The 57,671-nt window shown below is 60.3% G+C and carries 46 protein-coding genes and 2 tRNA genes (2 of these 48 cut by a window edge); 30 read left to right on the forward strand and 18 right to left on the reverse strand.

Annotated features, from left to right (window positions below; translation table 11 throughout):
- The 5 genes from ACX3M4_RS02880 to lhpI form a co-directional block, all read left to right on the forward strand.
- On the forward strand, positions 1-363 hold the final stretch of the coding sequence (locus ACX3M4_RS02880) for a branched-chain amino acid ABC transporter permease (RefSeq protein WP_459357095.1). The gene continues 774 nt to the left of window position 1, outside the view; 363 of the gene's 1,137 nt are visible here — the last part of the coding sequence; the start codon falls outside the window, past its left edge; it ends in the stop codon at positions 361-363.
- A gap of 11 nt (positions 364-374) precedes the next feature.
- Positions 375-1,130 (forward strand): ABC transporter ATP-binding protein, encoded by a 756-nt coding sequence (locus ACX3M4_RS02885; protein WP_459357096.1) that lies wholly within the window; start codon positions 375-377, stop codon positions 1,128-1,130.
- Complete coding sequence (locus ACX3M4_RS02890) at positions 1,127-1,906, forward strand: ABC transporter ATP-binding protein (RefSeq protein WP_459357097.1); 780 nt, start codon at positions 1,127-1,129, stop codon at positions 1,904-1,906. Before ACX3M4_RS02885 ends, ACX3M4_RS02890 begins: the two co-directional genes overlap by 4 nt.
- Before the next feature lie 141 nt (positions 1,907-2,047).
- Positions 2,048-3,148 (forward strand): calcium:cation antiporter, encoded by a 1,101-nt coding sequence (locus tag ACX3M4_RS02895; RefSeq protein ID WP_459357098.1) that lies wholly within the window; start codon positions 2,048-2,050, stop codon positions 3,146-3,148.
- Positions 3,149-3,250: 102 nt separating this feature from the next.
- Positions 3,251-4,195 carry a bifunctional Delta(1)-pyrroline-2-carboxylate/Delta(1)-piperideine-2-carboxylate reductase gene (lhpI, locus tag ACX3M4_RS02900; RefSeq protein ID WP_459357099.1) on the forward strand — a complete coding sequence of 315 codons (945 nt, stop codon included), beginning with the start codon at positions 3,251-3,253 and terminating at the stop codon, positions 4,193-4,195.
- Positions 4,196-4,210: 15 nt separating this feature from the next.
- On the opposite strand, the gene ACX3M4_RS02905 is transcribed toward lhpI, so the two are convergent.
- Positions 4,211-5,062: a GNAT family N-acetyltransferase gene (locus ACX3M4_RS02905; protein ID WP_459357100.1), complete on the reverse strand. Its 852-nt coding sequence runs from the start codon at positions 5,060-5,062 to the stop codon at positions 4,211-4,213.
- Between the two features lie 438 nt (positions 5,063-5,500).
- Here ACX3M4_RS02905 and ACX3M4_RS02910 point away from each other — a divergent pair, with 438 nt between their 5' ends.
- From ACX3M4_RS02910 to ACX3M4_RS02940, 7 genes are all read left to right on the forward strand, one after another.
- Entirely contained in the window at positions 5,501-8,074 is a 2,574-nt protein-coding gene (locus ACX3M4_RS02910) for a caspase family protein (RefSeq protein ID WP_459357101.1), read from the forward strand.
- A 19-nt stretch (positions 8,075-8,093) separates the two neighbouring features.
- Positions 8,094-8,378, forward strand: a complete 285-nt coding sequence (locus ACX3M4_RS02915) for a hypothetical protein (protein WP_459357102.1) — start codon at positions 8,094-8,096, stop codon at positions 8,376-8,378.
- 23 nt (positions 8,379-8,401) lie between these two features.
- Entirely contained in the window at positions 8,402-10,030 is a 1,629-nt protein-coding gene (locus ACX3M4_RS02920; protein ID WP_459357103.1) for a caspase family protein, read from the forward strand.
- Between the two features lie 261 nt (positions 10,031-10,291).
- Entirely contained in the window at positions 10,292-10,969 is a 678-nt protein-coding gene (locus ACX3M4_RS02925; protein WP_459357104.1) for a hypothetical protein, read from the forward strand.
- A complete protein-coding gene (locus tag ACX3M4_RS02930) occupies positions 10,966-12,903 on the forward strand; it encodes an adenylate/guanylate cyclase domain-containing protein (protein WP_459357105.1) in 1,938 nt (645 codons plus the stop codon). Before ACX3M4_RS02925 ends, ACX3M4_RS02930 begins: the two co-directional genes overlap by 4 nt.
- Before the next feature lie 126 nt (positions 12,904-13,029).
- Positions 13,030-15,045 (forward strand): M23 family metallopeptidase, encoded by a 2,016-nt coding sequence (locus tag ACX3M4_RS02935; RefSeq protein WP_459357106.1) that lies wholly within the window; start codon positions 13,030-13,032, stop codon positions 15,043-15,045.
- A 98-nt stretch (positions 15,046-15,143) separates the two neighbouring features.
- Positions 15,144-15,440 (forward strand): PAAR domain-containing protein, encoded by a 297-nt coding sequence (locus ACX3M4_RS02940; protein WP_459357107.1) that lies wholly within the window; start codon positions 15,144-15,146, stop codon positions 15,438-15,440.
- A gap of 100 nt (positions 15,441-15,540) precedes the next feature.
- Here the strand turns inward: ACX3M4_RS02940 and tssH are convergent, their stop codons facing one another.
- The 9 genes from tssH to ACX3M4_RS02985 all read right to left on the reverse strand — a co-directional run bounded on the left by tssH (position 15,541) and on the right by ACX3M4_RS02985 (position 28,099).
- A complete protein-coding gene (tssH, locus tag ACX3M4_RS02945; RefSeq protein WP_459357108.1) occupies positions 15,541-18,372 on the reverse strand; it encodes a type VI secretion system ATPase TssH in 2,832 nt (943 codons plus the stop codon).
- A 114-nt stretch (positions 18,373-18,486) separates the two neighbouring features.
- A complete protein-coding gene (gene tssG, locus ACX3M4_RS02950) occupies positions 18,487-20,265 on the reverse strand; it encodes a type VI secretion system baseplate subunit TssG (protein WP_459357109.1) in 1,779 nt (592 codons plus the stop codon).
- Positions 20,262-22,259, reverse strand: a complete 1,998-nt coding sequence (gene tssF, locus ACX3M4_RS02955; protein ID WP_459357110.1) for a type VI secretion system baseplate subunit TssF — start codon at positions 22,257-22,259, stop codon at positions 20,262-20,264. Before tssF ends, tssG begins: the two co-directional genes overlap by 4 nt.
- Positions 22,256-22,807 (reverse strand): type VI secretion system baseplate subunit TssE, encoded by a 552-nt coding sequence (gene tssE / locus ACX3M4_RS02960; protein ID WP_459357111.1) that lies wholly within the window; start codon positions 22,805-22,807, stop codon positions 22,256-22,258. Before tssE ends, tssF begins: the two co-directional genes overlap by 4 nt.
- A 138-nt stretch (positions 22,808-22,945) precedes the next feature.
- The gene (locus tag ACX3M4_RS02965; RefSeq protein ID WP_459357112.1) at positions 22,946-23,431 is read right to left on the reverse strand and encodes an Hcp family type VI secretion system effector; all 486 of its coding nucleotides are present in this window, start codon (positions 23,429-23,431) and stop codon (positions 22,946-22,948) included.
- A gap of 205 nt (positions 23,432-23,636) precedes the next feature.
- On the reverse strand, positions 23,637-25,160 hold the full coding sequence (gene tssC, locus ACX3M4_RS02970; protein WP_459357113.1) for a type VI secretion system contractile sheath large subunit: 1,524 nt from the start codon (positions 25,158-25,160) through the stop codon (positions 23,637-23,639).
- Positions 25,161-25,715: a type VI secretion system contractile sheath small subunit gene (tssB, locus tag ACX3M4_RS02975; RefSeq protein ID WP_459357114.1), complete on the reverse strand. Its 555-nt coding sequence runs from the start codon at positions 25,713-25,715 to the stop codon at positions 25,161-25,163.
- A gap of 273 nt (positions 25,716-25,988) precedes the next feature.
- On the reverse strand, positions 25,989-27,272 hold the full coding sequence (locus tag ACX3M4_RS02980) for a type VI secretion system protein TssA (RefSeq protein WP_459357115.1): 1,284 nt from the start codon (positions 27,270-27,272) through the stop codon (positions 25,989-25,991).
- A 107-nt stretch (positions 27,273-27,379) separates the two neighbouring features.
- On the reverse strand, positions 27,380-28,099 hold the full coding sequence (locus ACX3M4_RS02985; protein WP_459357116.1) for an OmpA family protein: 720 nt from the start codon (positions 28,097-28,099) through the stop codon (positions 27,380-27,382).
- A 393-nt stretch (positions 28,100-28,492) separates the two neighbouring features.
- On the opposite strand from ACX3M4_RS02985, the gene ACX3M4_RS02990 reads away from it, so the two are divergent.
- From ACX3M4_RS02990 to ACX3M4_RS03040, 11 genes are all read left to right on the forward strand, one after another.
- Positions 28,493-30,319 carry a type VI secretion system Vgr family protein gene (locus ACX3M4_RS02990; protein WP_459357117.1) on the forward strand — a complete coding sequence of 609 codons (1,827 nt, stop codon included), beginning with the start codon at positions 28,493-28,495 and terminating at the stop codon, positions 30,317-30,319.
- 48 nt (positions 30,320-30,367) lie between these two features.
- Positions 30,368-30,964 (forward strand): DUF6931 family protein, encoded by a 597-nt coding sequence (locus ACX3M4_RS02995; RefSeq protein ID WP_459357118.1) that lies wholly within the window; start codon positions 30,368-30,370, stop codon positions 30,962-30,964.
- 22 nt (positions 30,965-30,986) lie between these two features.
- Complete coding sequence (gene tagH / locus ACX3M4_RS03000; RefSeq protein WP_459357119.1) at positions 30,987-32,729, forward strand: type VI secretion system-associated FHA domain protein TagH; 1,743 nt, start codon at positions 30,987-30,989, stop codon at positions 32,727-32,729.
- Positions 32,730-32,785: 56 nt separating this feature from the next.
- Positions 32,786-34,120: a type VI secretion system baseplate subunit TssK gene (tssK, locus tag ACX3M4_RS03005; RefSeq protein ID WP_459357120.1), complete on the forward strand. Its 1,335-nt coding sequence runs from the start codon at positions 32,786-32,788 to the stop codon at positions 34,118-34,120.
- Positions 34,120-35,766 carry a type IVB secretion system protein IcmH/DotU gene (icmH, locus tag ACX3M4_RS03010; protein ID WP_459357121.1) on the forward strand — a complete coding sequence of 549 codons (1,647 nt, stop codon included), beginning with the start codon at positions 34,120-34,122 and terminating at the stop codon, positions 35,764-35,766. Before tssK ends, icmH begins: the two co-directional genes overlap by 1 nt.
- A gap of 33 nt (positions 35,767-35,799) precedes the next feature.
- Complete coding sequence (tssM, locus tag ACX3M4_RS03015) at positions 35,800-39,456, forward strand: type VI secretion system membrane subunit TssM (RefSeq protein ID WP_459357122.1); 3,657 nt, start codon at positions 35,800-35,802, stop codon at positions 39,454-39,456.
- A gap of 1 nt (position 39,457) precedes the next feature.
- Positions 39,458-40,135, forward strand: a complete 678-nt coding sequence (gene tagF, locus ACX3M4_RS03020; RefSeq protein WP_459357123.1) for a type VI secretion system-associated protein TagF — start codon at positions 39,458-39,460, stop codon at positions 40,133-40,135.
- On the forward strand, positions 40,132-40,896 hold the full coding sequence (locus ACX3M4_RS03025) for a PP2C family protein-serine/threonine phosphatase (protein ID WP_459357124.1): 765 nt from the start codon (positions 40,132-40,134) through the stop codon (positions 40,894-40,896). Before tagF ends, ACX3M4_RS03025 begins: the two co-directional genes overlap by 4 nt.
- Complete coding sequence (locus tag ACX3M4_RS03030; protein WP_459357125.1) at positions 40,896-42,797, forward strand: serine/threonine protein kinase; 1,902 nt, start codon at positions 40,896-40,898, stop codon at positions 42,795-42,797. Before ACX3M4_RS03025 ends, ACX3M4_RS03030 begins: the two co-directional genes overlap by 1 nt.
- Positions 42,798-42,874: 77 nt before the next feature.
- A complete protein-coding gene (locus tag ACX3M4_RS03035) occupies positions 42,875-43,297 on the forward strand; it encodes an ExbD/TolR family protein (protein WP_459357126.1) in 423 nt (140 codons plus the stop codon).
- Positions 43,294-45,120, forward strand: a complete 1,827-nt coding sequence (locus ACX3M4_RS03040) for a hypothetical protein (protein WP_459357127.1) — start codon at positions 43,294-43,296, stop codon at positions 45,118-45,120. The genes ACX3M4_RS03035 and ACX3M4_RS03040 overlap by 4 nt, the downstream gene beginning before the upstream one ends.
- 56 nt (positions 45,121-45,176) lie before the next feature.
- On the opposite strand, the gene ACX3M4_RS03045 is transcribed toward ACX3M4_RS03040, so the two are convergent.
- From ACX3M4_RS03045 to ACX3M4_RS03055, 3 genes are all read right to left on the reverse strand, one after another.
- A complete protein-coding gene (locus ACX3M4_RS03045) occupies positions 45,177-45,842 on the reverse strand; it encodes a MotA/TolQ/ExbB proton channel family protein (protein WP_459357128.1) in 666 nt (221 codons plus the stop codon).
- Positions 45,843-45,878: 36 nt separating this feature from the next.
- Complete coding sequence (locus ACX3M4_RS03050; protein ID WP_459357129.1) at positions 45,879-46,310, reverse strand: hypothetical protein; 432 nt, start codon at positions 46,308-46,310, stop codon at positions 45,879-45,881.
- Between the two features lie 66 nt (positions 46,311-46,376).
- Positions 46,377-46,832, reverse strand: a complete 456-nt coding sequence (locus ACX3M4_RS03055) for a DUF1036 domain-containing protein (protein ID WP_459357130.1) — start codon at positions 46,830-46,832, stop codon at positions 46,377-46,379.
- A 136-nt stretch (positions 46,833-46,968) separates the two neighbouring features.
- Between ACX3M4_RS03055 and ACX3M4_RS03060 the strand changes: the two genes are divergently transcribed.
- A complete protein-coding gene (locus tag ACX3M4_RS03060; protein ID WP_459357131.1) occupies positions 46,969-47,388 on the forward strand; it encodes an ExbD/TolR family protein in 420 nt (139 codons plus the stop codon).
- An 89-nt stretch (positions 47,389-47,477) separates the two neighbouring features.
- Here the strand turns inward: ACX3M4_RS03060 and ACX3M4_RS03065 are convergent, their stop codons facing one another.
- Positions 47,478-49,043 carry a caspase family protein gene (locus tag ACX3M4_RS03065; protein ID WP_459357132.1) on the reverse strand — a complete coding sequence of 522 codons (1,566 nt, stop codon included), beginning with the start codon at positions 49,041-49,043 and terminating at the stop codon, positions 47,478-47,480.
- Between the two features lie 572 nt (positions 49,044-49,615).
- On the opposite strand from ACX3M4_RS03065, the gene ACX3M4_RS03070 reads away from it, so the two are divergent.
- A complete protein-coding gene (locus ACX3M4_RS03070) occupies positions 49,616-50,440 on the forward strand; it encodes a hypothetical protein (RefSeq protein WP_459357133.1) in 825 nt (274 codons plus the stop codon).
- Between the two features lie 56 nt (positions 50,441-50,496).
- Here ACX3M4_RS03070 and ACX3M4_RS03075 read toward each other — a convergent pair.
- Together ACX3M4_RS03075 and ACX3M4_RS03080 are read right to left on the reverse strand one after the other, a co-directional pair.
- A tRNA-Glu gene (locus ACX3M4_RS03075) sits at positions 50,497-50,572 on the reverse strand.
- A 125-nt stretch (positions 50,573-50,697) separates the two neighbouring features.
- Complete coding sequence (locus ACX3M4_RS03080; RefSeq protein ID WP_459357134.1) at positions 50,698-51,138, reverse strand: VOC family protein; 441 nt, start codon at positions 51,136-51,138, stop codon at positions 50,698-50,700.
- Between the two features lie 56 nt (positions 51,139-51,194).
- Between ACX3M4_RS03080 and ACX3M4_RS03085 the strand changes: the two genes are divergently transcribed.
- From ACX3M4_RS03085 to ACX3M4_RS03095, 3 genes are all read left to right on the forward strand, one after another.
- Entirely contained in the window at positions 51,195-51,965 is a 771-nt protein-coding gene (locus tag ACX3M4_RS03085; protein ID WP_459357135.1) for an SIR2 family NAD-dependent protein deacylase, read from the forward strand.
- A gap of 146 nt (positions 51,966-52,111) precedes the next feature.
- Complete coding sequence (locus ACX3M4_RS03090; RefSeq protein WP_459357136.1) at positions 52,112-52,693, forward strand: cold-shock protein; 582 nt, start codon at positions 52,112-52,114, stop codon at positions 52,691-52,693.
- A 169-nt stretch (positions 52,694-52,862) separates the two neighbouring features.
- Positions 52,863-53,348 carry a DUF192 domain-containing protein gene (locus tag ACX3M4_RS03095; protein WP_459357137.1) on the forward strand — a complete coding sequence of 162 codons (486 nt, stop codon included), beginning with the start codon at positions 52,863-52,865 and terminating at the stop codon, positions 53,346-53,348.
- 488 nt (positions 53,349-53,836) lie between these two features.
- Here ACX3M4_RS03095 and ACX3M4_RS03100 read toward each other — a convergent pair whose 3' ends face one another.
- Positions 53,837-55,057, reverse strand: coding sequence for a PAS domain-containing protein (locus ACX3M4_RS03100; protein WP_459357138.1), 1,221 nt, complete (start codon positions 55,055-55,057; stop codon positions 53,837-53,839).
- A 279-nt stretch (positions 55,058-55,336) separates the two neighbouring features.
- The gene (locus ACX3M4_RS03105; RefSeq protein WP_459357139.1) at positions 55,337-55,648 is read right to left on the reverse strand and encodes a tyrosine-type recombinase/integrase; all 312 of its coding nucleotides are present in this window, start codon (positions 55,646-55,648) and stop codon (positions 55,337-55,339) included.
- 262 nt (positions 55,649-55,910) lie between these two features.
- Between ACX3M4_RS03105 and ACX3M4_RS03110 the strand changes: the two genes are divergently transcribed.
- Positions 55,911-55,987 (forward strand) — tRNA-Pro (locus ACX3M4_RS03110).
- Between the two features lie 187 nt (positions 55,988-56,174).
- Positions 56,175-57,671, forward strand: the 5' portion of a protein-coding gene (locus tag ACX3M4_RS03115; protein WP_459357140.1) for an acyl-CoA dehydrogenase family protein. It continues 180 nt past the right edge of the window; the window shows 1,497 of its 1,677 coding nt (coding positions 1-1,497); the start codon lies at positions 56,175-56,177; its stop codon lies off the right edge, out of view.

Below are 57,671 nucleotides of genomic sequence, written 5' to 3' on the forward strand. Positions count from 1 at the left end.
ATGCAGTGGACCGCGTCCGGTGAAGTGGTTCTGATGACCATTCTCGGCGGGGCGGGGACTTTGCTCGGTCCGATCTTCGGTGCGGCGCTGATCAAGTACTTCGAGAATATCTTCTCCGCCTTCAACGAGCAGACGCTGCATCAGATCTTCGACTTCCTGCCGGATTTCCTGCAAGGACCTGTCGTCGCCGTCACGGGCCTCTTCGTGGGTGAAGGCTGGCACCTGACCCTCGGAGCGCTGTTCATGCTGATCGTGATCTTCCTGCCAGGAGGCATCATGGAAGGCGTTGCCCGGATCGGACGCCTGTTCCGGCGCCCGCCCGCCAAGGCCGAACCCAATCGCGCAACCGCCCCTGCAGAGTAAGGAACGAGACAATGGAAATCCTTCGTGTCGAGGGCGTAAACAAGTCGTTCGGCGGCTTGAGAGCTCTCAACAATGTCAACTTTTCGGTGGAGCAGGGCACGGTCCACGCCATCATCGGTCCGAACGGGGCAGGCAAGTCGACCTTCCTGAACTGCATGATCGGCCGCCTTGCGCCCGATACGGGCACCGTGATGTTCGGCGACATTTCCCTCACCGGAATGAAGCCCTATGAGATCAACCAGGTCGGCGTGTCACGCGTGTTCCAGACGCCGGAAATCTTCTCCGAGTTGAGCCTGCTCGACAATGTCGTCATCCCGACGATGGCCAAGCGCGATGGCCAGTTCTCGCTGAAGCCGTTCAAGCGGCTCGACCAGGATGCGGAGATCCTGGACAAGGCCCTCCACATGCTGGAGGACGTCGGTCTGGCGGACAAGAAAGACGTCATTTCCGGGTCGCTCTCACGCGGCGACAAGCGTCGCCTGGAATTGGCCATGTGTCTCTCCCAGGATCCGAAGCTGCTGCTGCTCGACGAGCCGACCGCCGGCATGTCGCGGGCTGATACCAACAACACCATCGACTTGCTGCAGCGCATAGCCGACCGGGGCATCACCAAGGTCGTTATCGAGCATGACATGCATGTGGTGTTCTCGCTCGCCGACAAGGTCACCGTCCTGGCGCAAGGCACGATCATCGCCGAAGGCAAACCGGAAGACATCAAGGGCGACCCGCGCGTACAGGAAGCCTATCTCGGAGGAGCGCATCTGTGACCCTAATTGACGATCAGTTCAGCGGCCAGACCGCTCCCGGCGTGCCGCCGCGCAAGAACCAGGGCGGCTCGCCCGCTTTCTTCTCAGCCTGGGATCTGCATGCCTATTACGGCGAAAGCTATATCGTGCAGGGCGTCAGCTTCGACGTCCGCGAAGGTGAGATCCTGGCACTGCTCGGCCGGAACGGTGCGGGAAAGACATCGACGCTTCGAACCATCGCCCGGATGGACGACCCGCATCTGACCCATGGTGAAATCTGGCTCGACCACAAGCCGCTGCATTCCATGAAGAGTTTCCAGGCTGCCCGCAACGGTGTGGGTCTGGTGCCGGAAGACCGGCGGATCATCCCTGGTCTCACCGTTGAAGAAAATCTTGAGCTTTCCCAGATCGCGGAGCCTATCGGCTGGTCGATCGAGCGCATCTACGAGCACTTCCCGCGTCTGGCGGAACGCCGCGCGCAGGAAGCCGTGACGCTGTCCGGCGGCGAGCAGCAGATGCTGGCCGTTGCCCGTATCCTCGCCCGCGACATCAAGCTGCTGCTCCTGGACGAGCCTTATGAAGGCCTGGCGCCGGTGATCGTGCAGGAAATCGAGCGGATCCTGGAGGGTGTCAAGGAACTTGGCATCACCACCATCATCGTCGAGCAGAATGCGATTGCTGCGCTGCACCTGGCCGACCGGGCTGTCATCCTCGACATGGGTGAAGTGGTCTTCGATGGCGCTGCGCAGGAGGTTCTGGACAACGCCCAGCTGCGCCAGGAATACCTGGCGATCTAATTTGCCTGGAGTTCTGCTTTGATTTCGGCCGGTGCATTGCACCGGCCTTTTCTTTTGGAGGCCGCCCGCCGCCTGTTGAAGGAATGTGCTTGCACAGCCTATACTTGCCGCACGGTTGTTCCTGCCTGTCCGGATCTCCACGTGACCCATCTCAAATCTGAATTGCCAAGTCTGACCGGATTTGCGGTCTTTGCCCTCTTCGTTCTCGCAGGCGATACCTTGAAACCGGACGCCGTCGGCATCGTGCCGTCGCTCCTCCTGCTTGCGGTGATCTTTGCCACCGTGATGTGGTGCGCATTCTCAGTCGTGCGGCACGCCGAGTGCCTGGCGACCATTCTTGGCGAACCTTTCGGCACGCTTATCCTGACACTCGCGGTGATCGGGATCGAGGTGGCGCTCATCGTCGCGATCATGCTGTCGGGAGACGCCGTGCCGACCATGGCGCGCAACACGATGTTTTCCGTCGTCATGATCGTCTTGAACGGGTTGGTGGGCGTCTGCCTCCTGGCCGGAGGACTGCGCCACAAGAACCAGACCTACAATCTGCAAGGCGCCAATGCGTTCCTGTCAGTTCTGGTGCCGCTTGCCATCTTTGCGCTGGTCTTGCCGCGGATCACCCATTCCGCGCCGGGCGGGGAATTGTCGCCTTTGCAGGCCGGTTTCGATGTGGTGATGTGCCTGCTGCTTTACGGCGTCTTCCTGGCAATCCAGACAGTCACCCATAGCGACATCTTCTGCCAGCCAGACGCGGAAGAGGGGGACGATCACCATCACGGTGTTGTCGTACGCACGATACCGTTTCATGTCGCCGGTCTTTTCGGTGCGCTGCTGCCGATCATTCTCCTGTCCAAGAAGCTGGCGCTCTATGTGGAATTCGGCATCGAAGGGCTCGGTGCGCCGCTGGCGCTGAGCGGGTTCATCGTTGCGGCTCTGGTGCTGATGCCGGAGGGCCTCAGCGCGCTGCAGGCGGCGCGGGACAACAAGCTGCAGCGGGCGGTCAATATCTGCCTCGGCTCGGCGGTGGCGACAATCGGCCTGACGGTTCCGGCCGTTCTTCTTGTCGGCTGGATCACGGGGCTTCGCATCGAGCTCGGCCTGGAGCCCGCAGACATCATCCTGCTGGTACTGACGCTCTTCGTCAGTCTGCTGACCTTCGGCACGAGGACGACCAGCTATCTGCAGGGGGCGGTTCACCTGGCGCTCTTTGCTGCCTATGTGATGATGATCTTCGATTTGTCCTGAATTTTTCCGGTTTGCGTACTGTTCGACGGGTCAACGGCTTGGAGCCGAAAAGCGAATGTGGTTTGTATCGGTAAAATCCAACCCTCAACCGAATGGCCCAAGATGCTGCTTTTGTCCGAAGACCAGACCCGCGACGCCCTGCCTTTTCCCGATCTGATCGATGCGCTGGCGGAAATGTTCCGGTCCGGCTGCGTGATGCCGAAGCGTCATCATCACGACATGGAAATTCCGGGGGAACCGGATGCGACCGTTCTGTTGATGCCCGCCTGGGTGCCGGGGGGCTATGCCGGCGTGAAGGTGGTCAACGTGGTGCCGGGCAATTCGGAGCGCAATCTGCCGGCCGTTGCCGCCCAGTATCTTCTGTCCGACGCCCGGACCGGCGAGATGCTGGCGCTCATCGATGGCGGGGAGCTGACGGCGCGGCGGACGGCTGCCGCCTCGGCGCTGGCAGCCAGCTATCTGGCGCGATCCGACGCCCGTCATCTGCTGGTGCTCGGCACCGGACGGCTGGCGCCGAACCTCATTGCCGCGCACATGGCGGTCCGCTCCATCGACGAAGTCACCATCTGGGGCCGGTCGAAGGAGAAGGCGGAGGAATTCGCACGCTCGCTGTCGGAGCAGTTTCCGGTGAAGCTGAAGGCCGCCAGGAGCCTGAAGGAGGCACTTGGCGAAGCGGATATCGTCAGCGCAGCGACGCTCTCATCCGAACCGCTGATCAAGGGGGCTTTGCTGAAACCCGGGGCGCATGTGGATCTGGTCGGGGCTTTCAAGCCGACGATGCGCGAGAGCGACGACGATGTCGTCAAGCGGGCCGAGATCTTCGTCGACACCCGCGAAGGCTGTCTGTCGGAAGGCGGTGACATCGTGCAGCCGCTGCAATCCGGCCTGATTTCCCGCCACGACATCAAGGCCGATCTCTACGAGCTATGCCGCGGTGAGCATCCGGGCCGGGAATCGGATGATGCGGTGACCATGTTCAAGTCGGTGGGGGCTGCACTGGAGGATCTCGCCGGTGCCATTCTCGCCTATCGCAATGTGGAGCATTGAACGCGAATTGGCCGCTTAGCCGAGTTCGAAGGTCGTGATGCCGAAGATTTGATCCAGAGGCAAGTCGGGCACGACGCCGCGATACATTCGGAAGGTCTCGAATTCCGGGGAGAGCTCGTATTTTTCGGCAATCAGTAGGGCTGCCGCGTTCGGCTCCGGCGTATCGAGGATGACAGTCTGGCCTTTCACCTGGCCGGCAAGAGCCTGGAAAAGCGTGTCGGCGATCTCCGGCGTATCTGCAAAAAGCGGTCCGATCTTGAAGCCTTCGTGGCATTGGCGCAGGACGCCATAGCCCTTGACCTCGCCATCCTCGACAAAAGCGAAGCCCCGGCGTGTTTCCAGCATGGGCGCTGTCCAAAGCTGGAGAAAATCGGTGCGCGGGGCGGGAAAGAAGCGGCGGTCATAATCGCGGATGGACGGAAAAAGTCCCTGGCCGATCGGCGCAAGTCGCGCGTCCATCGGGGTGTCGCACAGCGAGATTCCGGTCTGGCGGACATTTCGATAGACAGATCTGAAGCCGTGTTCGGCATAACTGGCGGTCTGTTCGTTGACGGCATCGAGGCCGATCACCCGATTGGCGAGATAGTCCATGGCGTGGCGCCAGATCTTATGGCCGTAGCCCTGCGTCCGGAACTCACGCCTGCAGATGTAGAGCCCGATGAAGCCGAAAGTATCGCCGGAGCGGACCGCGGAGATAACGTTGACGAGGCTGCCGCCGATCTCGCCGCAGAAATAGCCGTTGGGGTCAGCGGCATAAAAGGCGGGACCGTCCTCAAGGCCTGGATTCCAGCCTTCTTCCATCGCCATTTCCAGCGGAATATGGATCTCGTTTTCCCGCAGTCTGCGGATATTCAGCGTGTCGGACATCGGAACTCCGGTTGTCGCATTTCTTTTTAGCAACGTAGGATGACTCGGCGGGTATGAAAATCCTCAAATCCGGGGCTTTGTCCTGCCGGGTTGAGGTGACCGTACCACTTGTCTGCGCAGACGAGCTTGCGTCCGGGCTGCAAGTATGTATCACTTTCCCTTAGGGTATTTACGAGTTCACACCCTTTGGGGGCACCGGACGCCTTTGAGCCGGAAGGCCCGCCATGTGAGTTTCGTCACAGACAGGCAACAGCTCAAGCGCAAGAGTATCAGGACGGTTACAGCGCTGAGGATGATATGCAGATACGGGATTATAGACCGCGTCATGTTCGGTCAGGTACATCAACGGCTTCCAGGCCTGTTGGCATTCTAAAACGGGCAGTCCGGATCGGACTGGTCAGCCTGCCTCTCGGGCTTGGGCTCACCACGTCTGGCGCCGTGGCCGCAACATCGCCGGAAGCCGGTCGCCGCGTTGCGCTGGTGATCGGCAACCAGGACTATCAGTATGTCGAGCCGCTGGTGAACCCGGTCAACGACACAAAGGAAATCGCGCGGATCCTGCAGGAGGCCGATTTCGATGTGACGCTCGGCACCAATCTGGACAAGAAAGGCCTTGAACAGGTCGTCCGGCGCTTCCTGCGCGAGCTTACCGACGGCGACACGGCGCTTTTCTATTATTCCGGCCATGCGCTTCAGGTAGGGGATGCGAATTTCATCCTGCCGGTCGATGCCAAGCTCTCTTCCGAGTACGATCTGGAATTCGAGAGCCTCAAGGTTTCCCATCTTCTCGACTACATGAAGGCCGCCTCCAGCCTGCAGATCGTCATGCTGGATGCCTGCCGCGACAATCCGTTCGAGATCGGCAAGCTCTTCTGGGGCGAGGAGGAATATTCGCTCGGCAAGACCAGGGGCCTGCGCCGGATACCGAACAAGCTCGGGGCCTTTATTTCCTATGCAACGCGCCCGGGTCAGGTGGCTTATGACGGCGAAGGCCCGATGAGCCCCTTCACGTCCTCGGTCGTGGACAATGCGCTCAATCCGGCGCTCGAAATCAAGGACCTGATGACGAAGGTGCGCGACCAGGTCGTCAAGATGACCGGCGGTCAGCAGATCCCCTACGAGGACTCGACCCTCGTCACCAATTTCTATTTTGTCCCGCCGAAGCCCGCGCCCATCGTCACGGCTCACCACCGGGTGAGCGTTCCGGTCAGCGGCGAGGCTGTCGCACTCGGTATTCCCGAACCCGTGCAGCCCGAAGGCGGGTCGCTCAAGGCAAAACTGACGCTGCTGCCGGAAAAGGGCGAACTGCGCCTGCCGGACGGGCGCAGCGTTACGGAAGGCGAAGTGATCCCAGCCGCCGATCTGGCAAAGCTTGAATTCGCACCGGTTGGTTCCAGCGCGGGCGATGTCGAACTGATTTCCTATGAGGTCGAGGACGACTGGGGCGGGACCGCCTCGGCAATCGCCTCCATCACTGTCGCACAGGCTGGCACGGTGGACGAGGCCGACCCGGCGGAAGAGACACGCAAGCAACACCTGGAAGCCTTGCTCGCGTGGCTTGCGGAAACGACAGCCTCAGGCTCGGTTGACGCCGATATCGGCGTCGGGCCCGTGACGGTTTACCCGAAAGCGCCCGTCGCCGACCTGCCGGCGACCAGTGACTGGCTGAAGGTGGTTTCTCTTGATACCGACCTGCAGCTTTCTTCCGAAGGCAGGCTGCTGCAGCCCGGCGACCGCTTCCCGGTTTCCGGTTTGGCGACCTTGACCGTGCGACCCCAGATCGGCAGTGAAAAAGCCGCGCGGCAGTTCGCGCTGGAGCTCCCGGCGACGGAGGGGGAAGCGGTCAGGACCGTGACCCAGCTGGTCCAGCCGAGGGTGACGCAATGTGACCAGCTGGCGACCCAGCCTTTCGACCTGCAGGCCGTAACCGAGGGACGGCTGGCGAACGCGCTTGATCCGGCCGCCGTCGACAAGGCCTGCGCCGAAGCCATGGCCGCCTATCCCGGCATCGGCCGTTTTGTCTTCCAGCGTGGCCGCGGGGCCTTTGCGGCTGGCGAGTTGAAGAAGGCGAGCGGTTATTTCGAGCAGGCCTATCAAATGGGTCATGTGCGGGCCGGACAGGTGCTCGGACGCATGTATTACCTTGGCGCCGGCATCGACCGGAACCGGGAAAAGGCCGTCGACCTCTATCGCAAGGCCGCCGAACGCGGCGATGCCTATGCGCTGCATTCCCTTGGCATGGCCGAGATCAAGGGCGAGGGTACCGGCCAGAACGAAAAGGCGGGTCTGGAAAAACTGCTGCAGTCGGTGGAGGCAGGCCACACCTTCTCCTACAACGCCATCGGCGGGTTCTACCTCAACGGGCAGCATGTCGGCGAGAACGTCGACAGGGCAGTTTATTACTACAATCGCTCCGCGTCGCGCTCCGATATTTACGGCTACCTGAACATGGGTACGCTCTACCGGGACGGCAAAGGAGTGCCGCAGGACTATACGGCAGCACTTGGCTGGTTCCAGAAGGCGCATGACGGTGGCCATCCGGCAGCCGGGACGGCCCTCGGGCTGCTCTATTTCAACGGCCAGGGCGTCGAAAAGGACACAGACGAGGCAACCCGCTGGTTCCGGGAAAGTGCTCTGCGCGGCGATGCCTGGGGCGCGTTCAACACGGCCTATATGCTGGGTCAGAAAGACGGTGAGGAGGCGGGCCGTGACCGGATCCGCATGCTGGCGCTGGCGGAAGCCGTCGATCCGTCGTCTCCGGCCGCCGAACAGGCAAAAGGGGAGCTTGCCAAGGCAGGCAAGCCGCTCAAGGCCAAGGTGCTGCAACAAGCCCTGACCGACCTAGGCTTCGATCCCGGGCCAGTGGACGGGCAGCCGGGCCGAAAGACCCGCGACGCCCTGACGGAATTTTTCAACACCTCGGGGCGTGCTCCCGTTGACGGAGACGAGGCCCTGGTCGCTCTCGTCAAATATCAGTGGGAACAGAACAGGCCAAGGTACGATCTGTTTTAAGTAAACAAAGGAGATTTCGATGCGATCACTCTTGCGCGTATTGCCCTTCCTGGCAGCTCTTTCAATCCTGGTTTCGGGATGCCAATACCAGAATGCGACGAGTTCAAAACCGTCTGTCAAGGCAAAGAGTACCAAATCCACGTCGACCACCCGGCGCACGCCCGCAATCACCACCGACCCGAAGGACAACAACAACGGCGGTAACAGCGGCGGCGGTAATAGCGGCGGCGGCAACAGCGGCGGTGGAAATAGCGGAGGCGGTGGCAGCGGTCCTGGCGGCGGCGGCGGCGGATCCTGGGGTTAAAGCCATTTCTTGTGAGTTATCCGATGACCGCGTTCCTCAATCAGATTCTCCGTCAAATCGTGGGGACGGCCAGCTGCGCCCTCTTGTCGGCGCTGGCTTTTGCAGCACCCGCAACGGCCGGGCAGTGGCGGGCGCTCGTCATCGGCGTCGATGCCTATGAAAACGTTGCGCCGCTGAAAGGTGCGGTCAATGATGCTCGCGACATTGCCGACACGCTCAAGGCGGCGGGTGTCTCGGACCTGACGACGCTGTACGACGCGGCCGCCTCACGTCAAGCGGTCCTCACTGCGTGGGAAAATCTCGTCGAACGGGCGGATCAGGACGACGTTCTTGTGCTTTCCTATGCAGGGCACGGCGCCCAGGAACCGGAATGGGTGAAGGGATCGGAGGAAGACGGACTGGATGAGGTCTTCATTCTGTCCGGCTTCGATCTGAATGCGCCTGGAAACGGCGAACGCCTCAGGGACGACGACATCGCCGCGATGTTGCTCGCCGCAGGCGGGCGAAGCGTGCTGGTGCTGGCCGACAGCTGTCATTCCGGCACAATGACCCGGTCCATCGATCCGCGCATCAAGCGGCTTGGAACACGGCTGGTGGGTTTGCCGCCCTTCGAGAACGATGTCTTGCGCTCCAGCCCTTTGCCACCTTTTCTGGCAAAGGTGGAGGCCGATACGTCCGCAACGGACATGCAGGAACTGCCGAATGTGGTTTATGTCGGCGCGACCGTCGACGGTCAGGTCATCCCCGAATTGCAGATCGCAGGGGAGCCGCGCGGCGCTCTCAGCTGGGCTTTTGCCCGGGGTGTGGAGGGGCGCGCGGATCTCGACAAGGACGGCGGCATCTCCATGGAGGAGCTGAGCCTGTTTCTAAGGGAGACGGTGCGCATCGCCACCGAAGGACGGCAATCGCCCAGCCTGAGCGTCGGCGGGGACACCCGGTCCGCGGTTCTGCCACGGGTCAACAACCAGATGTGGGAGCGGGACGGGGGCGTGCTGACCCTTGCCGCAAGCACCGAAACGGCGGGACCTGTTCTTCAGAAACTCGCCGCCGGCCAGGACGGCCGGCTGAAAGTGATCAACGACGGGACTGCCGATCTGTTCTGGGATATCGAGGAAGGCGACGTCCTGACCAAGTTCGGCGATGTGGTGCTGAAGGGAAGGGCGGTCAACGCGGACGGTTTTGCGGCGGTCGTCTCAAAATGGCTGTTTCTCTCTGATCTCTATGCGCTGTCGCTGGAACGCCAGCCGATCGAAGGCAATCTGCAGCCGTCCGTCGGTCATATTCCCGAAGGCTCTCCCTTCAAGGTGGGACTGACATCCGAGAGTGCCGGCAACATGGTGGTCATTGCACTTGAAGCCGACGGAACCTTGCGCCTGCTGGCGCCCGACAGGAAGGCCGATCCGCTCGGCAAGGACACGACCATCTCCGCGGCAAAGCCTTATATACTGAATCTGCGCGCCGCATTGCCTTTCGGGGCGGATCATATCGTGATGCTGCGGTCCAGCGAGCCGATGCCGCAACTGGTCGGTGTTCTCTCAGCCCTTGACGGCCAGCCCCTGAGTGCCGACCTGATGCCGAAGCTGCTGCAGCTGATCGATCAGTCGGCGGAAGGAATAGGCATTGCGGGTGTTTACACCCAGCCCGCCGGATAAAAGGTGCCGCGAAAAGCGGGAACCGGGTTTTCGATATAAGACGCGGGTCAAACAGACCCAAAAGTCGCGTGAAATCTATTCGCATGAGCCCAGCGTGCTTGCGGCTGCGAACCTGGTCTATCCTGTTGCCACACAAAACTCTTTTATGTGACCATGGCCACACTCATTTTGCCATCCTTTGGTATTATCGGATCATAGCGAATGTGCTTGACCCTTGTGCGGGCCAGGCCGCAAAGATGAAAGATGAACCAGGAGATCGTCATGAAACACGTATCTGAAAAAGCCTCGTCGAGGCGAAGTTTGCGGGTGACCGGAATGGCTGCCCTTCTGTTTGGCGCAAGTGCCGGCATCGCTCTGGCAGATCCGATCGCGCTGGTCCTGGACAAGTCGGAAGACGTCGGTGTTTCCGCCTTCACCGAACTGATGCCTGGCGATGTTGTCGATCTCGGCGCGTCCGGCCATATCGATCTGCTCGACTATTCCGCTTGCCAGGAAGTCCGTCTGACCGCGGGTGTCGTGAAGGTTTCCTCCGGCGGTTATGCGCAGGAAGGCGGCGAACAGGAAGTCCTGCGTGCGGGCAATTGCCTACAGGCGGAAAGCGGTTCGGAAAATCAGACAGCCGAGAAGGGCCTGACCGTCACGCTGCGGAGCCTGGACCTGAAAAACAAGAAGGCGGCCTCGCTGATGCTGCGCTTCGACGACAAGCTGCGCGACCAGTACGACACCGTCTTTGTGTCCTTTGATGGTGGCGAACCCAAGCGGTTCGATTCTCTCGACAACATTTTGACGGCGATGCCTGACCGCGAAGCAGAAAACAATGCCGTCGAGGTTGAACTGTTCCTGCAGGGCAAGGCACCCGATTACGGCGTCGTCATGCGCACGATCACGATCGATCCGAAAGAGGTTGATCGGAACACCGCGGTTGTCATCGTGAAATGACATCAGGCGGCCGGTTCGCGGATGCAACCCTTGGCCGGAAGAAGCTGATCCTCCTAATCGCCCTTGTTGCGGTAAGTGCAGGTATCGCCATCGGTTTATCCGCAAAGAAGGCCATCTGGGAAGGCTGGTTCATTGACCGCCTGTTCCAGATCAGGGCCACCTTCACGGCGAACCGGGAGATGCTCCCGGCGCCGGTGGTGGTTGTCGGCCTCGACCAGGCGTCGCTCGATTCCGAGCGGCTTCAGACATTGCCGCGCGTTCTGATGACCCCGCTTCTGGCCAAGGCGGGCCAGGCGGTGCTCGATGCCGGTGCCCTGGCGGTCGGCTACGATTTCATTTTTTCCTATAATGCCGACGGTTTTGTCGATCCGAATTCCGGTGAAGCCCGCCTCAACGGTTACGACACCACCTTCAAACGCTTTCTCTTTTCCAATCGCGGCAAGGTTTTTATCGCCTCCGCGCAACTCGGAGTGCCGCATCGGTCCTTCAGCGGCGCCGCCGGGGATGGGGGCGTGCGTTCCGTCATCGTGACGCCCGACAGTGACGGCGTTGTCCGGCGGCACGATCCGGCCGAGGTGACGGGCAGCACCCGCCACATGATCGACGCGCTGCTCGAGCAGTCCGGGGCTACCGTTCCTGGGGAATACCTCGCCATACCCTATGCGCGGCTCGCAAGCTCACAGCCTTATTTCTCCTTCATCGACATCCTCGAAATGTCGGACACGGAAGAGGGGCGCGAAGAACTGAAGAAGCAGTTTGACGGCAAGGCCGTTCTCTTCGGCGGTCTGCTGCCGACGGAAGATCATCATTATTATTCCGACCGGTTCCTGCCGCGGATCGCTCCGGATCTGGCGGCAACAGGGGTGACCGGAAGGCCGCAATACCTGACGGATTACACCGCCGGCGTGTTCATGCTGGCCGATCTTGCCGGTGCTGCGCTGACTGGCCGGATCGCTGTGGAGCCTCCCGCGGGCAGCTTGCCGGCACTGGCCGTCCTATTTGCCGTCGCCGGCACGCTGGCAGGCTTGCTTCTGCCGTTGACCGCACTCCTGCCGGTTGCGCTTCTGGGAGCTTTTGTCGGCCTGAGTGTCAGTTTTCTGGGGCTTGAGGCTGGCTTGCTTATTTCTCCCGGCGTTGCGCCGGTTGCCTGTGTCAGCGCCATGGTCGTGTCTGCCGTCGGCAAGATCAGCATCCTGCAACGCCGCCAGCGGTCGCTCGTTCGCCTGTTCGGTCACTACCTTGCGCCGGACGTCATCCGGCAGATGGCGCGCTCGGAACAGCTGCCTGAACTGGGTGGCGACACACGGCACGTGGTCGTCGCCTTCATCGATATCGTCGGCTTCACCAAGATGTCGGAGAGCCTTGCGGACAGGGATGTGGTGCGGGTCGTCAATTCCTGTTTCGATGCGATAGGCAAGGTCATCACCAAGCATCAGGGCTATATCGACAAATACATAGGTGACGCCATCATGGCGGTCTGGAATGCGCCGAATACGGTCAAAAATCCCGAACAGGCGTCGGTCGATGCCGCCGTGGAGATCATCGGCCTACTGGACCACATAAGGACCATCACCGGTCAGCAGCCACTCGATCTTCGTATCGCTCTCAATGCCGGCCCGGTGCTGGTCGGCGATATCGGCGGTGTTCACCGGCGCTCCTTCACGGTGATGGGGACGACCGTCAACACCGCTAGCCGGATCGAATCCGTTGCCAAGGACAAGAAGGTTCGTCTGGCTGTCAGCCAATCGGTGGCCGAAAAGCTGCCCGGGAGATATCCCAAGGTGGAAATCTGGTCGGGAAGGTTGCGCGGTCTCAGCACCGATATGGCGGTCTATACGCTCGACAGGCCGGAACTGTTCATGGAGGACGCCGAGCGTCCCGGCGTCACGCCGGCTGAACAGGATCGTGCCAATCTGTTGAAATTTCCCCGCTGACGCGGCTCAAAGGTCCCCAGTGGCTTTTGCATCTTTTCGCGGCTTCCGGCATGATCGGGACAACGCGTTTCGCCGGAGTTTCACCGGACTTGAGCAGCATTGTTGCTGCCGCTTCAGGGTTTCCACATGGTTGAATGGCCTCATAACCAGGACAAAGGCAGCCCCGGCCAAAGGAGCCATCGTCCCGAGTTCGACCGGACGATCATCGTTCCGGCACGAGGCAAGCACGGTTCAGCCGCTATGGGACAGCCTTCGGACCCGCCGGCGCCAAAACCACCCAGGCCGCCCGCTGCACCGCCAAAGCCCGCGCGCAGGCGGTCTCCGCTCGGGCTTTATGCTGCGCTTGCCGCCGGTTGCCTGGTGCTCGGCGGTGCGGTCGGGGGTGTTGCTCATCTCATCACCTCCGGCGCCATTTCCTTTTCAGAGCCGAAGTTCACAGGCGGGCAGGAGATTGCGGCAAACCAACCGGAAGAACCGGTTGCCGTGGAAGCCGGTGACGTTGGAGCAGACGATCCCATCGTGGAGGATACGCCAGTCCCGCCACAGGACAGCGACACCACGTTGGCGAACGACGAAGAGCTGGACATTCCCGCCGACCCGTTCTTCGACATGGCCCTGTCGGCAGTCATACCGCTGGCCGGCGACCCGGTGCTGCTGGGGGGCGGGGCCGCGAACACACGGATCGAGCTGACCGAGCGCCCGGTGCCAGATTCTGCAAGCGGCAGCGGTCCGCTCGCCATTCCTGCGGTTGTCGCTTACGTGCTGGACAGCGAAATGCTTGACGAAAATGGCGATCTCGTCATCCGCGCACCCGGCAGCGAGGCGGATTTCCAGTTCGGCAATTTCGGCGGCGGTGAACAGTCCGCGGACCTGCAGGTCGAAGAGGAGCCAGACGCGACGGCCACGTCGCCCGACCTTCCGGTCTTTTTGAAACCCGACACGGACACGCTCAATCTCTACATGAGCGAACGGCCGATCGGGCAGGGACCAAGCCGGATCGAGGTCAAGATGGAAGTGCCGAAGGCCACCGCCTTGAAGGAATTCCTAAAGACCAACGGGTTTGACGAAGAGGTGCTCGATCCGTTGGTCGACTATGCCCGCAATACCTTCAGCAAGAGCGATCTGGTCGCGGGCGACAAGATCGCCGTCAGGGGTGTCCGGATGCCCAACAAGGTCGGCCGGATCGGTGACTATTACCGGCCGGTGCAGATGTCCATCTATGCAAAGGACGGCTATCTTGGGACAGCCTCCTATTCGCCGGGGCCGGATGGCGGCAGTTATGTCGGCGGCGCCGATCCCTGGTTCGGCAAAACCATCGTGCAGGAAAAGGTCGCGAACGATCAAAAAGCTGCGCCCGCCAAGAGCATCCGCCTCATTGACGGGCTCTATGCAACCGCCGTCCGCAATGCCGTGCCCGCTTCCATCGTGGGCGAGGCGATCGCCTATCTGGCACCCACAACCGACCTGAAGCGCGACGTCAAACCGGACGAGCGCTTCATGCTGATCTTCACCGATTCACCGCGCGACGAGAAACGCGGTGGTGGCAGGGTATTGTTTGCGGGCGTGCGCCAGGGCGATAACTGGTCGGTTCGCTGTTATGTCCTCAAGGCGCCAGGCAACCGCGGCTTTGCCTGCGTCAACGAGGGCGGCAAGGTCAGCGTTTCCGGGGCCATGCTGGTGCCGGTGAAAGGCGTGCTGACATCGAAATTCGGCATGCGGTTCCATCCGATCAAGAAAATCGAACGGCTGCATGCCGGCGTCGACTGGGCGGCGCCTTCCGGAACACCGATCCACGCAGCGTTCTCCGGCAAAGTCACCTATCGCGATGTGCGCGGCGGCTATGGCAACTTCATTGAACTGACCCACAAGGACGGCATCACAAGCCGTTATGCGCATATGCTGAAATTCGCGGACGGGATCGAACTCGGTTCGGTCGTCCAGGCCGGCGACTTGATCGGCTATATCGGCACAACGGGCCTGTCGACCGGGCCGCATCTTCATTTCGAAATCCGCCACAGGGGGGAACCGACGGATCCGCTCGCCTTTGAAATGGAAACAGGGGCGGACGCACCGCAATCGGTCGCCAGCAACGACCTGCAAGGCTACAGGGCGGAAATCGCTGAAATCCTGACAGTGCAGTAAGTTTCAGCCGTCGATGGCCGGATTTGTGATCTGCATCCCGGTTTGACCCAAGGTGATGGTATATTCTTTTCAGAACCGCAATCAGCTTTGAGGCGATCATGGGACCTCCCGCAGCCCGACTTGGCGACTTCCACGTATGCCCGATGACACCGATTCCACCGGGTCTGCCAATCATCCCGCCCTGCATGGTCACTGTCCTGATCGGCAAACGGCCCGCCGCGCGTGTGACTGACCTGTGCGCCTGTGTCGGACCGCCGCCGGCCAATGTCGATCCGATCGTCTTCGGCTCGCCCACGGTGCTGATCGGCAAGCTGCCTGCTGCGCGGATCGGCGACCCGACCTTGAAGGGCGGTATCATCACGACCGGCGAGTTCACCGTCCTGATCGGCATCTGATATTTCTTGCGGGAACGTCAGAACCGTTTCCGAAGTTCAGAAAAATAAGCCCGGCTGTACGTAGACCGTTCAGCCGGGCGCGCTTTTTCAGAAAGCTTTCTCAGGCAGCGGCTTCGGCTGCCTCGCCAATCACGATTTCAATACCCTGATCGCCTGCCTTCAGCGACACATTAGCGACTTCCTCGCCGTTCATCTGGGCTGTCAGGAACGCCCGTGACAGTTTCGGCAGAAGGTCGTTGGTCAGGATGTTGTCGATCATGCGCCCGCCGCTGTCCGGATCGCGGCAGAGCGAGACGATATGCGCGACCACATCTTCGCCGTAGGAGAGCGTCGCGCCCCGGTTCTGCTTCACGCGCTTGACGATGCGATTGAGCTGCAGGCGAACGATGAAGCCGAGCATGGATGGCGACAGCGGATAATAGGGAATGGTGACGATACGGCCGAGGAGTGCGGGCGGAAACACATCCAGAAGAGAGGGGCGCAGCTCTTCGGCGAGCTTTTCCGGGTCGGGGGCGTTCGGGTCCGCCGCCGCCATGCCTGGATCACTGGAGACCGGCGTATCCAGCATGTTGCCGGCCGCATGCATGATCACCTCCGTGCCGACATTCGAGGTCAGCAGGATCAGCGTGTTGCGGAAGTCGATCCGGCGTCCCATGCCGTCTTCCATCCAGCCCTTGTCGAAGACCTGGAAGAAGATTTCATGCACGTCCGGATGGGCTTTTTCCACTTCGTCCAGCAGCACCACGGAATAGGGCTTGCGCCGCACGGCCTCCGTCAGGCGGCCGCCTTCGCCGTAGCCGACATAGCCAGGAGGCGCGCCCTTGAGACCGGAGACAGAATGGGCTTCCTGGAATTCCGACATGTTGATCGTGATGAGATGATCTTCGCCGCCATAAAGCGTTTCGGCCAGGGCGAGTGCCGTTTCGGTCTTGCCGACGCCTGAAGGGCCGCAGAGCATGAAGACGCCGATAGGCTTGTCCGGGTTGCCGAGCTGGGCGCGACTGGTCTCGATGCGCTTGGCGATCATGGCAAGGCCGTGGGCCTGACCGATGACCCGCTTGTTGAGGCTGTCGGTGAGGTTGAGAATTGTCTGCATTTCGTCCTGCACCATCCGGCCGACCGGAATGCCGGTCCAGTCGGAAATGATGCTGGCAACCGCCTCGTCGTCCACATAGGCGTAGACCATGCGGTCGTCTTCGGGGATCGCAGAGAGTTCCGTCCGCTTGGCCGTAAGCGCGGCGCGGATTGCTTCTTCGCTGGTAAGATCCACGTCGAGATCCAGCTCGATCTTGTCGATCGGGACGAGAGCCGGGCCTTTCTTTTCCGGATCGTCGATCTCTTCGCTTTCGGGATGTGGTGCGGGTTCACCTCCGCGCAGCTCAGTAAGAGCTCTGTTGAGGCGCCGGATTTCCGCCACCAGCTTGCGCTCGCGTTCCCAATCGGCGCGGACGGTTTCGATCCTGTTTTCGGTCTCCTCAATGGCCGCCGTCAGGGCGTCGAGCTTTTCCTGGTTCTCCATGCCGAGTTCGGCATCGTTGGTGAGCGCCGTTTTTTCCGTCTCCAGAAAGCCTTTGCGCGCCGTCAGGTCCAGAAGTCTGGCCGGAAGCGCAGCCTGGGAAATGTTCACACGTGCGGATGCCGTGTCGAGCACGCTGACAGCCTTGTCCGGCAACTGGCGGGCCGGGATATAGCGGTGTGAAAGGGACACGGCGGAGCGCACGGCGCTGTCGAGGATACGCACCTGGTGGTGCTCTTCCATCGGTCCGAGCAGGCCGCGCACCATGGCGAAGCACTTTTCTTCGTCCGGCTCATCGACTTGCACCGGCTGGAAGCGGCGGGTAAGAGCCGGATCCTTCTCGAAATGCTGTCGGTATTCCGACCAGGTGGTGGCGGCAACGGTGCGCAGGGTGCCGCGGGCAAGCGCCGGTTTCAGGAGATTGGCTGCATCGCCCGTACCGGCCGCACCACCGGCGCCAACCAGGGTGTGGGCTTCGTCGATGAAGAGGATGGTCGGTACGATTGACCCGTGAACGGCGTCGATCACGGCACGCAGCCGCTTCTCGAATTCACCCTTCATCGAAGCGCCGGCTTGAAGCAGGCCGAGATCGAGGGCGCAGAGCCGGGTGCCGATCAGCGCGGGTGGTACATCGCCGGCAACAATTTTCTGGGCGAAGCCTTCGACAATAGCCGTCTTGCCGACACCGGCTTCACCGGTCAAGATCGGGTTGTTCTGCCGACGCCGCATCAGGACGTCGATAACCTGACGGATTTCCTCGTCGCGGCCGACGATTGGATCGAATTCTTCGTTGCGCGCGCGGGCGGTGAAGTCGACCGTGAACTGACGCAGGGCTTCCTCGCCGGGTCCGCCTGCACCCGTAAAGGGTTCCGCCGGTCCTTCGCCCGGTGTGGCAGAGGCCGCCTTGGCGCCGGAGCCGTCAATCGGTCCGGCGCGAACCTCGCCGGAATTTCCGGCGATTGCATCCAGATTGCTTGCGATTTCGTCGCGCTTCAGCTTGTTGAGGGCCGACGACAGCCGGAAGAGTTGCGTCCGGGAGGATTCGTCACCCAGAACCGCAAGCAGCACATAGGCCGAGCGGATCTTGTAGTCGGCGAAGGAAAGCGTGCCGACGAACCAGGCGCCTTCCAGGGCTTCCCGGAAAGGCTTGGACATGGACGGCAGTTCGGTCTGGTTGATCTTCAGTTCCGCGATCGCCGCCTGCAGATCCTTGTCCACGGTGCCGAAGTCGACATCGAAATGGCGCAGGATCATGCTGAAATCGGTGCTTTCGTCCCGGATCAGATAATAGAACCAGTGCAGCAGCTCCAGGTTCCGGTGGCCTGCGTCCTTGGTCAGCCGCATCGCCTTGTCGAGGCTGGCATAGGCGACGGAATTGATCTTGTAGGCAACGTTTTCTACCGTAATGTCACTCATGGCAACGGTCCTTCAGACTGGATCTGCGGATGTTCGATCGGATCGATTGAACATCCAAAAGGGGTACGATTTCAAATCATTCGAGCGCCTTGCCGATGACAATCGGCGCCTGTTCTACTGATAGACTGCAGTGTGCCGGCGCACAGGCCGGAAACGGGTGTCGGTGAGCATCTCTTCGTCCTCTCCGTCGGGCGGAGGAGGTGTGTCTTCTTCCTGTGTTGCCGGTTTCAACCAGCCGATATGGCCGAGCGTCGCGGAGTTGTTGCGGTTCATCTCTACAGACGAAGCGCAACGTTTCGGCAACGCCAGCTCGATTTCGTATTCGATTTCCAGACCAAGATAGAAATCGATGAGATCGAACAGCTTCTCTGTCCACGGGTTGGGCCTGGTACGGGTCGGCGGCAGGAATTTCCGGTATTCGTCGAGTGAGCGTGTGAAGATCCGGATGCGGATCTTGTCGCTGACGCTGTAGACCTTGGCGCCGACAATGGTGTCGAAGCCGAGCGCGCCGGCGCCGCCCGGGCCGAAGCTGCCAAGCCGCAGCTGGTCGTCCTTGTCAAGATGCAGCCAGGTGCCGACACACTGGTCGATCTCGACCTTGACCCCGAAGACGCCGGTGATCAGCGCCTTCAGCCGGGCAGGGCTCTTGGTCTTGGGCGACATCAGGCCCGCATAAAGCAGCTTCAGGCGGTCATCGATACGGTCGAGATCGCGGAAGATCGGCGAGCCGATGCCGATTGCGGAGCCGAGATAGGCCAGGAAACGGTCATCGTCGGGCCGGTCATGCTGCACTATGGGTCTGGCATCGGCCCAGGCGCGAAAGAACAGCTGGATGAAGCGGTTGTTGAAGAGGTCGAGGAAGCGCGGAAAGCTGTCGTCGCCCCGTAGGCCCCGCATGATCGCCTCGTCCGTATAGGCCGAGGGCAGAGCGCCGTGGGGACCGAGCAGGCCGAGGAAGCGTTCCAGCAGAACGAGACCGCCGTCCGGATCCCTGGTCGCGCGTTCGATTGTCGATGTTGCGAATTCGCTGGAGGGGTCCTGGCCAAAACGGACGATATCTTCCATCGTCCGGCGGCTTTTGCCGATCCGGGGCGGGGCGGGCTCGTCGGCCTTCTTGGGGTCCATGCCCTTGGAGGCCGCACCTGGTGCGGTCTGACCTTCCAGCATGCGCAGCACCGCCAGGAGATCGTGACCGCCGGGATGCTGCTGGATGCGATCACCGAGGGCGGAGAGGAGCGAAGCATATTGCTGCTGGACCGGAACTTCGATCCGCGGTGCCTCCGGTGGCGGTTGGTCTTCGTCGTCCTGAATCATCTCGGATGCAGGTGGAGTTTCAATCAATTCCGGCTCAGCCGGGGCCGGATCCTCTTCGGTCGTCTCGTCAGGCTGTGAAGCATTTTCGTCGACGGTAGGCGTATCCGCGCTTGAGGCATCTTGAGTGACCGCTTGCGATTGCATCGCGGGCGATGAAGCCGCTTCTGCATTTTCCGGCGCGGGACCAGTTTTCACTTCCGGCGGTGCGGTCTCCCCCTCCGCGTCTGATTGCGCTTCTTCCGGAAACGCCGTGGGCCCGTCGGCGGGATCTGGCCAGATCATTTCCGAATGTGGTTCTTCCGCGTCGGCTTTGACTGCCGTCTCCTGCTCGGAGTTCGTTGTTTCATCCGATTTTATCGCTTGCGACTTTATCGGTGTATCGGATGACGTCTCCGGCTCTTCTGCCTTGAGGTCCGGCTCGGAGATCTCGGTTGTTTCGGCGGGCGTCGGGTCATCACTTGGTGCCGCACTCTTGCCGGCTTCAGGCCAGACGGCTTCCAGGCCGGCACCCGGGCGCACAACTGTCTTGTCGCGCACGACGCGTGTCTTGGCCTTGGATTTGTCCTTGGTGCCGCTCATAGCACCCCTTTCGCACCGATCCGGGGGGGCCATTTCATGATGACGCCGCGGTCCGTGGTTGCGATGACGCATTGGGTGAAATGATTGATCGAGGCATATTCGGCGATGAAGCGGTCAAGCACTGCGCCAAGCAGGAAGGCACTTGCCCCCTCGAAGGCCTTGTCGTCGAGTGTGATCGTGACTTCGAGGCCCCTGGCAACGCCGGTGCCGGACTTCTGCTGCAGCCGTCGAACGACTGGACGGGTGGAGACCGATCGGACGGATTGCGCCTGACGGTCCGCTGCGCTGTCGGCGAGGGGAGCGAACACGCTCAGCAGATCGCGGAAGGAGCGGCCATCGGCCCCGGCGGCGTCGTGAACCAATCCGGTGTGATTGAGCGCCAGAATGTTGATGAGGCGCCACGCAATCGCTCCGGCATGGCCTTGCTCGCCGAGGCGTTCGTTGTAGGAAAGAAGCGGCGGTCGCGGCTGGGTTGGGCCGGCAACACAGTCGACCTTGAGGCCGATATCCTCCAGCACGCGGAAGTCGCCGATGTCGGACGTCTCCGGATTTGAGCCGACGGGAAGGTCTGCGGCAAGCGCCCGGTTGGATGCAAGCACCTTCAGGGAGAGTTCGGCAAGGCGCTTCTTTCCGGTCTGAAGCAGCGCAGCAGCCTGCGCACCACTGGAGATCGAAACGAAGGTTTCCGTGCCGATATAGGGGCTCGGCTGCATGCGGCGGATTTCGGAGGAGGATTGGCGGCGGGGCAGCCGGCGGATGGTGTAGAACCATTCATGCCCTGCCTTTTCCGTATCCGGTGCGACGCTGTAGAGAGGTTCCACCGGCCGCTTTTCACCACCCGAGAAATGGGCAAACACTTCCGTCACCGAATGGACTTCATAGTCGATCGGCCGTGTGCGGTCGGTGATGACCGCAAATTCATGCTGGCCTTTCTTGATCGGCACCCGGTCGGTCTGCCGTTCGAAGAGGTTGACGGCCGGGGCCGCATGCAGGGCGAAGATCTTTTTCTCAACATGTGCCGGCAACCGGCTTTCCGCTTCGTCGAATACGAAGATCACATCGAAGGACTTGGCGCGGATACGGTCGAGATAGCGGCGCAGGCCCGTCAGGCGGAAGCCCAGATAGCTGCGTGGGAAGTTGAAATAGTCACGCAGGTGATCGAAACCTGTGAAGAGACGCAGGTCATTGTGCAGAAGCGCATCTTCCTCGTCAAAACCGAGCTGCTCGATCGCATCGACCGGCAGGCGCTGCAGGCTTGCCTGTCCATAGGCGTCTTCGGTGCGAAGATAGAGTGCGATCGTGTGGCCGAAGATCTGTTCATAGACCCTGGCCGCAAGATCCAGAGGACCGATCAGACGGATAGGCAGGCTCTCTATGCGGCAGCCAGAGACCTGGTATTCCGGCTTCTTCAGCGCGTCTTTCGCGGAGACTTCGTTTTCCGGGTCCTCAGCCATGCGGTGGGTCAAGGTGATCGAAAGGCCGGCCCGCGTACGCCGGTCCTCGGCCATCGCCGCGCCCAGCCCCGAAACCTGTGCGGCGGAACTCAGATATTTCGCACCGGTCAGTTCCAGCGGCGTCAGCATGACGGGAGCCGTCAGGGTGAAGCGGCAACGCACTTCCCCCTGTCTTTCCCGGAAAACCGCCTCCATCGGCGCATGCCGGGCGATCCTGATGCCATTGCGCAGGTTCGCGTCGCCGTATTTCGGCGTGATGCGGGCCAACACGAGGGACGGGATCGGGGCGAGGGCGGTGGGATAGAGCTGCTCGAAGAGATTGGAGGTGAATTCCGCGAATTCGTGTTTCATCTTCAGCTGAACGCGCGCTGATAGAAACGCGGTTCCTTCCAGCAGTCCCGACAGCATCGGGTCCGAGCTATCCTCCAGCAGACCGCCCAGGCGTTCGGCGACTGCCGGATAGGCCTCGGCGAAGGAAGCGCCCTGTTCCCGGAGATAGGTCAGTTCCTGATTGTAGAGATCCAGAAATTCCCGGTTCATGCGGTCGCCCCGATGATCTTGATGCGGCCGAAGGCGGGATCGACATCGGCGATGAATTCACTGCCGATCCTGACTGGATCGCAGCGGATTTCGGCCTTGATAATGAAACGGACCTTGAAGGTTTCGCCCTCCGCGTTTTCGTCGCGATGAACCTGAAGTGTGCGTGGGTCCATACGCGGTTCGAAGCGGATCAGCGCTTCTCGAATGTCGTCGGCCAACCGGTCGATGCGGACGGTATCGACGATATGGACAGAGAGATCCGGCAGACCGTAATTGATGATGGAGGTCGCGACTTCGGGAAAGTCGGAAAGGTCCTGCGTGGAATTGAGATTGACCGTATTGAGAAGCGCTTGAAGATCGTGGCGGACTTCGGCAATCAACGTATGTTCCGATACGCCGTAGCTGCGTGACAGCCTGCGGCCCGATTTGAGCCGCCCGTCTTTCTGCTCTTCCTTGCGGCGGGCTTGCGCGGCCTTGTAGTCCGGGTCGTCCATAGCCCGGAAGGCCCACATCAGCGGGGAGTGCATTTTCGCTGTCGATTTAGCCATTGGCCATGCCCACGCTGACTGCTGCCCCTGAAATCTTTTGTTTTTTCGACGGAAACCCGTCCCGGGATCGGACCCGATAAGTCACTGAAAAGCAAGAGGCTGCCGCGCCTGAGCGCGGCAGCCCTGTCGGCCGGAGCCTTATTTCTTTTCGTTTGCCGCAATGTCCCAGGCAAACTCGGGAGCTGCGCCCTTGGAGCCGTCCGGCTTCTGTTCGGTGTAGATGTACTTGTATTCACCGAAGTTCAGCGTGCAGCTTTCCGTGATACGGTCGTCGGAGCCGCTGCCACCGGTCGAGACGTTGGTGACGATAATGTCCTTCATCTCGATCTTGATATATTCCAGCGGGCTGTCACCGGCTGCCTTGCGCACGAAAAGGGTGCCCTTGGCGATGTGCTTGCCGGTGGAGACGTGCTGCAGCAGCACCGGGGTCGACTTGTCGACATACTTGGTGATGCTCAGGTCCTGGAAGTGTGCCTTGCCGGAACCGGAACCGCCGCCCATGTGCGTGGTGCCGGACTGGGATGCGCCCCAGGACCAGGAAAGGACGTCAATCTTGTCCTTGTGGCTCTTGTCCTGTGCTTCACCCTTGATACCATCAAGTTCCAGAAAAAAATCGACAGCCATTTTAATAGATCCTCTTGGTTGTTGACGGCCAGGAACCTCTACCTGGCACATGCTCTGCTATTCCTGACAACTACCTCGGACCTCTCGGTCCAAACCCCTTGGTGCTTGCGCACCATGTTTGTACCTCCGCCCGGCTGGGCCGGACTGCACCCCTTGCGGAATGCCTGCCGGGGGGCGGGCTGCCGCCCTCCGGCAATTCGTGAAATCAGTTTCCGTCCTGCGGAATGCGGGACGCCAGGCTCATGCCGATGTCCATGCCTTCCAGCTGGTAGTGCGGACGAAGGAAGAACTGGGCCCGGTAGTAGCCGGGGTTTTCCTCGTCGGGCACGATGGTGACCTTGGCTTCCCGAAGCGGCTTGCGCGCCTTGGTTTCCTCGGTCGAATTGTCCGGATCGCCATCGACATAGTCCATGATCCAGTCGTTCAGCCACCGCTGCAGCTGTGCCGATTCCTTGGTCGAGCCGATCTTGTTGCGCACCATCACCTTGAGATAATGGGCAAACCGGGTGGTCGCGAACATGTAGGGCAGGCGGGCGGACAGGTTGTCCGAAGCCGTTGCGTCCTTTCCGTCCGGACCAGAGAACTGGCGCGGCTTGAAGACGGACTGAGCACCCAGGAAGGCTGCCTGGTCCGTGTTCTTGCGGTGGATCAGCGGGATCAGGCCGAGACGCGAGATCTCATGTTCACGCCGGTCCGAAATCGCAACTTCTGCCGGGCATTTCTGATCTACGCCGCCGTCATCGGTCTCGAAGACGTGGGTCGGCAGATTTTCCACCAGACCGCCGCTTTCAACGCCGCGGATCCGAACCGTCCAGCCAAATTCCTTGTAGGCCCGGTTGACGTTGGCAGCCATTGCATACGCGGAGCTCATCCAGGCGTAGTTGTTGTGGTTGTCCTCGCCGAATTCTTCCTCGAAGGCGAATTCTTCGACCGGGTCGGATTTGGCGCCGTAGGGCTGGCGTGCCAGCACGCGGGGCATGGTCAGACCGAGATAACGGCTGTCTTCGGATTCCCGGAGCGTACGCCATTGGGCGTGGATCTCCGTATCGAAGATTTTGGACAGGTCCCGCTTTGCCGGCAGTTCCGTCCAGCTGTCCATCTGCATCAGCTGCGGATCGGCCGCGGCCAGGAACGGAGCGTGGGCAGCCGACGCGATCTTGGCCATGCCGCGCAGCACCGTGATGTCCTGCGGATCGTACGAGAACTCGTAGTCACCGACGAGGCAGCCGTAAGGCTGGCCGCCGAGCTGGCCGAATTCAGCTTCGTAAATCTGCTTGAACAGCGGGCTCTGGTCCCATTTGGCACCGCGGTAGCTCTTGAAGACGCCTGCCAGTTCCTTCTTGGAAATGTTCAGGAACTGCAGCTTCAAGGAAGCGTCGGTTTCCGACTGGTGAACCAGATAGTCGATGCCGCGCCAGGCGCTTTCCAGCTTCTGGAATTCCGGGGCGTGAATGATCTCGTTTACCTGGGCCGTCAGCTTCTCGTCCAGTTTTGCGATCATTTCGTCGATCGTGTCGTAGACGTCGTCCTTGATCAGCGCCTGGTCGGACAGGGCTTCCGCAAGGAAGGTCGACATGGCGTTGTCAACAAGCGCGTTGGCCGTATCCTGCTCGTTCTTGATGCGGAAGTTCTGCTTCAGGATCGAGGCAAATTCCTCTGGGCTTTTTTCAATCGCGACTTCGCTCGCAGCTGCGCCACTGGTTTGGGCGCTGGTTTCGGTGTTGCTCATTTATGCCTCCTCCGTACCGTCGCCGTCAGCAGAAGTCTCTGTAGCTTTCGCCTTGTCGGCTTCGATTTTCTGAGCAAGGGCCTGCATCAGGGCCGGATCCCGTGTCAGCTCTTCAAGCTGGGAAATGGCCTGGACGCGCCCGTCCATCATCGTGCGCAGCGCGGCAAGACTGCGGCGCGCATCGAGAAGCTTTTTCAGGGCCGGTACCTGCTCGGCAACCTTGCCCGGGGTGAAGTCGTCCATGCTCTTGAAGCGAAGCTGGACGCTCAGCTTGGAATTGTCCGACCCCGACAACTTGTCCTGCACGGTGAAGGAGGTGCCAGGTTCGATGGCTTCCATCCGCTTGCTGAAGTTGTCCATGTCGATGTCGAGCAACTTGCGGTCGTCGATGTCGGGCTTTTCTGCGCCAGGGTTGTCGCCGGACAGATCGGCCATGATGCCCATCACAAAGGGCAGTTCGACCTTCTGTTCCGCATCAAACGGATCTTCGTAGAAAATATGGACGCGCGGAGGTCTGTTGCGCTTAATAAAGCTTTGCCCACTGTTCGATGCCATTGTACTTGCCTTTCATTTCTTTGACCCAAGATGTGTAAGGTCAATTTTAGTCAAATACTCACGCTGCGCTTCTTGTTGGTCGTTTGAATTTTATGTCTGCGCTTTGTCTCTTTGATATCTATGTACTTCGATTATCGTGATTGGAAAGTGATCGCAGTCACAGGATCGCCGGTTTCTGTTTTTTCTCTTAAATATTGAGGACCTAATGGCCGTTTATGTCAAGAACGAAGCTCTGAACTCTAGGGAATGCCAGCGTTTCTGAAGGTGAATGAATCATTCCTCTTCCGGACGCAGGAACAGGTTGAGAAGGCCCGTGAATGAGCCGGAGCTCATGTTCTGTGCCTCGTCGAGCAACAGGGGTATCGGGCTTGTTGGCTCGTTCGCGGTATAGTAGCCCTTCACGGCGGCAATGCCGTTCATGGCGTCGCTGCGGCTTTCGATGACCATGACGGAAAAACCGTCGATGTCGCCGAGATCGCGGTCGTCGTTTTCATTGAGTTCCACCAGCCTGTCGTTCGACAATTGCAGGCCGCTGGTGCCCAACAGCAGGGCGATGTCGTCGAACCGGCGCGGCATCAGGATCTTGAGGGCGTCCAGATAGGACCGGCCGACGAGGCCCCGTGCTTCACGCACGAGGAAGAGGGCGGGGTGCGACGGTTCTCTGGAGGCGAAATAGTCTTCCACGGCGTCCAGGATCAGCTTGGCTTGTGCGGCGTTGCGGATGTCCACCTTTGCGGCTGGTCCCGGCACGGCGGTCCGCGTTTCCTCTCCCGCACCTTCCGAAGGAGCGTCGGACGCTTCATCGGGCGAAATCTTTCCGAGGCGGACGTTGAGCTCGGCGCTCATGGCCTTCAGAAGGGTTGTAAGCTCCTCGTAGTCCGGCGGCGCGGCCTTGGCGCCGCCTTCCTTCAGCTTTTCTGTGCAGATGGATGCGATCTGCTCCAGCTCCTCGGGCAGGTCGGCGAGATCTTTCAGAACCTCGTCAATCGTGTCCTGCTCCAGCTCGCCAGACGTCAGGGCGGCTTCGATAGCTCCGAGTGAAATGGTGTGTTCGTCCGGTCGTGCCGTCGCAGTGCCTGCGGCGATCTGAATGGCGCGGTAGCTGATCGGACCGCTTCTGCGGGTCTTCAGGAGCGGCGCGGCTTCCAGAGGCAGCGTGATGGTCGGGCGATTGTTCAACGCCTCCAGCGCACCCATGCGCTCCATATGTCCAAAGTCCGCATCGCTTGGATGCACGTCCTGCCAATGCTCTTCAAGCAGCTTGCGGATGGTCCGCACGGCGTTGGCAAAGGTATGCAGCTGTCCTGCCAGCAGGCCAAACTGGGCAACCATGATAAGCAGCCGCAGATCCCTGGACTGTTTCAGGAAGCCATCCATCTGTTTGAAGAGGTCGGTGAAATCGATTTCCGAGCGATCAAATTCGCTGAAACGCTCCGGCAGCAATTCCTCGCAGGAATCGAGCAATGCGGCAAAGGCGGGTTCCGTGTCGTAGAGGTCCGGTCCGCAGCCGGCACCCGGGCCGACTTCGCTGCCATAGACTTCCGGATCGAAATTCATGCTGCACCCCACCCCAGTCACGTCCCGGCTTCAGGCCTCCGGGAAAGGCCGCTTCCATTGTTGCGTTCCGGCCGGTTCTGCACCCGGCCGGAGCGTTTACGCCGTGGTTATTGCTGATCGAAAACCAGCTTGCTCTCCACACGCCGGTTCGCCGGATCATTGACGTCGGAAACCTTCGGCCGCGATTCGCCATATGCAGCGGTTTTCAGCCGGTCGCGGCCAACGCCGAGATTGATCAGGAACTGGGTGACGGCCTGGGCGCGGTCTTCGGACAGACGCTGATTGTAGGATTCCGATCCGACGCCGTCAGTATGGCCCTCGATCACGAATTTTGCGCTGGCAAGTTCGGGATCGCTGATTCCCTTGGCGAATTCGCGAAGGTTTGCCTGAGCAGCCGGGCTTAGGCGCGCGGAGGCATATTCGAAGGAGACCAGAAGATTGAACCCGACATCGATGGCCTTGGTTTCCGGATCGACGATGAGGGTCTCTTCCGCCGTCACCTCAGTGGCCTGGCCATCGCCGCCGCCACCTTCCTGAGTGACGGCCACCTGACCTCCCTCGTCGGTCTTGCCGGACGGATTGCACTCGTCGCGAGTGCCGATGCACAGCGCCCTTGTGCCGCCGGCCGGCTTCAAGGAGCGGGTCTTCAGCTGCTTGAAGTGTTTGCTGACTTCATCGGCAGAGAAGGTCGCGTCCTGTGCAGTGGCCGTACCGACAAAGGCCGGGCCGGCAAGCACGGCGAGGGCAACGGAGGTTGCCAACAGTGTGCGGCGGAAAGCGTTCTGAGCGGTTCTGGACCTGTCAGAATGGGAAATATAAAGGGTCACGATTTCTATCCTCCCTGTGGAGTGTTCGAATGCGTAGCCGGAACTGGCTTCAAAATGTATCGTGCCATATCGTCTGAATATTAGTGTGGCGAAAGTCACTAAAGTGCGTTTTGATGTCAGTATGTCCTTTTGTGGCGAAGAAGCAAGAGGAGAGCAGGTGGGGTGACGTTACTGAACCGGCTGAATAAATATCGGTGGTTCCCGGCATTGTTTGAGGGCAGTTCGGTAAGGTGCCGGTCGGTCCAGCGTCACAAAAAGATATGGGATCTAAAGTATTTGCAACAATTGTGTTCTTGAGCACATTATTTTTGACGGATGCGCCATAGGGTTTGAGGCGAGGCAGCCATGTGGTTGCCGTACCCCGAAACGGCAGTATTTCCGAGGAGAGCTTTCGTGGCCGTAGGACAACTCAGACAAGCGAAGCGGATGGCCGAGCTGACATCGGTCTTTGGCAAGGATGAGCTTTCCGTTGTCACCATCGAGTGCGACGAAGGTCTCAGCGAAGACTTCGAGATCCGCATCGAAGTCGTCAGTCAGAAGGAAGACCTGGATTTCGACCAGGCCATCGCGACCCACATGACGGTGAAGGTCGTCACCAACAACGGCGACACCCGTTATTTCGACGGATTGCTTACCGACGCGAAATGGCTCGGATATCGCGATGTCTATTATGTCTACAGGCTGACATTGCGGCCCTGGTACTGGCTTTTGACCAAGAATGCCAATTGCCGGATCTTCAAGGACAAGACGGCTCCCGACATCATTTCGGAAGTCCTTGGCGAGCATGATTTTGCCGATCACCGCAAGAAACTGACGGAGAGCTACGATCCGATCCATTACTGCGTCCAGTACCGGGAATCGGACTACGATTTCTGCTGTCGTCTGATGGAAGAATTCGGCATCTCCTACTTCTTCGAGCATGAAGACGGCAAGCACACCATGATCCTGGCCGACGCCAAGTCGTCCTACAGCCCGATCACCGGTGATTCCACTATCCCCTACATTGCTCTTGGAGGCGACAGCCAGCGCGATCAGGAGCATCTCTACCACTGGATCCCGACCCGCCAGTTCCGGACCGGAAAGTTCGCCGTCAACGACTATGACTTCGAAAAGCCGAGCGCGTCCCTCGAGGCGGATCGCGACGCCGGTTCCTCGTACCGTGCCGGCTCCCTCGAGAGCTACGACTATCCGGGACGCTATACGGAGAAGGACAAGGGAACGACCTTCAGCAAGATCCGTCTGGAAGCCGAACAAGCCTCCGACAAGCGGATCGAAACGGCCGGTGAAGTGCCGCGCTTCTATGCCGGCGGCCTGTTCACGCTCAAGGACCACCCGCACGGACCGCAGAACAAGGAACATCTGATCGTCCGTGCGACCCACAAGATCATTACCGAACAATACCGGACCGGTGGCGGCGGAGCGCAAGGCGAGGCCTACACAGGGACCTACGATGTCCTTGCGTCCGAGATTCCCTTCCGCACACCTGCTGTCACCCGCAAGCCTCGCATCGCCGGTGCCCAGACGGCGAAAGTCGTGGGGCAAGGCGAAATCGATGTGGACGAGTACGGTCAGATCATGGTCGAATTTCACTGGGACCGCGACAAGACGCAGTCCCGGCGGGTGCGCGTGGCCCAGGTGTGGTCAGGCCCAAGCTGGGGCGGTATCTATATCCCGCGAGTCGGCCAGGAGGTAATCGTGCAATTCCTGGAAGGGGATCCGGATCAGCCAATCATCGTCGGAACGGTGTATAATGCGGAGAACATGCCGCCCTATAGCCTGCCTGGCGAAAAGAACAAGGCTGGTATCAAGTCCAACTCGACAGTTGGCGGCGGCGGTTACAACGAGCTCGTCTTCGATGACTCGGTCGGCCAGGAAGAAATCGGCATTCATGCCCAGAAGGACATGAATACGGTCATCGAAAACAACGAAACGCTCCATGTCATGAACTGCCGCGAGACGCAGATCGATGTCGATCGCACGGAAAATGTCGGGCAGAACACGACCGAGCAGATCGGCATGAACTGGAAGGTGACCGCCGGTACCAAGATCGAGTTCATCTGCGGCGCCAGCAAGATCACCATGACGCCGGCTTCGATCAAGATCGAGTCGGTCCAGATCGATATCAAGGCCTCGGCCATACTGAACGCCAAGGGTACGATGACCAATGTGACAGGCGATGCGTTGCTGAAGCTCAAAGGCGGCCTTGTTCTGATCAACTGATGCCGCGGTCCCGACAATGCGGCAAAGAAGGAAAACGGAGTAGAGCTGATGGGATCACGTATCCGCTTTACAAGGGCAAGACAGGTGTTCGAGACTTATCCGGAGTTGTCGGAGACGGTGAGCGAACCGGCCGGCGACGTTGCACCGGACGCCTATGCGCTGGAACTTCAGGACGGCGAGGCGCCCATGTCTGCGGTCGCCTATTTCGCGCATGTGCTGCCGAAGCGGGAAGCAGTCTGGTGGGGCATGAACTGCGTCGCGGGACTTGACGGCGCCAAGACCGAAAACGACCGTCAGGTTCTGAAACTCAGCGAGAACTGGGTGCGTGAAGGCGATGAGGAAGCTCGTGCGGCCGTTCATGCCGCAGCCGAAGCGGCCCGGGCTGACAGCGCGTCTGTATGGATCGGTTTCGCGGCGGGTTGGTCAGGCGGGTCGTTGTCGCCAAACCCCGACCATAGGGTTGACATGCCGGATGACCTGACAGCCAAGGCGGTCAATGCCGCCGTCCTGATCGCCCTCGGCACAGTCGAGCCAAAGAAGCGTCAGGATGCATTGAAATCATGTCTGGCTGCCGGACTGTCCTTTGCGGGTGGCGGGTCGATGCCGGTGGTCAGTGTTGCCAGCCCGGCTCCGGCCTTGTCCTGATGCCCAAGGAGGATCTCCTGGAATGCGCATAACGCTCCAGATCGAGAACGTCGACCGGTTGGAGAACGGCGGGCAGCTGCATTTCAGCTGTGCCGATCGGGGCTTCGACATAGGCCGTCACGAGCATCTGGACTGGAGCCTGCCAGATCCCAACCGGGTTATCTCCGGCAAGCATTGTGAAGTCCGCTATGAGGGAGGACAGTTCGTTCTCTATGACTGCTCAACCAACGGGACATTCCTGAACGGCAGTCCGACCCGGATGGACAGGGCGCACGCACTGCGGGCCGGCGACAAGCTGATGATCGGCGACTATATCATTGCCGTTTCGCTGGAAAATGCGTCGGCCGCGGTCGGTGCCGGATCTTCCGCCGCCGCTTCGCAGCCCTGGGATGCGCCTGCACCCTCGTTTGCCTCCGGCGGGCCCGCGTGGCCGTCCCAGTCCGGGCCTTCTCCTTCTGCCCAGTCGTCCTATCCGATCGACAGCGCGCCTTCCGGACCCTGGGCAGCCAGTCCCGGGATGGAAGGACGGCATGCACCACCTTCCGGCGCTCCAGGTGTCGGCACACCAGCCGACGATGTTTGGAGCCAGCAAGGTCACGGGTGGGGCACTGCGGATCCGTCGCTTTACGATCCGGGTTCCCAGTATGCCGAGCGCGAGGCGGCTCGCCCGGCAAGGGCCGATCCGCTCGATCACCTGGCCGACCAGCCCTTCTTGCAGCAGCCGGATACGGCGCCTCCACCAGCCGACTTCGGCACGGCTGGAGGAGGGGTGTCTGCATCACCGTTTCCGCAGTCTTCAAACGCCGGTTCCGGCGGCAGCCCGGCTGGCAGTGGAGGAGAGGGGGCAGAACCTCTCTTCCAGATGCCAGACTTCGGCAATTCCGGCGAGACGCCCGATACAGCTGAAACGCATTCGAAGCCACAACCCGTTGCCGCGTCTCCCTTTCCGGACGACCAGGTATGGGGCGTGCCTGATGGGGATCTCGCCCCATCCGCACCCGCGGCAGAGCAACCGCCTGCAAACGAAAAGGCCGCGCCAGCGCCGTTGCCCGAGGCCGTGTCGGCCAGCGCTGCGCTCGCAAGCGTTGCTGAAGAACCGGCTGCAGTTGCTCCGCCGGCTGTTGCCAGCCCTGCCGAACAGCCTGCGGCCGCCGCTACCGGGGTCAATTTCCTAAAGGCCTTCGCCGAAGGAGCCGGTATCCCGGAAAGTATTCTTGCAGGCAGGGACCAGGAGGAGTTTGCACGTGAAGTTGGTGCGATGCTCCAGGGGATTACCGGAGATCTGATGGGCCTGTTGCAAGCCCGCAGTCAGGTCAAGGCGATGACGCGCAATGCCAACCGTACCCTGATTGCACGCAGCGGCAACAACGCGTTGAAATTCTCTCCAACGCCCCAAATGGCCTTGCAGACGATGCTGGCTCCGGGGGCGGAAGAAAACGGATATCTGCCGCTTCCAAAAGCCATGCAGGCTGCCTTCAAGGACATCCAGAAACACCATGTCTGGACCTATTCCGCCATGCAGAAGGCGGCCGCCCGGTTTGAGGAAAAACTGTCACCGAAATCGATCGAAGCTGCAGGCCAGGTCGAGAAAAGCACGTTCGGCAATCACAAGGCCAAGCTGTGGGACCGGCTGCAGGAGCGCTGGACTTCCCTTTCCGGTGCCTATGACGATGGCGTGGTCGGGCTATTCACGCAGTATTTTACCGAAGGGTATGAAGAATTGAGCGGCGATGATCCGGAGCAGAATGCCGGCCGCATGAATTAGGTTTTTTGAGTTCGAAGAGCGCGCAAGCGCCACAGCGTAACGGGAGCAGTGCCTTAATGTCGTGGTATAGCAAGGTAGCCTGGACCGAGGGCCTGTTTTTGCGGCCCCACCATCTTCAGCAGAGCGACCGGTATTCGGAGCATCTGCTGGACGAGCGGGTCCGCTTTGCCTCTCCCTATCCCTGGGGTTTTTCCGAGCTTGAAATCGATCAGGACGTCGGCCAGCAATGCCGCTTCGCCCTTCGCTACGGCCGTGGAATCTTTGCGGATGGCACCGTCTTCAACTTTCCCGCCGATGGCACTCCGCCACCCGCGATCGACGTACCGGAAGATGCGGCCGGCCAGATCGTCTGGCTGGGTATTCCCGAGACGACGGTGAACGCGGTCGAGGTCGCCAATGGCCGCGACGATTCCGCGACGCGATATCTCCAGGGCCGCGAGACGATCATCGATTCCACTTCCACCATCCGGCAGGAGGAGGAGATCGACGTCGCCCATCCGCGGCTGATGTATTCGATCCGTGCCACTCCGCATCCGGGTCAGGTCTGCCTGCCGGTTGCAAGGATCAAGGAAATCAAGGACCGGATCGTCATCACCGACGGTACCTTCGCACCGCCCGTTCTTGCCTGTCATGTGCATGCCGTGGTCTCCGGCTGGACCGATTCCGTCATCGGCTGGGTCGAGCGCAAGCTGAGCGAACTCGCCCGCTATGCAGCCGATACGTCCGCCGGGGGCGGTCTGCAGAATTTCGATTACCTGACGTTGCAACTGCTCAACCGGACCTATCCGTTGCTGATGCATCTGCGCAAGTCCGCCTATGTACATCCCGAAAGGCTCTATTCGGAGTTTCTGCAGCTTGCCGGGGAGTTGGCGACCTTCGCAACGGAAGAACGGCGGGCCCGCAACTATCCGGTCTATGACCACGACAAGCTGCACGACGTCTTCAAGCCGGTGATGGCAGATATCCAGGCGTTCCTGTCGGCCGGTTACGACAGGCGCGCGATCCGTCTGCCGCTGGAACAGCTCGCGCCCAATGCCTTCAAGTCGACCATCGTCGACCGCAATCTCTTCTCGCAGGCGACATTCGTCATCGAAGTGGCCGCCCGCCGCCCGCTCACAGAAATCCAGAATGAGTTTCCGCGTCTCTTCAAGGCCGGTCCTTTCGGGCAGATGCGGCCGATCGTTTATTCCAACCTGCCGGGCATCCCGCTCATCCACATGCCCGTGCCGCCCGCACAGATCCGCGCCCTGACGGACCGGGTCTATTTCCGGCTGGACAAGACGACGCCTCTTTGGCGCGAATTCAGTCAGGACTCGGCGATCGGCTTGCAGTTCTCCGGCAACTGGCCGGACCTGCAGCTTGAATTCTATGCAGTCCGGGAGGGCCGCTGATGTCAGACAGTGACGACCCCTTTGGCGTGTCGAAGCGAAAGGGCAAGACAATCGTCATGCCCAATCCGGGCGGCCGCTGGAGCGAGGGGCAGCCCCAGGGAACGCCGCCAACCGGCCAGCCGCCGCAGCAGCCCGGACCGCAGCCACCGCAACGATCGCCCGCGCCGCCGCCCCCGCCGCGGCAATCCTCTGGCGGCAGCGATCCCTGGCAGGGTGGGCCGGGTGCCGGCCGCGATCCCTACGCACCGACACCGGCCGGCTATGAATACGGCCAGCAGCAGGCTCCGGACATCCGAACGCCTCCAGGCGGCTACGGGCAGCAGCCTCCGGGCGCTCCGCCTCCCGGTCAGTTCCCGGGCCAGCCACCGGCTGGCGGACCCGCTCCGGGGCAGGCGCCGGGGCAGGGAACAGGTCAATTGGCGCATGCGCCGGACATCAACCGGATCCGTGTTGCCAACCGCAATCCTATTTCCCGTGCTGCTGCGCCGCTGCTGTTGCTGTTGGGGCGTCTCCACCTGACCATGACGGAAGCGCAATTCGACCAGCTCATGCGCGACGTCTACACGGCGATCAAGTCGTTCGAGAAGGATCTGCGCAACGCCGGCATCACCGACGATCAGATCCGCTCCGCGGCCTATGCGCTCTGTGCGACGTCCGACGACATCGTCCAGAACCTGCCGTCTGCCGGTCGGCACCAGTGGACCCAGTATTCCATGCTGACCCAGTTCTTCGGTCAGGCGGTCGGCGGTGTAGAATTCTTCCAGCTGCTCGAACAGGCAAAGCAGGATCCCGGCCGCAACTACGGTGTGCTGGAAGTCATGCATGCATGCCTGTCACTCGGGTTCTACGGCAAGTACCGGGCGATCCAGGGCGGTCAGCAAGGCCTCGAGCGCGAGCGCCGGGATCTGCACGAGATCCTCAGGCGCGTCCGGCCACGGCCGGGCGATGACTTGTCGCCGCATTGGCGCGGCCTTGAACTCCTGCAGCGGCGAACGGGGTTTTCCGTTCCAATCTGGTCGGTCGCGGCCATTGCCGGCGCACTCCTGCTCGGTGGCTATGTGACCTTGATGCTGCTTCTGGCAAGCGGAGGCGAAGTCATTGCGGGGCGGGCGACCGCGCTCTATCCGACCGGACCGATAGAGCTTGCGCGCGAAGGCTATCAGCCCAAGCCGCCACCGGCACCGCCACCGGCAGAAGATGCCGCCATCGACACTGTCGCCGCGCAACTGTCCGGGCTGGAAGGCCTTGAAATTTCTCAGGCCGGCCCGGCAATCATGCTGCGCATGCGTGCCCAGTTCGACGTCGCCGCAGCAACGCTCCGTCCGGAGTTCCAGCTTCTGGTGGAACAGGTTGCCCAGGCGCTCACAAGTGTCGACGGTGAAATCCTCGTCGTTGGCCATACCGACAGCGATCCTATCCGCAACAATCCGCGGTTCCCGACTAACTGGCATCTGTCAGTCGAACGCGCCAAGGCCGTTGCGGAAGTGATGGAAACGATCCTGCAGCGGCCTGAACGGGTCCAGGTGGAAGGCCGCGGTGCTGAAGAACCGATTGCACCCAACACATCGCGCGAGGGCAAGGCGCTGAACAGGCGGGTCGAGGTGTTCTTGAAACCGCCTTCCAAGGGGTTGGTGATCAACAACTGATATCCGGGGCAACCGCAGAATAAGGCTGTATCGATGAAATTCTGGCTCGGAATAACGGCAATCGTCCTCGGAATACTGGCGTTGATTGCACTGATCTGGTTCGGTGGTCCGTTCCTCGCCATTGCCGGCGTGCGTCCGTTCGAACCGCTCTGGGTACGTCTCTTGCTGGTTGGTCTGATCGTGCTGACGATCGGCGGCTGGACCGTTTACCGGATTTACCGGCGGATTGCCGCGAACCGCGAGCTGGAACGGGAAATCCTTCAGCCCAAGGCCAGCGACGAAGACCTGCAGATCCTGTCGGAACGCATGAAGGACGCGCTCAAGACGCTGAAGACTTCCAGCGGCAGCGCACGCACCTATCTTTACGATCTGCCCTGGTACCTGATGATCGGCCCTCCGGGAGCCGGCAAGACGACGGCCTTGATGCATTCAGGGCTGAAATTCGCCGGTTCCAGGGCCAAGGGCGAGGCCCAGAAGCTGGAAGGTCTTGGCGGCACCCGCTATTGCGACTGGTGGTTCGCGGAAACCGCCGTCCTGATCGATACAGCAGGCCGCTACACCACGCAGGATTCCGACGCCGAACACGACCGCGAAGCCTGGCTCGGGTTCCTGAACATCCTGCGCCGGGCGCGTCCCCGGCAGCCGATCAACGGTGTCATGGTGTCGATCAGTCTGGAAGACCTGATGACACTGCCGGAGGCGGAGCTGAAACAACATTCCGACGCCATCCGCGCCCGGCTTATCGAACTCTACAAGACGCTGAAGATCGACTTCCCGGTCTATGTGATCTTCACCAAGGCCGACACCGTTGCAGGTTTCATGGAATTCTTCGGCTCCTATCCGGAGACCCGGCGCAACCTAGTCTGGGGGGCGACCTTCCAGACGCGCGAGAAGACGAAGAACATGGTCGCCGAAGCGCCAGCGGAATTCGATCTGCTGATCGAGCGCCTGAACGACGAGATGGCCGACCGGCTTCAGGAAGAGCCCGATCCGCGCGCACGGCTGATGCTTTATGGTTTCCCGACCCAGGTGGCTGCCTTGAAGGACCGGTTGACCGGGTTTCTCAACGCCATCTTCGAACCTAGCCGGTATTATCCGAACGCGGTGTTGCGGGGCTTCTATTTTACCTCCGGCACCCAGACCGGCACGGCGATCGACAGGGTCATCGGCTCCATGAGCCAGGCTTTCGGTACCGCCTACCAGGCAGCGGCATTGTCGGGGCAGGGCAAGAGCTACTTCCTGCGCGATCTCCTGACCAAGGTGATCATCGCAGAGGCGGGCTGGGTAACCCATAACCGACAGGCGGTGCGCATTGCCACCGCGACACGCGTCGCTGCCTATGCGGCCATCGTCCTCTTGACCCTCGGTCTCGGCAGTCTGTGGGGGATCAGTTACGTCAAGAACCGGGCACTGATCGACGAGACTGCGGTTGCCATCGACAGGGTGCGAGCCGAAGGCGAGACAGTGCTCGCGGAACGGATCGTCCGGGACGACAATCTCAACGACACCGCCTATATCCTTTCCCGGCTGAAGTCGCTTCCGGCCGGTTATGACAGCCGAAACGACCCGACGCCGATCCTGGAACAGTTCGGCTTGAGCCAGCGCGAGCGGCTGGAAGCTGCCGGTGTCACATCGTATCGAAGCGGTCTTGAGCGGCTTTTGCGGCCGCGGCTGATCCTCCGGATCGAGGAGCAGATGACGGACGTTCTGGACAACAGGACCGGTCCGGGCGGACAGGACATCGACAAGCTTTACAATCTGGCGAAGCTCTACCGGATGGTCGCGGGCGATGCGCCGGAGATCGACAAGGAGCAGATCAAGAACTCGTTCCGGGCCGACTTCTTGCAAGGCTTTCCGGGGCCGCAAAACGAAGTGCTGCGAAACGAGCTCAACACGCATATCGCCGCCATGCTCGACCTCGATTATGGCGGCAACGTCCTCACCAACCAGCTTGATGGTGTGCTGGTGGCCGAAGTCCAGCGGGAGCTGGCCCGTGTCAGTCTCGCCGAACGGGGCTATGCACTCTTGAAGTCCCGGGCGAACGGTCTTGCCAGCGAAGACTGGGTTGCGGAGCAGCGCGGCGGGCCGGACATGGAAACCGTGTTCGAGACAAGGAATGGCGACACGCTCGACACGGTTCTGGTCGACAAGTTTTTCACCTATCCCGGCTTCCATCTGTCGGTCCTGCCCAATCTGGCCGGTATCCGCGAGGAGCTCGAGCGGGACAAATGGGTCTTTGGTGACGTCGGCACGTCGGATGCGTTCGAAGGCCAATACCAGTCCTTGCCCGGTGAAATTCTCGGGCTTTACACCCAGGACTTCATCGATGCCTGGGAGCAGGCACTCGGTAATCTCGAGTTCAAGTCGATGCGGGACGACAAGCCTCTCTATACGACCCTGCAGGCGGTGTCGGCGCCGACATCACCGCTGGTACAGCTCCTGGAGAGCATCCGCCGCGAAACGCTGCTGACGCAGGATCTTACTCCGGAGGGGATTGCCGGAAATCTAACCGGTGGCAATGCCACTGATGCCGGGTCGGAAGCCGTGCAGAAGGTCTTCCAGCGCTATGTTCTGGATTCATCCGGCGGCCTCAAGCGCATCGGTCTCGAAGCCGGGATCAAGGTGCTTGCGCCCGGTGGCATCTCGAATGCCCTCGGCGGTTCTTCAGGTGGCGGGGGCGGTCCGGATATCATTCCCGGCAAGGCCATCGAGGATCACTTCCGGCCCTACCATGTGCTGGTCGAAGGCGAAAACAGCCGAAAGATCGATGCGCTTCTTCTGAACTTCAAGAACATTCTCGACAACCTGCTGGTCGTTGCAAACAACCCGCTGCAGAGCGAGACGGCAAATGCCAATGTGCAGATCCAGGCCTCGCTCCTCCGAAGCAACGCAACGCGCTTCCCGATACCCTTCGACAAACTCATTCTGCAGGCGGCAAAAGAGTTCGACGAGGAATTCAAGGAGACCTCGATCACTCAGCTGAACGAAAAGCTAAAATCGCAGGTGGTCGAGCAATGCAAGCGCATTGTCGGACGAAACTATCCGTTCGAGAACGGACGCTCCGAAGTGCCGATGACCGAGTTTGCGAAACTGTTTTCGCCGTCCGGGATCATGCAAGGCTTCTTTGACGAAAACCTGAAGCCGCTGGTCGATACCAGTACGCGGCCATGGAGCTGGAAACCGGAAGTGTCTCAGGCGGACCGGCTTTCCAACGCGACCCTGCGCCAGTTCGAAAGGGCGGACCTGATCAAGCAGGCGTTCTTCCCGACCGGCAACGCGTTCCCATCAGTCGGGCTGCAGGTTGTCCCGCGGGCGCTCTCTCAGGAAGCGACGGCTGCGAGCCTTGAGGTCAACGGCAATCTAGTGCAGGTGACGCGCGGTCCGGGTTTCAACGCGGATATCGAGCCGCTTCCGGCCAATTTCGACTGGCCGAGCAACACGGCAACGCCGCGGGTGGTGCTGGTGATCCAGCCGGATGTACCGGGCTACCGCTCCAACAGGGAAATCCACGGCGACTGGGCCTTCTATCGCTTCGTACGCGATAACAGGGTCAGTTCGGGTCAGAACAAATTCGTGGTCAGGGAGACGCTCGGCGGCCGGCAGGTTGCCTTCACGGTGACTCTCCGGTCGAGCCCGAACCCGTTCTTCCTGTCCGCAGTCGGGGATTTCAGCTGCCCGACGAGCTTCTGAGATGGGCAGCGGCTATTTCGGCAAATTGCCGGCCCGGGCCGATTTCGTGATCGGGCGCTGTCCGGCAGGGTTTCTGAAAGTCTGGGAACCCTTCCTGGTGAAGGGTCTCGCCCAGTCCAGGCTCGACCTGAAAGACGCTTGGGAGGAGGCTTATATGACCATGCCGGTGTGGCGCTTCCGCTTGACACCTGAAGGACCCGACGGTGCGCTCAAGGAGGCCGTCGCAGGAGCATTGATGCCGAGTGTGGACAGGGTCGGCCGAACCTTCCCGCTGACGCTTGTTGCCGCAATCGCGCTAGACCTGCCGGAGGGGCGCAACGCGGACGGCTGGTACGACCAGGCCGAGGTCCTGTTGCGTGAGACCCTCAGCGAAGAAGCCGGTTTCGACAGTTTTCAGCAGGCGGTTGACCGGTTCGACGGGCCGGGGTTGGCGGCAGCCGGCACGGGCACCGATGCCGACCCGGACTCCGTGGAACTTGTAGGTGGCGGCGAGGCATTGCAGGCGAAGTTCTGGTGCCGAGCAGGCAACAGGCAATTTGCCTTTTCCTCTAAGGGCCTGCCGGAGCCGGGCACGTTTCACTGGTTCATCCTGCCGGAAGCCTTGGAGGCGGCGGGACTTGAAGAAAATGCGGTGGGGAACAGTCATGGGCGATCTCATCCGGAGGATCACCGAACATGATCGGACACCATCATCAGGCACTGCGCGGGTTTGCCATTGGACTGACTCATGTCGGCAAAGTCCGCGAGCACAACGAAGACACGTTTCTGGTTGACGAAGGCAAGGGAGTCTTCGCGGTCATGGACGGTGCCGGCGGAATGCGCAACGGCGCGATGGCTTCAGGCCTCGTACGTGAAGCGCTCACCAGCATCTCCCTGCCGCGCAGCGCGGAAGATCTGCTGGAACAGTTCGAGAGTCGCCTGATCATCGCAAAGGACCGGATCGAACGAGCTGCCGCGGGTGCCGACGGGGCGCAGATGGGTACGACCATTGCCGCACTTTTGACGTTCGGCTCGAACTTTGCGTGTCTGTGGGCGGGAGACAGCCGGGTCTACCGCTTGCGCAACGGCCGGCTGGAACAGCTCACGACCGATCATACCGAGGCACAGGAACTTGTGGATCAGAATGTGCTGACCAAGGATGAGGCGAAGACCTTCGCCCGCCGCCATGTCATCACCCGTGCCATCGGGTCGGGGCTGGATCTGGAGCTAGAGCTTGTTTCCGGTAACTTGCGGTCCGGCGACAGGTTTCTGCTTTGCTCCGACGGCCTGACCGGTCATCTTGGCGACGGTGTGATCGGAACCTTCCTGATGAATGGTGCGCCGCGCTCAAGCGCGCAAAGCCTGATCAACGGCGCTCTTGAAGAGGGCGGCACGGACAACGTAACCGTGGTGATCGTCGATATCGACGGCAATGCCGCGGGATTGGGAGTACGCTATTGATGCAGCCCGGGAATCATCTTCTTCCCCGCGGAACTCGGCTCAACAATCTTTATGAGATTGAGGAACATATCGCAGACGGCGGCATCGGTACCGTCTACCGGGCCCGGGATGTGGAAAGCGGCGATCCGGTCGCCATCAAGGTATTGCTTGCGACCTATTCCCGCGATCCGATGATCCTCGATCTCTTCAAGCGCGAAGCCAAGATCCTGCGCAAGCTGAAGCATGATGCGCTGACCCAGTATTACGTTTTCGCCAAGGAGCCGACCCTCGGCATCTATTACCTTGCCATGGAATTCGTCAGCGGCCCGTCGCTCAGCACGCGCCTGGATTCCGGGCCCCTGGAACCGGAGGCCGTTTTCCGGCTTTTGCAGCGGGTTGCCGAGGCTCTCCAGGCGGTGCACGACCGGGAAGTGATCCACCGGGATCTTTCACCGGACAACATCATTTTGCAGAATGGAGATGTCGGTCAGGCCAAGATCATCGATTTCGGTATCTCAAGGGCCAATACCGGCGGACCGACCATCATCGGCGATGGCTTTGCCGGCAAGGTAAACTACGTTTCTCCGGAGCAGGTCGGCATTTTCGATGCCAAGGTCACCGCGCGCAGCGATATCTATTCCCTCGGCCTGGTGATCGCCGAAGCGCTCACGGGCAAGCAGATCGACATGGGCGGGACCCAGGTCCAGATCGTCGAGAAACGCCGTCACACGCCTCCGCTTGAGGGGATCGACAACCGGTTCCGCCCGCTGCTTGAAGCGATGCTGCAACCGGACCCTGCCAACAGGCCTGCTTCCATGCGGGAGATTGCCGAGTGGACGTTTGGCGCACCGATGGCGCGTCAGGCCCAGGAGCGTACGGTGATCCGGCCGTCCGGGCCACCACCGGAGCAATCCGCGCTCGACGAGCCGCAACAGCCGGTCAATTGGGGCAGAAGGATCCTTGTTGCCCTGTCCTTGCTCGGGTTTGTGGGACTTGGCGCGGGCGGGGTCTATTTTTTCGTCGGGCAGACGGTTCCACAGCAGGACACCAAACCTGTGCTGGTTGCCCCGCCGCGCGAGAACGTGCCGGACGTTCCGAGCGAGCCCACAAATCTGACACCGGAAAAACCGGAACCGCCGACGGAAAATCCGGTGACGCCTCCAGCCGACATTATCGTGCCGGAGACCGATACGCCGCCGCTGGACACGACCGACACAAAGCCGAACAACGGGCAGGAGAGCGGCCAGGAAGATGCCGTGCCGCGTCCGCCGGTAGCCAACCTGGACGAACCACCTGAAGACCTGAAACCCGAGGACCGGATCCGCAATTTCGTCGGCAGCTATCAGGCAGGCGACTGCATGTATCTGCAGCCGATCGAGATCGCCAGCAATTCGGCGGAGATCGAGGGCTTCGCTTCGCGAACGCCCCCCTTCATCAGTTTCGACAGCGATTTCACCCAGTCACAGGGCTTTGAGGCCAAGATCCAGGTCAACCTTGTCAGCGATGCCCAGTGCCCTGCCATCGCCTTCCTGCGGGGCACGCCGCAAGGCAGTGCGAAAACGGAACTTCGGCTCGACATGCAAAGGACAGTGGTGCCGAACGGCAGCACGATGGCGGGCCGGATCTCCGGTTACGACAGGGCCACCGGCGGACTTGGGCTCGTCTTCGTCAACAGCAAGGGAGAAGTGATCAATCTCTCGCCCTATCTGCAGACGGACGATGGCGGTGCGGGATTCGTTGTTCCCATATCGTTGAAAACGCCGGCGGAGGAAACGGCTCTCATCATTGCCATGGTGGGCCCGGGAATTGCCGCCAGCCTGTCAAAGCGACCGGAGAAGCAGGCCAGTGAATTTTTCGACAAACTGATGCAGGATGTCCCGGTCTTGCGGGCTACTGCGACCACGGTCAAAGTGGTTCCTTAAAGCATCGAGCATTCAGGCGAATGCCAGCTGAGCCTGGTGTGATCTTGCGCCTTTCGCGGCGAGGTGCACAAGAGACCATGAAACGATACACGAAGCCCATTCATCTGCAGGAACTCAAACCTCACCGGCGGGCAGACAGTTCGCTGGCGCTGATCAATGTGGTGTTTCTCCTGCTGCTCTTCCTGATTGTCTCCGGCACGTTGAGACCGCCGTTGCCGGAAGGGTTCGACTGGGCCGAGACGGTACGGGACACGGGCAGCGGCAACCTCCAGGGCAGTCTGGTCCTAGACCGGGACGGGGCGGTCTGGTTCGAGGGGGACCGGCTTGATACAGCGGCTTTGCTTTCGTTTCTGGATGAGGCGGCGAAGGCAAATCCGCGCCTGGTCGTTCAGGTGGACAGACGTTCAAGAATGGAGGCCGTCTCCGCATTGGCCGCGCAGCTCAAGGCCAGCGGTATCCGCCAGGTTTCGCTCATGACGATCGAGGCAGGACGGCCATGAGCGTTGCGGCCTACGGCCAGGACAGCCAATGGGAAATACCGGCACTCGTTTGGCCGGCCGTGCTGGGTCTTTCCGTGGCGCTTCACCTGTCCGTGCTGCTGTTCGGCCTTCCGTCCTTACCCTGGCAAGCAGAGGATCCGTTGGTTCAGCCTGAAACGGAACTCATCATTGAAAGCGGCGGATTGCCGTTTGAAAACCTCCTGGCCGTCGAGGCGGAAACGGCGAATGCGGCCATCCCGGACATAGCCCCAGTCGCTGAGCCCGCCGACCTCGTGCAGCCACTGGTAACGCCGGCCGAAGCTGCAAGTGTCGAACCGGTGGACGCGCCGGCGTTGCAGCCAGTTGGTAGTTCGGCAATCGCACCGGTGGCGTCACCCGTGCAGGAACTTCAGGAAATAACCCCCGATTTGCCCGGGACGGTAGAAGCGGTGGATGTCGCCGAAGTTGACGTGGAGACGCTGGCGCTGTCGTCTGTGCAAGAGAATGTTCAGGACACCGCCGCAGCCGAACCTTCCGGCGCTGCGGTTGTGGAAACTGTTCAACCGGTGCTGCCTTCTACCGGGGATACCATCCCCGTTACCGAGGCTCCCGCGGTTGAAACTGTTGTCGCCGCAGCCACGACCGTTCCTGAGGTTTCGTCAGCCTCCGAACCGTTGGTTCCGACGGTTTCTGACGAGATAACAGTGGCGGAAATTCCCGCGCTCGAGGTAACACCGGCAAACGACCCGGTCGTCTCGACCGTAGCACCGGAAGCAATCGTCTCCGCGGCACCGGACATTGCCGAATTGACACCTGCCGTCACACCTCAAGCGGACGAGCCTGTGGAGGCAGATGAGGCGACGGTGGCTTTCGTACCACCGGCGCCTTCGGTTGAACCAGATCAGCCGGTGGCGCTGCCGCAGAATGTAACGCCCGCGGAGGCGCTGCAAAGCCAGCCCGCGGAAGTGCTCACGCCTACGGTCAGCGAGGCGGTCTCACCTGTGACAACAGGTGATCTTCCAGAAGTCACTGCGACGGAACAGCAGGTCGCTTCTGTCCAGCCGACCGAAACAGAACTGGAGGAAATTGCTCCGAGTGCGCCTGCGAGCGCCTCTGTTCCAGTGACAGCACCCACGGAGCCAACGGAAAACGTGCCGCCTGTCGACGTCGCCTCCATCGATCCTCTGGCCAGCGTGACGGACTTCGTTGCGAGTTACGATTTCGGCGACTGCGCCCATCTGTCTGTCCTGTCCGCCGGGGCCGACACGGCAAAGGTGTCTGGATATGCGGTCAATCCGATGCCGTTTGTCCTGTTTGACCAGCACTTTACGGCAGAGAACGGCTATGAGGCCAGCATCGACCTGAACATCGTCTCCAGGAAGCAATGCGCCCTGCTTGATGCGCTGGGTCTTGCCGGTGGCATTGAGGCGGCGGATCTGGTGAGTTTGCAAAACACGGTCGTCAAAAGCGGGACGCAGGTCAACGGTGTCATTCAACGGGACCTGCCTCTTGACCGTATTGCAGCCGCCGAACAATCGGGTCTCGATCTCAGTGGCAGGGGACCACCTGAACTCTATTTGATCGACAATGACGGCCAAATCCATGACGGCAGGGACTATCTGCTGCCCGCTTCAAATTCACAGACAGCCGGTGGCTGGAAATTCACCGTGCCGGTAACGCTTCTCTCGGACGGGGATGATGAACTGGCGCTGGTGCTCGCCATCTGGAACCGCCCAGCCTCCCGTCAGCCCGCCCGCTTCGGAACGCAGCCAGCGAACCGGATTGCCGCGCTCCTCTCTGAGCCCGGTGTCTATTCCCTGACGGCCTTCAAGGTTGCGCGATGAGGCATGCGGTTCATACCTGATGCAGGATAAGCTGCCGGCCGTTCAATCCGTTCCGGTCAGATGTCTGCCGATCTGGCACCAGCGGTAAAGACGCCGGTGAGCAGCACCTCGATGGCAGCCCGTTCTTTTTCCAGACGGGTCTCGAACCAGGTGACGGCGATGGAGACGGGGATTGCGACAGCGAGCCCGCAGGCCGTCGTCAGAAGTGCCACCCAGATACCACCGGCAAGACTGGCCGGGTTGGCCGATGCACCGGATTCCTGCAAGGTTTGAAAGGTGTCGATCATGCCGAGGACCGTACCGAAGAGGCCGAGCAATGGTGCGATCTGGGTAATCAGGTCCAGAGCCTTCAGCCAGCTCGTCAGGGAAAACAACCGGTCTGCTGCCCGGGCGGAAACTTCTTCGCGCAGCCGCTCCTCCCGGATGTCGCGTTCCTGGGAGGACAGCGCCTGTTGGTCCAGCATCTGAATGGCATCCATGGCGCTGCGGACAAGTGCGCCGGAGAGAGAACGATCCTTCAGCAGGTTCTGGGAGGCCTTGGTGCGCTCCCCGCTTCGCCATTGGGTAACTGACTGCCGCACCAGTGCATGCCGTCCGACCCGTGCGGACGAAAACTGGAAAATCTTGGCGAGGATTACGGCGACGGCGGCAATCGAAATTGCCAACAGGAGGAGAACAACCGGTCCGCCGAGTTCCAGCAGGGAGGTGGACGTTTCAACCATGTGCGTGGAGACCCTTGCCTTTGTCCCGGTGGTGCATCAGTCGCCGAATTCGATCGGCGTGCGGTTGCCGAGATCGAGCAGGTCAGGGCAGTAGACGTCCGTAATGCTCGGCGGAACGCAGTTCATGACGTCGTTGATATGAAGCCGGGACAGGCTGTCGCAGGACTTTCCGGCAAGGTCGAACTGCAACACCTTGGTCTTTCCGGCGGAGATTCGCGAAAATTTTAGCCGCAGGAACTGATCGACCAAGCCGTCCTTGTTGAAGGCCACCATTTCCAGTCCCAGCTGGTCCATCGACCGTTCCAGGCCGTTGGTCGCGATGATCGACAAACGGCAGCCACCGTCGGCGGTCGGCTGGAGCTGGTTGAGTTCAAGGCTGACCTTGCCGGTAACATCTTGGGCGTGAGTTGCCGTTGAAAACAGGATAACGGCAATCGCCGGTATCAAGCTCTTGTTCAAAATCCCCATTCCGTCCCCCAAATGGTACCTGTGCCGGCCGGCGCCGGCTCTATTCGTTTTGACCGCAGACCGGCGTCAGTCGTAGGACAGCAGCACCGTCCAGTCTTGAGCGCCCTCGGTCTCGATCTGAAAGAAATCCGCCTCGATCAGGCCGCGCTGCCAGCAATTGTCTCCATCATAAAGAACGAATTTTTCCTCGCGAATGCAAAGGGTAATATCGCCTCCAAGACGGCTTTCACCGAAGCCATCGGCGACGTGCAGGTAGTAGCGTGCGTTCTTGAGCGCTTCTTGCAACACTTGTGTGCAGGCATTCGAGGTGATGGTCCACCAGCCTTCCGTGCGCAGCCCGTCGTCGGTTTCGTAGCCGACAGCGACGTTGACGAGGTCCACCGTGCCATTGCAGACACGCAATCCGGCAAGAGCCGCGTCCGGCAGGATCACACATGCCAGTGCGGCAAGCCCGATACTCGCAGAGAACGGTCCTTTTCGACCAAAGAGCGAAGCCGGTCCGCTGCCGCGGAGATCTGACATGGTGCGTTTCCTGTTGCCGGTCAGTCCGATCACGCTAAGGAAAGCAAATGCCAGCGTCAATTTCGGAAATGCGATTGTGGGCTGGCGCGATCCGGGCCACACTCCGGGATGAGCCAGCCTGCTTTCGGGACATGACATGATCAAGATCCAGACCCCGGTCTCCCACCGAAAGCGCATTCCGCTGACGCCGCTGATCGATGTCATCTTCATTCTGATCATGTTCTTCCTGCTGTCGTCGTCCTTTGGCGTCTGGCGTCCGCTCGACATTTCACTCGGGCGGGACGGTTCCGCACCACAGGAAACTCAGCAGGCGCCGTCGCGTGCGCCGTCCGTTCTCATTCTTGTCCGGGCGGAGACGGAAACTGCGGGACTGACTGTCAATGGCGTCGATCTTGAACTGGAAGCGTTGACGGCCGAACTGAACCGCCTGGCGGCACTCGGCGCGGAACAGGCTCTTCTGGTTCCGGGCAAGGAAACCGATTTTCAGCGCATTGTCCGGGTTCTCGACGAGGCGAGGGCCTCCAGATTGAAGAGCGTCAGCCTGCAACTGGAGTGAGGCAGGACCTTCCAACGCAGGGACCCTGACGCCTGGCCAAACGAAAACGGCCCGGGAGGTCCCGGGCCGTTTGCCATTTTCGGAAAGGTTCAGCGACCGATAGCACCGCCGATGATGCCGCCGACGACACCGCCGATGAAAGCAGCACCGGCCGGGTTGATCCCGCCACCGCCGCTGTTGTTGTTGGTGCGGCGCGTGTTGTTCGTCGTCTGCGTATTGTTGGTGCTCCGGGTCGAGGTGCTGCGGGAGGCGGCTGCCGCCTGCTGCTTGCGGTTCACCTCGGCCTGGTATGCCGAGTACTGGGTCGCTGTCTGCGTCGTTAGCAGGGCATATTGCGCGGCGGTGAAATAACCGGTTGCGACGATGCCGTTGGCAGCCTGCCAGGCACTGACGCCAGCACGGGTCTTCGGTCCGAAGGCTCCGTCCGGGCGGCCGACATCATGACCGGCAAGGTTCAGACGGGTCTGCACTTCCACACGTCCACTGCGATTCCAGCCAAGCGAGGCTTCGGTCGTCTCGCTGCCCGGGATCGCCTTCTGCGGATCCGGAAGCGTTGCGACAGCGCCGCTTGTGCTGGCAGCGGGAGCTGTCGTGGCCGTCGTTGCCGACGGGTTCAGCGAAGCCACCTGCGAACCGGCCTTGAGACGCTTGATCGAGTTGTTGGCAAAATCGGCAAAGAGACCTGTCGGATACGCCTGGAGATAGGCTTCATAATCGGCGACGGTATTGCTCGATTTTGCGGTTTCCCAGATCAGCTTTTCCCGTTCCCAGGCAATTGCCGACTGGGTGTTGCTGGAGGATACAGCCGGGGCGGCCACAGGCTGCTGCGCAGTGGTGGTAGCCGTATCGCCGAGCGATGCAACGGTGGAGGTTGCCGGCACGTCCTGCTTGTTGAGGAAGACTTCGCCGATGAGAGAAGCATTCACCCAGGGACGCTGCCGCTTTTCGGTTTCCTCGTAGACTTCACCGGTGACGCGGGTCATGACGGTCTGAATCGAGGCATTCGGCGTATCGATGTTGCGGATGAGGGCGGTCGTGAAAGGAGAATTCGCGCCGTCGCCATCTAGCGCCACGTCGCCGGGGCTGGTGGCAAAGGCAATGACGGACCCTTCACCGCCGGTTTCCTGCGGCTTGATTTCGGCAAGACCGGCACCGATGCTCCCCGAACGGCTCGGGCCCATGCGGCGGGCGAGCGTGCGGGCGAGCGGGTTGTCGCGGCATGCATCCAGGAACACCATCTGCACCTTCACGTCCTTGGACATCTGGCGCAGGATGAAATCGACGGTGATGGTCTCGAAGTCGAGAGATGTCTCATCCTCGATCGTGGCGTCGATTGGCACCAGGTGGTTCTGGCCGGCGACCTGGAGGCCGTGGCCAGCATAGAACAGGATCGCGATGTCCGCTCCATAGGCCTTTTTGGCGAAGTCCATCACCGAACGGCGCATTTCGCTGTAGGTCTGATCCTGACCCGCGACGACCTCGAAGCCGAGGCCCCTGAGCTTGGCGGCCATCTGCTCGGCATCGTTCGCCGGGTTGGGTAGTTCGACTGTGTGTTCGTATGCGCCGTTGCCGATCACCAGGGCAACGCGCTTCGCAAGTGCCGGGGCCGTCCCTGCAAGTACAATGGCCAGCACTGCGATCATTCGCTTGAACATATCCTGTCCTCTCGTAGATCAAAGTTGCCTGTCGGATGGACCGATCTTAGGTCGAGGTCTGCGTCCTCTTGAGAATATACCTACCCCGAGTGGCAATATCGTTCTGTAATAAACGTCACAGGAACCTGATTCTGAAAATGCTGCCCCTATGACCACCTGAAGCCAGTCCGAAACGGTCCGGCGATGGCCTCGTCAAATACGGCGCACATTATAGCCAATCCTTCGCCGGAACACCACAATCCGTTGGCAGCAAACCGCCGATTTTTGACATTGGTTAAACGGCAGGAAGTGTCAGGACGTCCAGGCCGCATGAGGTGCCGTGAAAGCCGCTTTATTTCTATCCGCTGGTCTGTGTGGATCGGAGTGGCTGCCTTTTGCCGAGGGCGCAAAAGCCAAATGTCGTGGATCAAGTCAAACGCGATAGCAGGCTGATTTTTGTGACGCCAGTCACCACCGCGGACCGGGGAGATTTGATAGTCTTCCGAAGTGTGATTGCCACGTCCCGCAGGCGGATGGAGCCTGTCTCAAGTGGAGGCCCTTTCATGGCCGGAAAAGCGGATATCTTAAAACATATGAGGCCCGAGCACGCCGGTGTATTTCAACAGGCTGCGCGGCTCTACAACGTCACCATTCTTGTCCGGCGAACCAACACCGCTTCGCTGCAGCATATCGGTCAGGCTTATGCGGTACCCAAGCGCCTGGATTGCAAGGCCAAGACGGCTGACTTCGATGTCGCGCCAAAGGGGTGTCGCCTGCCGGATGGCAAACGCGGCTGCATTGCCGGTCTTGTCGTTGATCCCAATTTCGTCGGAGAGAGAGCCTACACAGACGGCAAATACACCAAGGCACTTGAAGCCTGGAGGTCGTTTTCCACCCAGTTGCGTCCCGAAATGTCGACCTTCGACAAGCAAAAGGCACTTACCTATGTGCCCGGTGGTGGACAGTACTTTGTCGAGCGGAACCCGGAAGATCCCTATTACGGCTGCGTGAAATTCGCTTCCAGTTCCCTTATCACCGCAGGCAAGTGCATTTATGGCGATTTCGATCTTTACGGCATTGTCGACATGGACGCGCCAGGAAACATCGTGCGTGTGCGGGAAGAGCGGCTCGGGCAGACACACGCCCGCTCACCGAAATTTTTCGACGTACAGAACTATGTCAACAGCCGTATTGGCGTGCCTATGGTGTTGCACGGGTCGCAGGAGACCTACGCTTCAAAACACGAGGATGACGATCTGGACGTGTTCTTCCCCGATGGCCGGGTCGACTACGCGGGCCCGACGGCCGCCAGCATAACGGCGTTCTATCAGAAGGAATTTCCCGGAAGAACGTTGTTCCGCAAGGACGATCCGGCGCAGCAGATCAAGGGCAGGTATGTCTCGCCCGGTGCCGCATGACGTGAAAAATAACTTCCCTGGAGGGAAGTAAACGTATCGCCGATTTCGGGAGAAATTGGCACGCCCAACGGGACTCGAACCCGTGTTTCCGCCGTGAAAGGGCGGCGTCCTAGACCGCTAGACGATGGGCGCGCGGTCGACGCGGCTGCGTCGTGGGGAGGCTTATAGGCGGGAATTAAGTTGCCTGCAAGGGCCTTTGCGACAATTTTTTGCGGGCCCGCAAATCCGGGCCCGCACTTGTTGAAAACTGCCTGGAATCACCACTCGCCGGTATTCGGCATCGAGGCCCAGGGTTCTTTGATTGCAAGGGCTTCACCCTTCTGCAAGAGCTCGAAAGAAATGTTGTCCGGCGAACGAACAAAGGCCATGCGACCATCCCGCGGCGGCCGGTTTATGGTGACCCCCTTGGACTGCAGATCTGCGCAGAACGCGTAGATATCGTCGACCTCATAGGCAAGGTGACCGAAATTGCGGCCGCCGGAATACTCTTCAGGATCCCAGTTATAGGTGAGCTCCAGCACCGGTGCCGCATTGGCCTTGCCGCTTTCGACATCTTCGGAGGCCGCGAGGAAGACCAGTGTGAAGCGGCCCTTTTCGTTTTCGTAGCGGCGGACTTCCGTCATGCCCATCTTGTTGCAATAAAAATCGAGCGAGTCTTCAATGCTGGTCACGCGGACCATCGTATGCAGATAACGCATGTTCCATCCTTTTCCTCAGTCGAGGGATATCAAAATCAAAGGCTTCGAACCGGTCGATGAAATCGATTGACAACCTGGCCGAGGCGCAGCGCTTTGTTGCACAGTTCCTCTCTGGTTCCCAGCATCGGATCGTGGCCCTGACGGGGGCGGGGATATCGACGGAATCCGGCATTCCGGATTTCCGCTCACCCGGCGGCATATGGTCCCGCCGTCAGCCGATTCAATACCAGGATTTTGTTCGAGACGAGGACAGCCGGCTGGAAGACTGGGACCGGCGCTTCGAAATGACGGACTTTTTTGAGCGTGCCGAACCGAACGCGGCGCATGCCGCACTGACCCTTCTGGCCGAAAGCGGGCGGCTTACCTGCCTTGTCACCCAGAATGTCGACGGGCTGCATCAGCGTGCAGGATTTCCGGAGGAAAAGCTCATCGAGATCCACGGCAACTCCACCTTCGCAACCTGTCTGTCGTGCGGTGCGCGCGCGGAACTTGAGGACCAGAAGCATAAAGTGGAAACGGGCGAGAGCCCTTTATGCAGCCGTTGCGGCGGTCTACTGAAAGCGGCGGTCATCAGTTTCGGCCAGCAGATGCCGGAGGAAGCTGTCGAACGGGCAGTGATCGCAGCAGAGGATTGCGATCTTTTTCTGGTGCTCGGTTCGTCACTCGTCGTCTATCCGGCGGCGCAGCTTCCCGTCCTGGCAGTCAGGGCAGGGGCGGAACTGGTGATTCTCAACCGTGAGGAAACTCCGCTCGATTCGATTGCGTCAACAGTCATTCGGACGCCTCTTGCGCAAACATTTGCGATATTTGGCGAAGAACAGGCCTAAATAACGTAAATGGTCTGTGGTTAGTCCGTTAATTTCCCTTCTCGCGCATAAGCACAATGTTATCCTTTTGTTAGGAATCAGCTGAGGCGTTGGGTCGATCCATGTCTTCAGCTTCATGATGCGGACCAGAGACGGGACAAAGGGCTATGGGGGTTAAAACCGCACGGGAACCCCGCGCACTCGAAGCACTGACGGAAGATGTTGCCGTCGACGTTTTCGAGATTGCCGGAACGATTAAGTGGTTCGATGTCGGCAAGGGCTACGGCTTTATCGTGCCGGACAGCGGCGACGGCGACATCCTGCTGCACGTCACCTGCCTCAGGCGGGACGGTTTCCAGACCGCTTATGAAGGCGCTCGCGTCGTTTGCGAGGTCCTCGACAGGCCGCGTGGCCTGCAGGCCTTCCGCATCCTCTCGATGGACGAGAGCACCGCAACCCATCCTTCGCAGCTTCCACCGTCTCGCACCCATGTTCAGGTCGTGCCGGAAGGTGGCTTTGAAAAGGCGACGGTGAAGTGGTTCAACCGGGTCAAGGGCTTCGGTTTCCTGACCCAGGGTGAGGGGTCCGAAGACATCTTCATCCATATGGAAACTCTTCGCCGCTTCGGCATCACCGAGTTGCGCCCCGGACAGGACGTCCTCGTTCGTTTCGGCGAAGGCCCGAAGGGCCGCATGGCCGCCGAAATCCGGCCGATGGGAACGGGAACGCATATTCCGTCCTCCCACTGACCGACCGCGTTCAGTCATTCTGCACATTTACCTTCGGCCGGACATGTTCCGGCCTTTTTGTTTGCCGACCTTCACGCTAGATCTCTCGCACAGGTGCCGGCGAACCGCAGTCACCGCCACCGTGACTAACCGATTGCGCCGCCTCCGGCATTCTCAGGACACGCCCTTGATGTTTCGACAGTTCCTTTCCGCCGCTTGCGTCGTTGCCACCCTGTTTCTGGGTATCGCGGGAGCCTCCGGACCGCTGCAGGCGCAGGAGCCGCAGACAGGCCTCGCGGAAGAGGCGCTTGTCATCACTTCCGGAGAAACGCAACACAAGTTCACAGCAGAAATTGCCGCTGACGACCGCCAACGTGCCTTTGGCCTGATGTTCCGAGAGGAAATGGCGGAAGACCGGGGGATGCTGTTCCTGTTCGATGGTGCCGGTGACCGGTATTTCTGGATGAAGAACACGCCGCTGCCGCTCGACATCATCTTCATCGACGCCGGCGGCACAATCGTGAGCATCGCCGAGGACACAACCCCCTTTTCCGAATCCGTCATCCCGTCGAACGGTCCGGCGAAATACGTCTTCGAGGTCAATGCGGGCGTAACCGAGAAACTTGGAATTGCCGCCGGTGACAGGGTAATGAATGCGGCGATGGGATTGGAGTGAATGCGGGCGAAAAGCCAGGATGTCAGTTGCTCTTCATCGATGCCGTTGCAACCGTCCACAATCACAATCCAGCACATCACCCTTCGTCCCTGACGAACAGAGGTCCGGGAGATACACCCGCAACAATCTACGCCCCGGGGTACAGCGCAGCCTGGTAGCGCATCTGGTTTGAGAGTTTCAGGCTCCAATTTCGCAAGGCACTGATCAGACGGACGAAAATCCGCTCATGTCGGTCGTCGCCCGGCGCTTGCCGCGGTTCGGATGCCGCTGCATCTCGTAGCTCCAGACTGCCTTGCCGGGGAGGGCTTCTTTGCTTCCTGAGCGATGACGGACATCTGCTCCTTGATCACCGGAACCCTGACCCAGCCTTCGCCTTTGATCCAAAGTTGAATACGGCAGCGTGGTTTACCCAGAAGATCCGTTGATATGCCGACGACCCAGCCGAAGACGATGAAGTCATCGCTGAGAAATTCCCAGATCGAATGAATTTACTTCGCGAAATTCATGTCGAGCAGCCGGGAGAAAAAGTTCTGTGCCTTCTCGTTTGCCGGCTTGTCTGTCTCTTTGCGGACCGGCAAAAACTCAAGGATGATTTGTCGTTCAGACTTATCTCCGATGAAGCAGGTCCGGATTCGATAGTGGCGCTTGAGGCCGATGTGGCTCTGAACCTGCCACACGCGTCCGGCATCCCAGCCAACGGTGTCGAGCACATGCGCAAGGTCTTGAACATCGGTTGGGGACATCAATTTGTCCGACAGGCGCTCCGAACCGATCTGTCTGGCTGACAGCCCGAGTTCGCCGCGGCCGGCGTTGTTTGCGTATTTGATCCGCCTTGAGTTTAAATCAGCCACCAAAATCGGCGTTGGAACAGCGTCCAGGATATCTGCGGCCGGAAGATCCTGAGACCCAGTGCCCAATTCTCCGACAAATATGCAACCACCTTTTGGGTTTTCCAGCGCCAGTGGGTGCACGTCGAATAAAAGTTCCTTCGCAACACCGGTGTCGCCAGGAAGTTTCATCACACCCTGTGTCAGGGTTTTGTCGGCCAACATCTTTGTGAAAGTGAGGGAAAGTTTTTTTCCCAAGAGATTTGGTATCGTGCGAACATCGCGGCCGATGATCTGCTTGGCGTTTTGCACCGAGAACAGTTTCAGAAATTGTTGATTGGCCGACTTGATCACTCCGTTGCGATCGGTGACGAGAATTGCGCTGGTAACCGACGCCAAAGCATGTGCCAAATTTGACAGCATATCGGGTGACTCAGCGCTGTTGGGCGCTTCCGACGAACACTTTCGCATGACCCCAATCACCATAGGTGTTGTTTTTCCTGCAGGGCGTGCCGCGACAATTTCGAAGGTCTCGAGGCCGGCCTCCGTCTTCATTGTGGCCGTCAAGGGTGATGAAAGCCCGTGCTCTATCGCGTCGGAAAGCAGTAGCAAAAAACGCTTTCTGTCAGGCTGCGTGTAATACTCCAGGGCATTACGTAGCGAGAATTTGACCAGACGGTATCCCTTGACACTGGTCGCGTCCGTTCGCTGCCAGCAAATTTCTTCAGCTACAGGGTCGTATGCCCAATAGGAAACGCCAACGGTTGAAAGAATCGCGCAGGTTTCCGGATTCGGGACCAGTTGCTTCATCGAACGCAGAAGGGTGTTGATTTCAGTGGTCAATTTACTGCCGCGTAGCTTGGGCGAAAATAGCTCCAACATTAAGCAATTCAAAATTGAACGAAGAGTGAACCCGGTCTCTTAAACTGGTATTTATTGCCGAGAATCGAAAAAATGTTTGAAATGCTACGAATTCAATAAGCAGCCATCAGTAATTTTACCGTTGAAAGGTTGTGCGACCAGTCTATGTTATTGTCCAGTAGTAGTTGTTGGGCCTTGCAGGAGAATGTTGCGCGAAACTGCCAGCAGCTATTCACTGATTTAGCTGATGGGCTTGAAAGCGGAGTTTTTGCCGATCGTTTCAACTCCTCAGAGCTGTTTTCATTGGATTTTGCTGGAGTTTAACACCAACGCCGGAACCGTCCTCTCGAGTGCCTCCTGGCTCACGCGGACATCCTCGCCGAGAACGTGAGTATAGGGGATCGCCGGCGAGATATCCGCATGCTTCCGCACATTCCTGACCGGGGCAAGATCCCGCGTGGCGCGCAGGAACTTTGACGCGCAATCATGGCGCAGGTCATGGATTCCGAATTCGATAATGCCGGCATACTCGAGAGTCGTTGCCAAGGTGCGGCGAAAGCCGCTGTAGGTGATTGCGTGGCGCTTGTCGCGGTTCTGATGTCGCGGCGTCACGTAGCTCCAGATTGAACTTGTGACTCTCCTCATCAGACCCGAAATTCTTTTCCTATGGCTTCTTGGCGAAAAATGCATCGCCAAATATATTTCAAGTTCCAAGCGAGCGAATTGCAGAACCCTAATTGGCGCTATCAGAGTTCCGTTCAGCGTAAATAGGAGGCTTCATTCTCCAGTTCCGTCCACAGCGATGCGATAATGGTGTTTTGTTCCTGCTTGACGGACCCGGCGATGGTCTATAAATCCGTGCAAATCAACGGCCCGGGGTATAGCGCAGCCTGGTAGCGCATCTGGTTTGGGACCAGAGGGTCGCAAGTTCGAATCTTGCTGCCCCGACCATTTTTCTTCTGAAAATTTGTTGCTGTTTCACCTGCGTTTCGTGGGGCGACCTTTGTTTTCGATAGCTGGTGTCCGGTTTCCAAGCATTTTCTCCACCGGCAGCCTGAAACAGGGGGCCATAGCTTCAATCCTTTCCATTCCCTTTTCGTAAAGGTAAGCTTTTCGCAAAATCATGCGGGAGGACCTCATGCCGCCACGGGCGCCGATCGGCGAATTGCCGACCCATTCCGTCACCAACATGCCGCCGCATCTGGGCGACCAGGATCTCTGGGCGGAGGATGCCGCGCTCCGGGACTGGGTCGGGCGTTTCGGCGGAAGTTGGGCGGAAGGACATCTGGCGGATGCGGGCAGGGTGGCCGGAAAGGCGGAGACGTTTGAGCTGGCGGAGGCAGCCAATCGCTTTCCCCCTGAGCTGAAAGCCTTTGACCGCTACGGGATGCGGCTCAACCAGGTGACCTTTCACCCGGCCTATCACGACTTGATGGCGCTATCCGTCCGGCACGGCCTTGCGAGCTTCGCCTGGACCAACCGGCGGCCGGGTGCACAGGTCGCCCATATGGCGCTTAGCTACATGTTTTCGCAGGTCGAGGGCGGGGTCATGTGCCCGATGTCCATGACTTATTCGGTGCTGCCGATGCTTTATGCCAATCCGGGTGCCGGGGATGCACTGATCCCCTTGCTGCTGTCGCGAGACTATGACGGCCGGGACGTCCCGCTTGGTGAAAAGACCGGGGCGACGGTCGGCATGTTCATGACCGAGAAACAGGGCGGTTCGGATGTGCGGTCCAACACGACGACCGCGCGGCCGGTGGGGTCCGGCACTGGTAGGGACGAAGCCTATTTCCTGAACGGTCACAAGTTTTTCTGTTCCGCACCGATGTCCGACGCATTCTTCACGCTCGCCTATACCGAAGGCGGACAATCCTGTTTTCTGGTGCCGCGCTGGACGCCGGACGGCGCGCGCAACACGCTTTTCATCCAGCGCCTGAAGGACAAGCTCGGCAATCGCTCCAACGCGTCCTCGGAGATCGAGTTTCAGGACACATACGGCGTCATGATTGGTGAGGAGGGGCGGGGCATCCGCACCATTATCGACATGGTGCAAGGCAACCGCATCTTTTGCGCGGCAAGCTCCGCGGCGATGATGCGCCAGGGCCTCATTCAGGCGCTGCACCACACCGGCCACCGCTCCGCCTTCCAGAAGCGGCTGATCCAGCAGCCGCTGATGCGCAGCGTCCTTGCGGATCTGGCGATCGAGGCGGAAGCCGCGCTGGCCCTGACCTTGCGGGTCGCTCAGGCGATGGACAATGGCGAGACGGAGCCCGGGGAGGCAGCGCTGGCGCGCATCGGCACGGCGATTGCCAAATACTGGGTATGCAAGCGGGCGCCAAATCATCTTTACGAGGCAATGGAGCGCCACGGCGGCTCCGGTTATGTGGAAGAATCGGTCCTGCCGCGGCTTTACCGCGAAGCACCGGTGAACAGCATCTGGGAAGGCTCGGGCAACGTCATGTGCCTGGATGTATTGAGGGCGATGAAGCGCGAGCCGGAGGGAGTAGCCGCGCTTCTTAACGAATTTGAAGCCGCATGTGGAAGCGACAGGGCGTTCGACCGGGAGTTCGACCACCTGAATCGGGAACTGACGGAAACGCATGATCTGGACCCGCGTGCGCGCGCAATAACC

This window comes from Roseibium sp. M-1 (genome assembly GCF_054515675.1).

What these genes read in the sequence shown, in the direction of transcription:
- ACX3M4_RS02885 (WP_459357096.1), top strand. Translation starts at nt 375, where the DNA reads ATGGAAATCCTTCGTGTCGAGGGCGTAAACAAGTCGTTCGGCGGCTTG.
- lhpI (WP_459357099.1), top strand. Translation starts at nt 3,251, where the DNA reads ATGCTGCTTTTGTCCGAAGACCAGACCCGCGACGCCCTGCCTTTTCCC.
- ACX3M4_RS02905 (WP_459357100.1), bottom strand. Translation starts at nt 5,062, where the DNA reads ATGTCCGACACGCTGAATATCCGCAGACTGCGGGAAAACGAGATCCAT.
- ACX3M4_RS02915 (WP_459357102.1), top strand. Translation starts at nt 8,094, where the DNA reads ATGCGATCACTCTTGCGCGTATTGCCCTTCCTGGCAGCTCTTTCAATC.
- ACX3M4_RS02920 (WP_459357103.1), top strand. Translation starts at nt 8,402, where the DNA reads ATGACCGCGTTCCTCAATCAGATTCTCCGTCAAATCGTGGGGACGGCC.
- ACX3M4_RS02925 (WP_459357104.1), top strand. Translation starts at nt 10,292, where the DNA reads ATGAAACACGTATCTGAAAAAGCCTCGTCGAGGCGAAGTTTGCGGGTG.
- ACX3M4_RS02930 (WP_459357105.1), top strand. Translation starts at nt 10,966, where the DNA reads ATGACATCAGGCGGCCGGTTCGCGGATGCAACCCTTGGCCGGAAGAAG.
- ACX3M4_RS02935 (WP_459357106.1), top strand. Translation starts at nt 13,030, where the DNA reads ATGGTTGAATGGCCTCATAACCAGGACAAAGGCAGCCCCGGCCAAAGG.
- ACX3M4_RS02940 (WP_459357107.1), top strand. Translation starts at nt 15,144, where the DNA reads ATGGGACCTCCCGCAGCCCGACTTGGCGACTTCCACGTATGCCCGATG.
- tssH (WP_459357108.1), bottom strand. Translation starts at nt 18,372, where the DNA reads ATGAGTGACATTACGGTAGAAAACGTTGCCTACAAGATCAATTCCGTC.
- tssG (WP_459357109.1), bottom strand. Translation starts at nt 20,265, where the DNA reads ATGAGCGGCACCAAGGACAAATCCAAGGCCAAGACACGCGTCGTGCGC.
- tssF (WP_459357110.1), bottom strand. Translation starts at nt 22,259, where the DNA reads ATGAACCGGGAATTTCTGGATCTCTACAATCAGGAACTGACCTATCTC.
- tssE (WP_459357111.1), bottom strand. Translation starts at nt 22,807, where the DNA reads ATGGCTAAATCGACAGCGAAAATGCACTCCCCGCTGATGTGGGCCTTC.
- ACX3M4_RS02965 (WP_459357112.1), bottom strand. Translation starts at nt 23,431, where the DNA reads ATGGCTGTCGATTTTTTTCTGGAACTTGATGGTATCAAGGGTGAAGCA.
- tssC (WP_459357113.1), bottom strand. Translation starts at nt 25,160, where the DNA reads ATGAGCAACACCGAAACCAGCGCCCAAACCAGTGGCGCAGCTGCGAGC.
- tssB (WP_459357114.1), bottom strand. Translation starts at nt 25,715, where the DNA reads ATGGCATCGAACAGTGGGCAAAGCTTTATTAAGCGCAACAGACCTCCG.
- ACX3M4_RS02980 (WP_459357115.1), bottom strand. Translation starts at nt 27,272, where the DNA reads ATGAATTTCGATCCGGAAGTCTATGGCAGCGAAGTCGGCCCGGGTGCC.
- ACX3M4_RS02995 (WP_459357118.1), top strand. Translation starts at nt 30,368, where the DNA reads ATGGGATCACGTATCCGCTTTACAAGGGCAAGACAGGTGTTCGAGACT.
- tagH (WP_459357119.1), top strand. Translation starts at nt 30,987, where the DNA reads ATGCGCATAACGCTCCAGATCGAGAACGTCGACCGGTTGGAGAACGGC.
- tssK (WP_459357120.1), top strand. Translation starts at nt 32,786, where the DNA reads ATGTCGTGGTATAGCAAGGTAGCCTGGACCGAGGGCCTGTTTTTGCGG.
- icmH (WP_459357121.1), top strand. Translation starts at nt 34,120, where the DNA reads ATGTCAGACAGTGACGACCCCTTTGGCGTGTCGAAGCGAAAGGGCAAG.
- tssM (WP_459357122.1), top strand. Translation starts at nt 35,800, where the DNA reads ATGAAATTCTGGCTCGGAATAACGGCAATCGTCCTCGGAATACTGGCG.
- tagF (WP_459357123.1), top strand. Translation starts at nt 39,458, where the DNA reads ATGGGCAGCGGCTATTTCGGCAAATTGCCGGCCCGGGCCGATTTCGTG.
- ACX3M4_RS03025 (WP_459357124.1), top strand. Translation starts at nt 40,132, where the DNA reads ATGATCGGACACCATCATCAGGCACTGCGCGGGTTTGCCATTGGACTG.
- ACX3M4_RS03030 (WP_459357125.1), top strand. Translation starts at nt 40,896, where the DNA reads ATGCAGCCCGGGAATCATCTTCTTCCCCGCGGAACTCGGCTCAACAAT.
- ACX3M4_RS03035 (WP_459357126.1), top strand. Translation starts at nt 42,875, where the DNA reads ATGAAACGATACACGAAGCCCATTCATCTGCAGGAACTCAAACCTCAC.
- ACX3M4_RS03040 (WP_459357127.1), top strand. Translation starts at nt 43,294, where the DNA reads ATGAGCGTTGCGGCCTACGGCCAGGACAGCCAATGGGAAATACCGGCA.
- ACX3M4_RS03045 (WP_459357128.1), bottom strand. Translation starts at nt 45,842, where the DNA reads ATGGTTGAAACGTCCACCTCCCTGCTGGAACTCGGCGGACCGGTTGTT.
- ACX3M4_RS03050 (WP_459357129.1), bottom strand. Translation starts at nt 46,310, where the DNA reads ATGGGGATTTTGAACAAGAGCTTGATACCGGCGATTGCCGTTATCCTG.
- ACX3M4_RS03055 (WP_459357130.1), bottom strand. Translation starts at nt 46,832, where the DNA reads ATGTCAGATCTCCGCGGCAGCGGACCGGCTTCGCTCTTTGGTCGAAAA.
- ACX3M4_RS03060 (WP_459357131.1), top strand. Translation starts at nt 46,969, where the DNA reads ATGATCAAGATCCAGACCCCGGTCTCCCACCGAAAGCGCATTCCGCTG.
- ACX3M4_RS03065 (WP_459357132.1), bottom strand. Translation starts at nt 49,043, where the DNA reads ATGTTCAAGCGAATGATCGCAGTGCTGGCCATTGTACTTGCAGGGACG.
- ACX3M4_RS03070 (WP_459357133.1), top strand. Translation starts at nt 49,616, where the DNA reads ATGAGGCCCGAGCACGCCGGTGTATTTCAACAGGCTGCGCGGCTCTAC.
- ACX3M4_RS03080 (WP_459357134.1), bottom strand. Translation starts at nt 51,138, where the DNA reads ATGCGTTATCTGCATACGATGGTCCGCGTGACCAGCATTGAAGACTCG.
- ACX3M4_RS03085 (WP_459357135.1), top strand. Translation starts at nt 51,195, where the DNA reads ATGAAATCGATTGACAACCTGGCCGAGGCGCAGCGCTTTGTTGCACAG.
- ACX3M4_RS03090 (WP_459357136.1), top strand. Translation starts at nt 52,112, where the DNA reads ATGGGGGTTAAAACCGCACGGGAACCCCGCGCACTCGAAGCACTGACG.
- ACX3M4_RS03095 (WP_459357137.1), top strand. Translation starts at nt 52,863, where the DNA reads ATGTTTCGACAGTTCCTTTCCGCCGCTTGCGTCGTTGCCACCCTGTTT.
- ACX3M4_RS03100 (WP_459357138.1), bottom strand. Translation starts at nt 55,057, where the DNA reads ATGTTGGAGCTATTTTCGCCCAAGCTACGCGGCAGTAAATTGACCACT.